Genomic DNA, 56,138 nt, shown 5'->3' with positions numbered 1-56,138 from the left:
ATGCAGGCCTGATAGCCGTGCAGGGCGTCCAGATCGTGGCGCAGGGTGCCCACTACGCGCGACACCAGGTGCATCACATGGCTGTAGCGGTCTACGCTGAGCAGGTCTTTCACATACCGGGTGCCGGGCTCGCTGATGCGGGCAATGTCGTTGCGGGCCAGGTCCACCAGCATCAGGTGCTCGGCGGTTTCCTTGGTATCCTGGCGCAGATCCAGCTCGATGCGGCCGTCCAGATCCAGGTTGACGCTGCCGTCCGGGTTCAGGCCGCGCTTGCGGGTACCGGCTATGGGGTACATTTCAACCATGCGGCTGGCGTGGTCGAATTTAACCGAGCTTTCGGGGCTGGCACCAAACAGGGTGAAGTCCTGGTCATTCACATAAAACAGATACGGGCTGGGGTTGGTTTGCTTGAGTTTGCGATAGGCGGCCAGCGGGCGCGGGCAGGGCAGGCTGAAGCTGCGCGACGGCACCACCTGAAAAATATTGCCGTCTTGAATATGCTGCTTGAGGTTGGTGACATCGGCCTTGAATTCGGCATCGCTCTTGCTGGCCTGAATGTGGCCGTGCAACTGGGCATCGGCGGCGGGCTCGGGATGAGCTCGACCACAGGCCTCGGTCAGCTGTTGCAGTCTTGCCAGCAGTCGGTTTTGTTCGGCGGCGTCAAATACGCAGGCCGACAGACGTCCGGTTTCCTGTTTATGATCCAGCGTAATCAGGGTTTCGGCCAGGTAAAAACAAAAGTCGGGGCAGGCATTGATGCCTTCAGGCACGGCGGCTAACTGCTCGAATGATGCAATCAGATCGTAGGCAAAGGTGCCGGCCATAAAGATGTGCTGCTGGCCTTTATCGGCCTGAAAGCGCGTTAAAATCAGGCGCAGGGTTTCCAGTACCGATGGCGCCTTGAGGCGGCTGTCTTCGTCCAGGGTATCGTCTGCCTGGGGCAGGGTCACCACCAGTTGCCGGGCTGTCCGCTCGCCGCCCAGTGCCTGTTGAACCAGGTCTAGCGCGGGCAGGCCGTTATTGTTGAGGGCGCTGAGGGTGACGGTGTGCTGCTGGCATACCAGGCGAACACAGGCATCCAGCATCAACAGGCTTTGGGTACCGGCCTTGGTGTCTATTTCTGCCGATTCCAGCAGCATGCTGTTGTCGCCGGCTTTTGTAAGGGCTGCGAATAACGCGAGCGGATCGTCGGTGTAGGGTGCATCTTGCAATAAAACGTGGAGCTGACCTTGCGCCATCTTGTTGTCTTCCTTATGTGTTAATCGCGGTCATCAGGTATCTGCCTGATCACCTGGCTGGCAATGTCGTCATCGGTAATGGTCACGAATGCCGTTTTAATCGGGGTAACCTGCGGCTGAGATTGCCATCGCCAAAAAATCTTGTCGGTCGGTTTCATCGCGTCACCTTTTGCTGGATAATAAAAAAGCCCGCACTAGGGCGGGCTTTCATGTTCGCTGAGACTTAAAGACGAATACAGCAAATCACACACCCGCGGTTAGGGAGTGTGCCACCACCAAATAATGCGTAGAGTGGAATTTTGCTGAAACATCGCGCTCTTCTCGTTAATCTGAAACTAGACATAGTTAAACGATATTCGGGGGGGCAAGTCAACCCCGAGCACAGGATTTTTTATGCGAATTGATTTACACAGCCATTCTACGGCGTCGGATGGCCAGCTGACTCCCACCGAGCTGATGGCCCGCGCGGCCGAAAAAGAAGTGGATGTGCTGGCGCTAACCGATCACGATACCCTGGGCGGACTGGCCGAAGCGGCCATTGCGGCGGCGGAGCATGGTGTGCGTTTGATTAACGGCGTGGAAATTTCCTGTCTTTGGCAGGCGCTGGAAGTACACGTGGTGGGGCTGAATATTCAGTGCGATCATCCGGGCCTGAATGCCTTGCTGGCCGAACAGCAACACAGACGCGAGCAAAGAGCGCGCCTGATGGCCGAACGGCTTGAGAAAGCCAAATTTCCGGGCGGTTATGAAGGCGCCCGGGCCCTGGCCGGAGATGCGCCCATTACCCGTACTCATATGGCCAAGTGGTTGTTGAGTCAGGGGGCGGCAGACTCCATACCCAAGGTGTTTAAAAAGTTTTTAAGCCGTGGCAATACCGGCTATGCTCCGCCAGACTGGTGCTCCCTTGACGAGGCCATTGATGCCATTCATCAGGCGGGCGGTGTGGCGGTGCTGGCGCACCCGACGCGCTACGACTTATCCAATAAATGGGTCAAGAAAATGCTGGCGGCCTTTGCCGAGGCAGGTGGCGATGCCATGGAAGTCTCCATGGCACAGCAGAGCCCACAGGAACGTGCTACGTTGGGTGAGTGGAGCAAGGAATTCAAGCTGGAAGCGTCGGTTGGATCTGACTTTCATTTTCCCAGCCAATGGCGAGAGCTGGGCCGGCAGTTGTGGCTACCCAAAGAAGCCACTGCCGTGTGGACGCGTTTTATTTAAATCATTCCGGGAGGAATCATGAGCCAATATTTTGAACTGCACCCCGAAAACCCGCAAGCTCGCCTGATCAATCAGGCAGTGGCGATTATTCGCCAGGGCGGTGTGCTGGTTTATCCCACCGACTCTGGCTATGCCATCGGTTGTCTGGTGGGCGACAAGAACGCCATGGAGCGTATCTGTCGCATTCGCAAGCTGGAAAAAGATCACAACTTTACCCTGGTGTGCCGCGATTTGTCCGAGCTGTCTTTTTACGCCCGGGTAGACAACGGTGCCTTCAGATTGATGAAGAACAACACCCCGGGTGCCTATACCTTTATTCTGCACGCCACCAAGGAAGTGCCCAAGCGGCTGCAGAACCCCAAGCGTAAAACCATTGGTTTGCGGGTGCCGGACAATGCCATTAGCCTGGCTTTGCTTGAGGCCCTGGGTGAACCCTTGATGTCGGGCAGTCTGATTTTACCCGGTGAAACCGACGCTGAGTACGATCCGCAATTGATCCGTGAAAAACTGGAAAAGCAGGTCGATCTGATTATTGACGGTGGTGTGCTGGATCCCCAGCCGACGACCGTGATTGAGTTGTACGATAATACCCCCGTGATTGCCCGTGCTGGTGCCGGCGACACTCGTCCCTTTGAATAAGTGAATAACATGACTGAAAAACTGCAAAAAGTGCTGGCTCGGGCAGGCAAAGGCTCGCGCCGTGAAATTGAAGCGCTGATCAGCGAAGGGCGAGTAAGCGTAGATGGCAACGTGGCGACCCTGGGCGACCGTGTAACCGGTAGAGAGCAAATTCGTCTGGATGGCCATCCGGTTGAAACCCAGCCCGAAGCCGAGGTTGTTTGCCGCGTGCTGGCCTATCACAAGCCGGAAGGCGAAGTGAGCACCCGTAAAGATCCGGAAGGTCGGCCCACGGTATTCGACCGCCTGCCCAAGCTGCAGGGCGCACGCTGGGTGTCTGTTGGGCGTCTGGATGTAAATACTTCCGGTCTGCTGATGTTTACCACAGACGGTGAACTGGCCAATCGCCTGATGCACCCACGCCACGAAATTGATCGTGAATATGCGGTGCGGGTATTTGGTGAAGTGACCGAAGCCATGTTGCAGCGGCTGCGCAAGGGCGTGATGCTGGAAGACGGCATGGGCAAGTTCGACACCATCAAGTATCAGGGTGGCGAAGGCATGAACCACTGGTTCCACGTTACGCTGAAAGAAGGCCGTAACCGTGAAGTGCGCCGCCTGTGGGAGTCGCAGGAAATGCAGGTCAGCCGACTGATCCGGGTACGGTATGGCAAAATCGAGCTGCCTCGCAACCTGCCACGGGGTGGCTGGTCCGAAATGGGCCTGGATCAGGTGAACTACCTGCGCTCCGAGGTTGGATTAACCGCCGAGAAAGAAAGCAAGGTAGACGTACATGCCACCGAGCGTTACAAGCAGGTGGCACAAATTCGCAAGGCGGTGCGCAAGCATAACTCCCGCGTGAAAAGCACAGGTGCGGGCACCGGAGCCAGTACTGGTACAGGCGCCAAGAAAAAGCCGGCCCCCACCCGCCCACGCAGTGCCAACCCACGGCAAAAGCGTAAAACCCGGCTGTAAGCACCACAGCTGGAAGCCGTGAGTTAAAGAGCAACATCAAAACCCCGAGCCAACAGGCTCGGGTTTTTTTTGCGGTCATTCCGACGAACACCGGACCTGGTTTTAGGTTTTGTAGTCTGCCGCTTCAGCTGGCAGTCCCGTCGCGGGTGTTGTGAAGAGTAAAGGGTGAAGTGTAAAGCGAACAAGCCAAGCAACCCCAGAGGACTGGCGTGTTCTGTAGCCTGCCGCTTTAGCTGGCAGTCCCGCCTCGGCGGGATTTAAAACCATCTGCTAACGCAGAACCGGCAGCTGAAGCGCCGGGCTACAAGGTGTGGCGTTAGGGTTCGGTGTGTTCTGTAGCCTGCCGCTTCAGCTGGCAGTCCCGCTTCGGCGGGATTTAAAACCTTCTGCTAACGCAGAACCGGCAGCTGAAGCGCCGGGCTACAGGGTGTGGCGTTAGGGTTCGGTGTGTTCTGTAGCCTGCCGCTTTAGCTGGCAGTCCCGCCTCGGCGGGATGTTAAACCCTTCTGCTAACGCAGAACCGGCAGCTGAAGCGCCGGGCTACAGGGTGTGGCGTTAGGGTTCGGTGTGTTCTGTAGCCTGCCGCCTTAGCTGGCAGTCCCGCCTCGGCGGGATTTAAAACCATCTGCTAACGCAGAACCGGCAGCTGAAGCGCCGGGCTATAAGGTACGGTATGTTTGATGGTTTTTTTGTTTACGTCGGGCTGACGCTCATCGCTTATTGATTGGGGTTGAGCTCCATATTCAGGCCCATGGCGAATTCGCGGCGCGAGTATTCGACCCTTTGTTCCGGGCTGAAGATGGTCTTTTTGCCGAGTTTTTCCACCTTGCGCAAACGGGGAACCAGGCCGGCGCCGTTGGCGGTTTGAATGGCCAGACCGGGGCGGGCGTTCAGCTCCAGCAGCATGGGGCCTTTATGCTTGTCCAGTACCATGTCGGTGCCTATATAGCCCAGCCCCGACATTTCGTAGCACGACGACGACAGGCTGAGCAGCTGCTCCCAGTAGGGCACTTTCAGCTCCAGTAAATCACGGCCGGTATCGGGGTGATAACGAATGGGCAGATTGAACTGCACGGCACGAATGGCCTTGCCGGTGTTGATGTCCAGGCCCACGCCAACCGCTCCCTGGTGCAGGTTGGCCTTGCCGTCCGACGCTTCGGTCGACAGCCGCATCATGGCCATCACCGGAAAGCCCTTGAACACGATAACGCGAGTGTCGGGCACACCTTCATAGGAAAAGCCTTCAAACACATCATCGAAGTTAATCAAGGCTTCAATCAGCGCTACATCCGGTTTGCCACCCAGCGAAAACAATCCCGCCAGAATGTTGGATACATGCCGCTCCAGGTCGCTGATGCTTTCGGCCTTGCCGCTGGGCTTAACAAAGTTCTGCCGGTCGTGATTCACGATCACCACTATGCCTTTGCCGCCGGAGCCCTTTGCCGGTTTGATACAAAAGCCGGGCCAGTCTTTTACCTTATCCAGCAGGCTGCTGACCTGATGCTGAAATTCGATGACGCCAATCAGATCGGGCACGGTGACACCGGCATCCAGGGCAATGCGCTTGGTTTCCAGCTTGTTGTCCACCAGCGGGTACAAGCGGCGCGGGTTATAGCGGCTGATATAGGAAATATTGCGCCGATTCATGCCCATAATGCCCATGTCGCCCAGGGCAAAGGGGGAGGCGTATTGTTCGAGCCAGCGTTTAATCATGCTTGTGATCATCAGTTTTGTATTCATCAACCAAAGGCTTGAAGCGCTTGAGCTCGGTCAGGCGATAGCCGGTATAGTTACCCAGCAGCAGTACCACTGCCATCACCATCAGCTGCAACCCCAGGAAGTTGAAGGTAATGTGACGTACCACTTCGCTGTTCATGGCCAAAAATGCCACCACGGCGACCATCAGTGAGCCACCGCCTTGTTTGACGACTTCTTTGGGGCCTTCTTCTTCCCACAGAATCGACATACGCTCTATGGTCCAGGCCAGAATGATCATCGGGAAGAAGGTGATCTTCATGCCCTCGGTCAGGCCCAGCTGATAGGCAATGATACTGAAGAAGCCGATAATACCGATCACCATTATGATGACCGCCGATATTCGCGCCACCAGCAGCAGGTTAAGATGCGAGAGGTAAGAGCGCAGTATCAGGCCGGTGCCTACGATAATCAAAAAGCCCACCAGACCGGTGATCAGGCTGGTTTGAATAAAGGCCATGGCAATCAGCACCGGCATAAAGGTGCCCGAGGTTTTCACCCCCACAATAATACGCAGGAACACCACCACCAGCACACCAATCGGCACCAGCAAAATGCCTTTGAACAGCGCCTGCTCTTCCAGCGGCAGATTGTATAACGACACGTTGATCCAGTGAGGCTGGTCGAACTTTTTCGCCAGTGCCACATTCACCGGCTGCTCTTGCTCCAGCATGGTAAAGGTGACGCGCGAGTTGCTGCCGCCCACCAGATCCAGTACCGGTGAGGAATGGTATTCCCACAGCAATAGCTGTTCCTGGCGTCCCTGTATCCCGGTTTCGGGGTTGAATATTTCGTATTGTTCGCCGTTGTACACCTGAACCAGATTGATCAGCGGTTGGCGACGACGGCCATCTTCCAGCTGCAAGCCCTGCAGCAGACGAGCCGGTACGTCTGCGCGGTGTAACAGTTCGACCAGCAGTGGCCCGGGTGGCAGATACTGACCCAGCAGTTCGGCATTCTGGCCACGATTGTTCAGTTCCTTTATCAGCTCTCGGGTCAGGGTGATGCCGTCTGCCGAACGTTCTTCTGCCAGTGACAACATTTGATCCATGGCAGTGGCATAAGGTTCGGCCACCTCTACCTGCATCATGGTCGGCAATTTGGTCGACAAGGGGGCCTGGGCGAATGGATCCAGCATCATGTCGACTTTGTAGTACAACTCCTGGGGGCCGGACGCATTGCGAATGGTCCACTCGGCACGACTGCCACCCTTGGCTTCAACAAAGGACAAGCCATAACCCGGTGAGGCGGCCGACTCGTTCATCAGGGTAAAGCCGGGCTGACTGCCCGGAATGGCCAGCGACGCCTTGACCGGTTTGCCTTTGGCTTCAAATTCCACCTTGGCTTCAATAGACCAGATTTGGCGCTTTTCGCCTGGCAGCCAGGGCACTTCATATACGAAGTGCCGCTGCAGCATTAGCGCAAAGCCGACCAGAAACAGGGCAGCAACAATGATATAAAAGGGTTTACGAGAGGACATGAAGGTTACTCGCTAGCTTGAGAAGGGCGCTTGGGTTTGCCTTGTACATTCTGGCGAGCAATGTCGACCACGGCGATGTCTTTTAAAAATTCACGGCCCAGCAGAACCGAATAGGTCATCTGGCTGCGGTCGGTAAGCGTAAACTCGGTTTTTTCCGACAGGCGGCCCAGACGCATGTTCAGTTTGACCACAGGGCGTCGTTCTACGCTGTCGGCTGAGGCCTGGCGGATGCGTACATAACGTACCAGACGGGTTTCTACCTGCAGTTTTTCATCCACGCCTTCGTGGGCCATGTTAAAGCTCACCCAGGGCTTGCCGTCACGTTCGAATACCGTGATGTCTTGTGCGCTTAACGACGAGGTGGTGGCGCCGGTATCGATACGCGCCGCAAAGCTGTCTTCAATAATATCGAGCCATACCTGTTCGGTTTCACCGACTACCAGCTTGCCATCTCTGGTCTCGTCTTTGGGAGACTCGGTGGCGTTGGTCGGGGTCACAGCAGGCTGTGGCGCAATGATGGGGCGGTTAATCTGCTTCTTCAAGTTTCTGATATCCTGTTGCAATGCAGTCATAAAGGCATGGTGATTACTGCTGACTTGCTGGTTTTGTTCAAATATGGTCTCTACCAGCCGGGCTTCCAGGCTGGAGAGGTTAGCATTGAGCTGTTGCTCGGTAACAGGCAGAGGCTCGGGCTGCGCGTCCATCGGTGACGTCTGGCTAACACAGGCGGTTAGCAACAGGGGTAGAATCAGTGATGTCGCGACATTATTCATATTGTGCCTCTTGTTGATGATTTTGTGGGTCAACCGGCTTGTTGGCGATAATAATCGTCCGTTTGGGTGCCGGGTAGCCCTCTATGGTTTTGCTCGCGTCTTCTGGATCCAGAAAGTCCGCAAGTGATTCGTTGCGCATCCAATCGGTGCGCCTTTGTTCCTGCAAAGTGGTGGTGCTTTCATCCACCACTCTTATATTTTCAAAACCGCACTTGTGCAACCAACCGACCAGAGCCGCAGAGCTGGGAATAAACCAGACGTTGCGCATCTTGCCGTAACGCTCGCCCGGTACCAGCACCTGATGGTCGTCGCCATCAATCACCAGGGTTTCCAGCACTAATTCTCCCCCATCGCACAGCTGCGCTTTCAATTGCAGCAAATGATCGATAGGCGAGCGCCTGTGATAGAGCACGCCCATGGAAAACACCGTATCAAAGGCTCTTAGTTCGGGCAGCTCTTCAATGCCCAGCGGTAATACCTGAATTCCTTTATAACCATTGGCGAAGTGCTTTATCGCCTCAAATTGACATAAAAACAATGGGGAAGGATCAATTCCTACTGCCATTTTTGCGCCGGCGCCGCGCATGCGCCACAAGTGGTAGCCGCTGCCACAACCTACGTCCAGCACATAGCGGTGTTTGAGCGGACTGATGTGAGGCGCCAGCCGCTCCCATTTCCAGTCGGACCGCCACTCGGTGTCAATATGAATGCCGTGTATTTCAAACGGCCCCTTGCGCCAGGGGTGAAACTGATCCAGCAGGCTGTTGATCTTCTTTTGTTCGCCAGAGCTTATCTCGTCTGGGCGTCCAATGCTGACGCTATCGGTTAATTCTAGATGATCGGTGTGGGTATTGGGCAGTTTACGCAGCGCCCGCACCCAGCGCGCCAGGTCGCCATGCAGATGTGTTTTTTGCCAGGCGTGCAGCTGCGCGGGCAGACAATGCAGCCAGTGCTGCAGGCGGCTTTTGGCAATCTGCTGGTAAAATTCGCTAAAATCAATCATTTAATGGCAACCTGTTTAATCGCAACCATAGAACCGAAGTTAAAACACTGAAACCACATGTCTACGTGATTAAAGCCCACGCGAGCCAGACGCTCTTTATGCTGCTCCGGGGTATCCGGGCGCAGTACATTTTCCAGCGCGGTGCGTTTTTGGCTGACTTCCAGCTCGCTGTACCCGTTGGCACGTTTAAAGTCGTGATGCAGGTCGATCAGCAGTTGATTGACGGTGTCGTCGGCGCTGATGAACTTTTCACTTAAAATCAGCACGCCACCGGGATTCAGGCCCTGATAAATCTTTTTCAGCAAGGCTTCGCGTTTGTCGGGAGCAATAAACTGCAGGGTAAAGTTCAGCACTACCACGGAGGCGTTTTCAATCTCGATATCGCAAATATCGGCCTCGGTGAGCGTGACGGGGACGTCCGATTTAAAGGCTGCCAGATGATTGGCCGCGCGCTCCAGCATGGCGCTGGAGTTATCAATGGCAATAATGGCGCAGCCATCCTGGGTCAGGTTGCGGCGCATTTCCTGGGTGGCGGCACCCAAAGAGCAGCCCAGGTCATATAACTGACTGTGCGGCTGGGCAAAGCGGGCCGTCATCATGCCGATGGCAGAAATAATATTGGAGTAGCCCGGCACAGAGCGCTTGATCATGTCGGGAAATACTTCGGCCACTTTTTGGTCGAAGCAGAAGTCACCCAACTGGGCAATGGGGGCGGCGAAGATGTGATCTTTTGATTGCATAGCGGAGTAATAATGACCTGTGGCGGACGGCAGCCGAGCTGCACACAATGTCGGCTATTGTAAAAGAAGCCGCATCAGGCGACAAACTAATTAAAGAGCGGTGAAGGTGGAAGAGTGAAGAGTGAAGAGTGAAGGGGGAAGAGAACGACATAAGGCCACGCGATCGTCCACATCTAGTGCGTTGTTGTAGCCCGCCCGTCTCTTTGGTAGCCAATATAGGGGTAGGAGTCATTAATTTAAAATGGCTCCTACCCCTTTTTCCTTTTTTCGCTCTTCTGTCGTCCTCTTCACCCTTTACTCATCCCTCTTTACTATTTATCAAAACAACTGCCCCTGTGGGCTGGGGGCCAGGCCGGGGAAGTCCGGCAGGGGCCGTTGCAGGGCCCGTGCTATGTCTGCCGCCAACTGCGGTGCCAGTTGATTATCGGCGGTGTGCACAAATACATACACCGACTTTCCCTCATCCAGCCAGCCCTGAATGCGCGGCAGCCAGGGTTGCCAGAAGCGCAGGTTATAGTCGGGCTCGGGATGACCAATAAAGCGGATCACCGGAGCCTGTCCGGTACTGATGATATGCACCGGCACTCTGGGCTTTTTTTGGTGGGCATCCGCCAGCGCCGGGGTATTGGGCGGCGCAGAAAATACCGGCCGCGAGTCCATGATAATACGATTGGCGCCATGTTCCAGCAGCAAGCGATTAAGCTGGCGCTCGGCATCGCCCTTGGCAAAAAAGGCCGGGTGGCGAACTTCTACCCCATATTGCAGATCAACGGGCAAGGCCCCCAGCAAGTATGCCAGGCCGTTCAGCTGCTCGGGGCCACAGGCAGCGGGCAACTGCAACATCAGCATGCCGAGTTTTTCGCGCACCGGTGCCAGTTGCTCAATAAAGCCCAGTGCCCCAGTGTGATTATCCAGCAACTGGCCTTGATGGCTCACGGTAGACGGAAACTTGAAGGTAAAGCGAAACTCATCCGGTGTCTGGTTGGCCCAGCGCTCCAGGCTGTTATTATCGGGCACGCCATAAAAACTGGTATTGCCTTCTACCGAGTTGAATACTTTGGCATAGTCCAGCAAATGCTCGGTGCTTTTCAGCCCACGGCTCAATAGCTGGCCGGGCCATGCCGGATGTGACCACTGGCTCAAGCCGATATATAACGACATATTTTTCCTTTCAACAACGGGACTCGGGACTGGATAATCGGGATCAGGAATCCACGCTTTGCCCTTGCCAGTCCCCAGTCCCTAATCCCTATTCCCGTCTTTATAAAGACATGATTTTACCGACCTTTGCTTTTTCCATTATACTAGCCCGCTATTTACTAACAAATTCATGCCGTGCAACCACTTTTGTTGCGGGGCTACACCATAGGAAGACTCCATGCGCACTCATTATTGCGGGCAGGTAGATGCTGCCCTGGTCGGCCAGAGCGTCACTCTTAGCGGTTGGGTACATCGTCGTCGTGATCTGGGCGGTTTGATTTTTATCGACATGCGAGATCGCGAAGGCATAGTGCAGGTGTTTTTCGATCCGGATAAAGCCGAAGCCTATGACAAGGCGTCTTCATTGCGTGCCGAGTTCTGTATTCAAATGAGCGGTGTGGTGCGTGCTCGTCCCGAGTCTCAGGTTAACAAGGACATGGCGACCGGTGCGGTAGAAATCTTTGCCCACGAACTGACCATCATCAACCGCGCAGAAGCCCTGCCACTGGATTTTAACCAGAACAACTCGGAAGAGCAGCGCCTTAAATTCCGTTATCTGGACTTGCGCCGCCCCGAGCAGGCCAAATACCTGAAAACCCGTGCCAAGGTGACCAGCCGGGTGCGTCGTTTTATGGACGAACAGGGTTTTCTGGACATTGAAACCCCGATGCTGACCAAGGCCACCCCGGAAGGTGCCCGGGATTACCTGGTGCCCAGCCGTGTGCACAAAGGCTACTTCTATGCCTTGCCCCAGTCACCTCAGCTATTCAAACAGTTGCTGATGATGAGCGGCTTCGATCGTTATTACCAAATCGTGAAGTGCTTCCGGGATGAAGACTTGCGCGCCGACCGCCAGCCAGAATTCACCCAGATCGATGTGGAAACCTCCTTCATGAGTGCCGATCAGGTACGGGAAATCATGGAGCAGTTGGTCACCGAACTGTGGAAAGACGTGATCGGTGTGGACTTGGGCACCTTCCCGGTAATGAGCTACGCCGAAGCCATGCGCCGTTTTGGTTCCGACAAGCCGGATTTGCGGATCGCCACCGAGCTGGTTGATATTGCCGACCTGGTGAAAGACGTCGACTTCCAGGTATTTTCCGGCCCCGCCAACGATGACAAAGGTCGCGTTGCCGCCCTTAAAGTACCGGGTGGTGCGGCCCTGTCGCGCAAGCAGATTGATGAATACGGCAAGTTTGTCGGCATTTACGGCGCCAAAGGTCTGGCCTGGATGAAGGTGAACGACGCCGCCAAGGGGCTGGAAGGCGTGCAATCGCCGATTGCCAAGTTCCTGAATGAAAGCATAGTGACCGAGTTGCTGGCGCGTACCGGTGCGGCTGACGGCGATGCCATCTTCTTCGGTGCCGACTCTGCCAAGGTGGTGAGCGATGCCATGGGCGCGCTGCGCTTGAAGCTGGGTAAAGATCTGGACTTGTTCGAAGACAGCTGGAAGCCGCTGTGGGTGGTTGACTTCCCGATGTTTGAAGAAGAAGACGATCGCCTGTACGCCATGCACCATCCGTTTACCGCCGCCAAGGATCTGAGTGCCAGCGAGCTGGAAGCACAGCCATTAACGGCGCTGGCCAATGCCTACGACATGGTCATCAACGGCTACGAAGTGGGCGGTGGTTCGGTGCGTATTCACAATAACGACATGCAGCAAACCGTGTTCCGCCTGCTGGGCATTAATGCCGAGGAGCAGCAAGAGAAGTTCGGCTTCCTGCTGGAAGCGTTGAAGTACGGCACGCCGCCCCATGCGGGTCTGGCCTTTGGCCTGGATCGTTTGGTGATGCTGCTGACCGGCACCGACAACATTCGTGACGTGATTGCGTTTCCGAAAACTACCACTGCCTCTTGCCTGCTGACCGATGCACCCAGCCTGGCGAATCCCGACTCGTTAGCAGAGTTGGCGGTACGGATCGAGTTGCCCACCAAGGCCGATAAGACAGAGCAAGCCAACAAGGCCGATAGCTAAGCATGGCGTTCAAGCACCCGGAGTCGGTATTGATTTTGATCCATACCGACGATCAGGTTTTGCTGCTGCAGCGCCTGGATAATGACGACTTCTGGCAGTCGGTGACCGGCAGCCTGGAGCCTGGCGAAACCCGTTTTCAGGCCGCGGAGCGCGAGTTGGCCGAAGAAACCGGCTTGCGTCCGGGGGATGGCGTGCAGCTGGTGGAAACCGGACGCCGGGTGCGGTTTGAAATTTATCCACGGTGGCGGCATCGTTACCGCCCCGGGGTCACCCATAATTGGGAATATGAATTTTATTTACGTCTGTCGAGCCCGCAACGGGTGCAGCTAACCGAGCATCAGGCTCAGTGCTGGCTGCCGCTGGCCGAGGCTCGCGAACGCGCGAGCTCCTGGACCAACAAGCTGGCCATCGACAGGCTGATCCAAATGAATAACAAGGGAGATGACACTGATGGCAGGTCATAGTAAATGGGCTAATATCAAGCACCGCAAGGCGGCACAAGACGCCAAACGCGGTAAAGTCTTCACTAAACTGATCCGCGAGCTGACTACGGCCTCGCGAGAGGGCGGCTCGGATCCGGCGACCAATCCGCGACTGCGGGCGGCCATCGACAAGGCCCTGTCCAACAACATGACCCGCGATACCATAGATCGTGCGGTCAAACGCGGTGCCGGCGAGCTGGACGGTCAGGTACTGGAAACCATTATCTATGAAGGCTATGGCCCGGGTGGCACCGCCGTTATGGTGGAATGCATGACCGACAACCGTAACCGTACGGTGGCGGAAGTGCGCCATGCCTTCTCGAAAAGTGGCGGCAACCTGGGGACAGACGGCTCGGTGGCATACCTGTTCGAGAAAAAGGGCGTGATCAGCTATCAGGATCTGGATGAAGAAACGCTGATGGAAGCCGCACTCGAGGCCGGTGCCGACGACGTGGAAGTCAACGACGACGGTTCAATCGACGTGTATACCCAGTGGGATGAATTTGGTCAGGTAAAAGATGCGCTGGATGCGGCCGGACTTGAAGCCGTGAATGCCGAAGTCACCATGATCCCCACGACCAGTGCCGAGCTGGATGAAGAAACGGCGCCCAAGTTCATGCGCCTGATCGACATGCTGGAAGATGCCGATGACGTGCAAGAGGTGTATCACAACGGTGACATCTCCGACGACGTGGCGGCCCAGCTTTAAGGCGGCCCCTTCGGGGAGCTGTAAGCTTAAAGCTGCTTTTTATGGCAATCATTCTGGGTATCGACCCCGGCTCTCGCATTACCGGTTATGGCGTGGTCAGCCAAACCGGTAATAAAATGACCTACCTTGGCTCGGGCTGCATCCGCATGACCGACGCCGATCTGGCACCGCGACTGAAAAAAATTTACGACGGCGTCAGCGAAATTATCCTGCAGTTTCAGCCCGACCTGTTCGCCATCGAGCAGGTGTTTATGGCAAAAAACCCCGACTCGGCGCTTAAACTGGGCCAGGCTCGGGGCGCGGCTATTGTTGCCGCAGCCAATGCCGGGCTGGAGGTGGCCGAGTACTCGGCACGGCAAATCAAGCAGGCGGTGGTGGGGCAGGGTGGCGCCGACAAGTCTCAGGTGCAGCACATGGTGGTTAAATTGCTGAACCTGCCCGGTACCCCCCAGGCCGATGCCGCCGATGCCCTGGCAGTAGCTCTTTGCCACGGCCATACCCGCCAAAGCCTGATCAGCATGGCCGGCCAGGTAAGAGGTACGGTAAGAGGCAGACTGCGTTAACCCAAGCTTGAAGATAAACCAAAGCCCGTTTTGTAGTCTGGCGCTTTAGCTGCCAGTCCCGTCTCGGCGGGATGTTAAAAACCCTTCTGCTAACGCAGAACCGGCAGCTAAAGCGCCGGGCTACAGGGTGCGGTGTGTTTTTTAGCTGATCGCTTCCAGCTTAAGGCTGAGTGCTGGTATTAACTGGATATCTATCCAGTTATTTATTATTCTTTGCGCATTACCCCTAGGTTAGGAGACATGCCGTGATTGGTCGGTTAAAAGGTATTATCAGCGAAAAGCAGGCCCCCGATATTCTGCTGGATATCAATGGTGTGGGCTACGAAGTCACCCTGCCCATGAGCTGCTTTTACGAATTGCCCAATGTGGGCGAAGCGGCGACCGTGCTCACGCATTTTGTGGTGCGTGAAGACGCTCAGCTGTTATTTGGCTTTAATACCAAAACCGAACGCGCATTGTTTCGTGAACTGATTAAAACCAACGGCGTAGGACCTAAACTGGCACTGGGTATTTTGTCGGGCATGACGGCGGATCAGTTTATTTATAATGTGGATCAAGGCGATATTACCGCTCTGGTGAAGCTGCCCGGGGTAGGCAAGAAAACCGCCGAGCGGCTGATTATTGAAATGCGTGATCGCCTGAAAAACTTTGGCGGTTATGACTTGTTCAATCCGGCACCGGAGTCGGTGACCCAGGCCGGGCACATTGAAGATGCCAAAGGCGAGGCGGCTGCCGCCTTGCAGGCTCTGGGTTACAAGGCCAGTCAGGCCGAACAAATGGTGAAAAAGGTTGCCAAGCCCGGGCTGGATGCCGAACAACTGATCCGCGAAGCCCTGCGAAGTATGGTGTAACCCATGATAGAAGCGGACCGTTTTATCAATCCCGCCCCGCAGCGGGAAGAAGAAGTCATCGATCGCGCCATTCGGCCCAAGGCGCTGGCGGATTATCGTGGCCAGGATCATGTGCGCAGCCAGATGGAAATTTTTATCGAAGCGGCACGGCGCCGGGAAGAAGCGCTCGATCATCTGTTGATCTTCGGCCCGCCGGGGCTGGGTAAAACGACCCTGGCCAATATAGTGGCCAATGAAATGGGCGTGAGTATTAAAACCACCTCGGGCCCGGTATTGGAGAAAGCCGGTGATCTGGCGGCCATGCTGACCAACCTGGAAGCCGGCGATGTGCTGTTTATCGATGAAATCCACCGCTTGAGCCCGGTGGTAGAAGAAATCCTGTATCCGGCGATGGAAGATTATCAGCTGGACATCATGATTGGCGAAGGACCGGCTGCTCGCTCCATTAAACTGGAATTACCGCCTTTTACCCTGGTCGGCGCCACTACCCGCGCCGGCTCGCTCACCTCGCCGTTGCGCGATCGCTTTGGCATAGTGCAGCGGCTCGAGTTTTATCAGGTGGCCGATTTGGCGCACATTATCAGCCGCAGTGCCGACAAGCTGGGCCTGAGCATAGATGATGACGGCTCTCTGGAAATGGCGCGCCGAGCCCGGGGCACGCCACGTATTGCCAATCGCTTGCTGCGTCGAGTACGGGACTTTGCCGAAGTAAAAGGCAGTGGCGACATCAATGCCGATATTGCCGCTCAGGCGCTGGATATGCTGGATGTCGACAAGCAGGGTTTCGACTACATGGACCGCAAGTTGTTGATGGCGCTGCTGGATAAATTTATGGGCGGGCCGGTCGGGCTGGATAACCTGGCGGCCGCCATTGGTGAAGAAAAAGAAACCATTGAAGATGTCATCGAGCCGTATCTGATCCAGCAGGGCTTTTTACAACGCACCCCCCGCGGTCGCATGGCCACCCCCCGCGCCTATGTACACTTCGGCTTCGAACTACCTGAAGGACGATTGGCCGCGCCCAGCATCCAGCGGCAAACTCCCAACTAAAAACCAGAATTCTGGTTTGTTTTTGTAGGGTCCAATTCATTGGACCGCTTCAAGGCCGAGTCACGGTTGCTGGTCGAATAAATTCGACCCTACAGGACACACTGCCTCTAACGCCACGCCCTGTAGCCCGGCGCTTTAGCTGCCGGTTCTGCGTTAGCAGAAGGGTTTTAAATCCAGCTACGCTGGCCTGCCAGCTAAAGCGGCAGACTACAGAACACACCAGTCCTCTGGGTTTGCTTGGCTTGTTCGCTTTACACTTCACCCTTCACCCACTCCGTTTCCTGGTCGAGAATTGTCGTCGCTGTTGGCCATTGTCTTCTTTCCTAAATTTGACTCAGGTATAGTATTCGCATCTATTTTTGGCCCTTTATGGCTAAGCGAATGACGTCAGAAACACTCTTTAGCTGGCCGGTGCGGATCTACTACGAAGATACCGACGCCGGTGGTATTGTTTACAACGCTAATTATTTGAAATTTATGGAAAGAGCTCGCACCGAGTGGTTACGTAGCCTGGGTGTTGAGCAAGATAATCTGCTTGAGCAGGGCGTGGCTTTCGTGGTGCGTCGTATCGAGCTGGATATGTTGAAACCCGCCCGCTTCAATGATGCACTAACAGTCACCGTGACGGTGAAAAAGCTGAAACGTGCATCTATTGTGTTTGAGCAAGAAATTCTGGATGATGCGGGCCTTTCTCTGGTGCGGGGAACCGTGCTGATTGCATGTGTTCAAATAGCTCATATGAAACCCTTTGCCATTCCTGAGCCGCTGATGGGAGTATTGTCAGGTGCATGCTGAAATATCATTTATAGGTCTTTTCTTACAGGCCAGCTTATTGGTCAAGCTGGTGATGCTGTTATTGATGGCCATGTCGATCTTATCCTGGGCCATGATTATCAATCGCCGCAAGATACTGACGTCGGCACAACGTGACTCGGTATCGTTTGAAGACAAGTTCTGGTCGGGTTCCGATTTGAGCCGTCTTTATCACGAGAGCAATGCGCGCCGGGATAATCTGGCGGGTATGGAACAGATTTTTTATGCCGGCTTTAAAGAGTTTATCCGTCTGCAAAAGCAGGGGCGCTCTCAGGAAAGCATGCTGGAAGGCACTTATCGCACCATGCGTGTGGCCTTGTCTCGTGAAGTAGACAGGTTGGAAACCAACCTGTCCATGCTGGCGACCATTGGCTCCATCAGTCCTTATATAGGCTTGTTTGGTACCGTTTGGGGCATCATGAACGCCTTTATCGCCCTGGCCGAAGTACAGCAAGCTACGCTGTCGATGGTAGCACCGGGTATTGCCGAAGCATTGATTGCGACTGCGTTGGGCTTGTTTGCCGCTATTCCGGCGGTGATTGCCTACAACCGTTTCAGTTATCAGGTTGAGCGTCAGGAAAATCATTTAGCCAACTTCATGGATGAGTTTTCGACCATTCTCAATCGCCAAGTGGCGGCAGGTCAGCAATGATGCACGGCTATCAGCGTAGACGGCGCAAGAGTGTGGCCGAAATCAACGTGGTGCCATACATCGACGTTATGTTGGTATTGCTGATTATATTTATGGCCACGGCGCCTGTGATAACCCAGGGCGTGAACGTTGACTTGCCCCAGGCCGAAGCCGAAATGATGCCGGAAGACAGTGACAAACCTTTGGTGGCTTCGATCGATGCCGAAGGGAATTATTTTCTTGATGTGGGTGATAGCCGTAACCAGGCGGTGGATTTGCTGGCCCTGGCCGATATGGTGCAAAGTCAGTTAAAGCTGACCCCAAAATCGCCGGTTGTGGTAAAGGGTGACGCCAGTGTGCGTTATGACGCCGTCATTCAGTTAATGGCCACGCTGAAAGCGGCCGGAGTGCCGAGCGTGGGCCTGATGACCCAGCCGGAGCAGTAGACCTGTGATAACGGAGCAAGGCGGTATTAAAAAAGCAGTGGTTATCTCGCTGGCTCTGCATTTGCTGGTGGGGGTTGTCTTGTTGGTGGGCATCGATTTTAGTGCACCCAAACGGCCTTCACAGCCGGCATCTATTATTGAAGCTACCATGATTGATGATGGCATGGTGGCGCAGCAGGCCAAGCGTCTCGACGAAATGCGGGCACAGCAGGCACAGGAAGCGGCAGCCGAGCAAGCGCAAGCCGAGGCAGAACAAAAAGCGGCGGCCGCGGCCGAGCAGCAGGCGGCCAAACAGGAGCAGGCTCAAGAAGCCGCCCGTGTCGCTGAACAACAAAAAGCACTGGCTGCAGAACAGGCGGCGGCTAGGGCCGAACAACAAAAAGTAACCGAACAGCGTCAGGCGCAAGCTGCAGCAGAAGCCAAAAAAGCCGCTGAAGCCAAGGCCGCGGAAGCGAAAAAAGCGGCGGAGGCCAAGGCTGCTGAGGCAAAGCGGGTAGCTGAAGCCAAGGCCGCAGCAGAGGCGAAAGCCAATGCCGAAGCAAAAGCATTAGCGGCCAAGCAAAAAGCCGAAGCCGATGCCAAGGCGGCAGAAGCCAAGAAACAAGCCGACGCCAAGGCTGCAGAAGCGAAAAAAGCGGCGGAGGCCAAGGCGGCTGTAGAAGCAAAACAGGCAGCAGAAGCCAAAGCGGCAGCGGATGCGAAAAAAGCGGCCGAGGCCAAAGCCGCTGCTGAAGCAAAAAAAGTAGCTGACGCCAAGGCCGCTGAAGCAAAAAAAGTAGCTGATGCCAAGGCGGCTGAAGCGAAGAAAGCCGCAGATGCCAAAGCCGCCGAAGCGAAGAAGGTCGCTGAGGCGAAAGCGGCGGAAGCCAAGGCTGCAGCAGCGAAAAAAGCAGCGGCCAGTGAGCAGGCCTTAAAAGATCTGGAAGCCATGATGGGGGATGATCTCGGCAACAGCAGCGCGCCGGCTGCCCCTTCACAAGGTGAGATTGATCAAGCCCGAGCCATGATACAGCAAGCGGTTGAACGCTATTTTCAAGTGAGTTCAACCATGCAGGGCAAGCAGTGTGTGGTTAATGTGCGAGTTGCCGCCGATGGTCTGGTGCTCAAAATAGGCGATGGCAGTGGCGATAATGCAGTGTGTCAGGCGGGCATAGTGGCAATCCGCAAGGCAAGCCCTTTACCCATGCCCAAAAATTCTGAGCTGGTTAAAGAACTACAAAACTTGAATTTGACGCTGAAACCGAGGCTATAGAGATGACAAAACGATGGATATGGTTATGGTTGCCGCTACTGCTGTTAACAGCACAAGCCAAAGCTGCCTTTAACATAGAGATTACCGGTGGCACCGACAGTGCGCGCCCCGTGGCCGTGGTGCCGTTCAAATGGACAGGTGGCGGCAGTATGCCTCAGGACCTGGCCGAAGTGATTGGCAGTGATTTTCGCAATAGCGGCATGTTTCGGCCGCTGGATCGTAATCGCCTGCCACAGCAGGTCGCCAGTGCCAGTGAGCTGGATGCCAGCCAGTGGCGTTCGCATCAGGTAGAAGCCGTACTGGTCGGCTCTATCGAACCTGCGGGTGGCGATCAATATCGCATCAGCTTTGAGCTGGCCGATGTGCTGGGCCAAAATGGTGCCGAGTTGCTGGAAAGCCGCAGTGCTACCGTGCCGGCGGCGCAACTGCGCCAATACGCACACCGCATTGCCGACATTGCTTTTGAGAAGCTGACCGGCATCAAGGGTGCGTTCTTGACCCGCATCGCCTATGTCAACGTACAACATGGTGCCCAGTTTCCGTATCAGTTGATGATTGCCGATTACGACGGTTTTAATGAGCAGTTGCTGTTGCGCTCACGCGAGCCATTGATGTCCCCGGCCTGGTCGCCGGACGGTCGCAAGCTGGCTTATGTGTCCTTTGAAAACAAGAAAGCCGAAATCGTGGTGCAGGATATTTACAGTCAGCAGCGTCAGGTTGTGAGCTCGCAACAGGGCATTAACGGTGCCCCCCAGTGGTCACCCGACGGCAGCAAGCTGGCTCTGGTGCTGTCGCGAGATGGCCAGCCCGAGATTTATGTGCTTAATTTATCGAGCAAGCAGTTTACTCGGGTGACCAATAATCGCAGCATTGATACCGAACCCACCTGGGCTGCGGATGGTCAATCTGTTTATTTTGTTTCTGAGCGAGGCGGGCGCCCACAAATTTATCAAGCCGAACTGGGCTCTGGAAATACGCGCCGGGTTACGTTTCAGGGCGACACTAATTTAGGTCCTCGTGTAACGAATGACGGCACCGGCATGGTGCTGGTCAGTCGTTCACAGGGACAATATCGAATTGCTCGTCAGGATCTGGATGGGGGTCAACTGCAAGTGTTAACAGAAACACAGCTGGATGAATCGCCAAGCCCAGCTCCTAATGGCACTATGATTATCTATAGCACGACTTATCAGGGCCGTCAGGTACTGTCTTTGGTGTCTATGGATGGTCGCTTTAAGGCCAGGCTACCCGCACGAAATGGTGATGTTCGTGCACCAGCATGGTCACCGTATCTCAATTGATCCAATGACAAGTAAAAAGGAATAAATAATGCAAATGAAGAAACTGCTGCAGAGTCTGGCCATTGCCCTGCCTATGTTAACCCTGGCGGCGTGTAGCTCTACTACTGACTCCGATGCCATGACCGGTGCCGACGATAGCTATCTGAATGGTGGCGTACAGTCTGGTGGTGCGCAAAATGGTGGTGCACTGTCTGCCGAAGAGCAGATGCGCCAGCAGTACGAAGCACTGCGTCGTGAAAACGTGATTTACTTTGAATTTGACCAGGACGAAGTGACAGGCCATTATGCTCAGGTACTGGAAGCACACGCCAACTTCCTGCGTTCAAACCCATCAGTCAGCATTCTGGTTGAAGGCCACGCAGATGAGCGCGGTACTCCCGAGTACAACATTGCGTTGGGCGAACGTCGTGCCAAGGCAGTAACCAGCTACCTGCAGAGCTTGGGTGTGAACGGTGCTCAATTGGCCATTGTCAGCTATGGTGAAGAGAAGCCGATGGATGCCTCGCATACCGAATCTGCTTTTTCCAAGAACCGTCGTGCGGTTCTGGTTTATTAAGGCTTAATTTGACTTTATGACCTATAAATTAGCGGCCATATTGATGGCCGCTGTTTTATCCACCGCTTGTCTGGCCCAGGCGCCGGTAAGCAGTGTGGGTGGCAGCGGCTCCGTCAATGACCGTCTGGCAGAGCTGGAAAGGGCCTTCAGCGCGAAAAGCCAGGCACAAATCGAGCAACACCGGCAGATGACCTCGTTACAACGAGAGGTGAGTGAACTGCGCGGTATGCTGGAAGAGCAAAACTATCGTCTTGAGCAAGTCATAGACAGGCAACGCGATATATTGCTGAAGCTGCAAGATGTAGCGGATAAACCACAAAGTACGGCCAAGCCCCGCGAGCAAGCTGCCGCTGCATCCAACACCGATAACCAGGTCAAGGACAGCGATAGCAGCAAACCTGTCAGTAAAAGCGAGTCCAATGGTTCCAATACCGCTTTTGGTAATGAACAGACCGCCTATGACAATGCCGTAAATCTGGTACTGCAAGATAAAGACTACGACGCCGCCATTCCGGCCTTTGCGCGTTTTATCACTCAATACCCCGAATCCAGTTATGTGCCTAATTCTCATTATTGGTTGGGGCAGCTGTTGTTCTCGCAAAAGCGTTTCGATCAGGCCAAAGCCCAGTTTGCCCGGGTAGTAGAAGCGTACCCACAATCCAATAAACGGGCAGACTCGTTACTGAAACTGGGCCTGATCGCACAAGAGCAAAAAGACAATGCACAGGCACGCCAGTATTTTGAGCAGGTGGTCAGTGAATATGCCAGCTCGGCAGCCGCCAAACTGGCACAGAAAAATCTCGAAGGTCTGTAAGCTGGTTAATTTTTACAAGAGTCGATTGATCTTTGAGCAAGCAGAATAAAATGATGATTTAGCGGTTGCGTCCGGAAATTAAATCCGTATTATAGGCCGCCGTTGGCAGGGGAGCTTTAGCGAGCCGCCAAAAGGGTTGTAATTAAAGATTACGGGTCGTTAGCTCAGTTGGTAGAGCAGTTGACTTTTAATCAATTGGTCGCAGGTTCGAATCCCGCACGACCCACCAGATTTAGCAGTACAGCAAGTCCCAGGGTGATTAGCTCAGCTGGGAGAGCACCTCCCTTACAAGGAGGGGGTCACTGGTTCGAGCCCAGTATCACCCACCAGTTTGAAGTAAGGTTATGGTTTATTGAGCCCGATATAATGATCGAGCATCAACAGACGGTAACAGCAAGTCCCAGGGTGATTAGCTCAGCTGGGAGAGCACCTCCCTTACAAGGAGGGGGTCACTGGTTCGAGCCCAGTATCACCCACCAGTTTGAAGTAAGGTTATGGTCTTTGAGCCGATATATTCATCGAGCATCAGCAGACGGTAACAGCAAGTCCCAGGGTGATTAGCTCAGCTGGGAGAGCACCTCCCTTACAAGGAGGGGGTCACTGGTTCGAGCCCAGTATCACCCACCAGTTTGAAGTAAAGAGTTGAAGTAAAGAGTTTAAAGCAGTAACCGAATTATCGGGTCGTTAGCTCAGTTGGTAGAGCAGTTGACTTTTAATCAATTGGTCGCAGGTTCGAATCCCGCACGACCCACCAGATTTAAGAAGTACAGCAAGTCCCAGGGTGATTAGCTCAGCTGGGAGAGCACCTCCCTTACAAGGAGGGGGTCACTGGTTCGAGCCCAGTATCACCCACCATATTGAAGTAAAGAGTTTAAGGCAGTAACCGATTTATCGGGTCGTTAGCTCAGTTGGTAGAGCAGTTGACTTTTAATCAATTGGTCGCAGGTTCGAATCCCGCACGACCCACCAGATTTAAGAAGTACAGCAAGTCCCAGGGTGATTAGCTCAGCTGGGAGAGCACCTCCCTTACAAGGAGGGGGTCACTGGTTCGAGCCCAGTATCACCCACCAAATTGAAGTAAAGAGTTGAAGTTAAGAGTTTAAAGTAGTAACCGAATTATCGGGTCGTTAGCTCAGTTGGTAGAGCAGTTGACTTTTAATCAATTGGTCGCAGGTTCGAATCCCGCACGACCCACCAGATTTAAGAAGTACAGCAAGTCCCAGGGTGATTAGCTCAGCTGGGAGAGCACCTCCCTTACAAGGAGGGGGTCACTGGTTCGAGCCCAGTATCACCCACCATATTGAAGTAAAGAGTTGAAGTGAAGAGTTTAAAGTAGTAACCGAATTATCGGGTCGTTAGCTCAGTTGGTAGAGCAGTTGACTTTTAATCAATTGGTCGCAGGTTCGAATCCCGCACGACCCACCATTTCTGTTTACATATCTCCAGATTTGATATTCCCTCATCCGCACTGCGGATTTTTTCGTTTCTGCATCTTCTTATGTTTGGCGTTATTCTGAAGACGATGAGTCTTTAGGTTTTTTGTAGGGTGCCGCTTTAGCTGGCACTCCCGTCTCAGCGGGATGTTATTCAAACCCTCCTGCTAACGCAGGGCCGGCAGCTAAAGCGCCGGACTACAGGGAACTGAGTTCTGTTCTCGTTATCATCCTGATGTTTGTGCTTAACTTCCCACTTATTGCTTAAAGCCGAGCGCTTGCTTCACGCTGCATCCCGGATCTTTATGTGCGCTCGATTTGGGTTACGGGGCCGGTGGCGCTATAATGTTCGCCCTTGACGATATCCGGACGGATCACTGGAACCAAGTTATGACTGAGGCTGTTGATATTTACGAATTTGACTATCCTTTTCCCGCCAAGCCGGCTGTGCTGACGGTTGATCAGCAGCTGGAGTTGAAAGGTGAAATTAAAGCACTGCTGCGCGAGCGTAATGCCGTGCTGGTAGCGCATTATTATACCGACCCGGAAATTCAGGCCCTGGCCGAAGAAACCGGCGGCTGTGTGTCCGACTCGCTGGAGATGGCGCGATTTGGCAAAGAGCATGAAGCCAAAACCCTGATTGTGGCCGGCGTGCGCTTTATGGGGGAGACCTCAAAAATACTGAGCCCCGAAAAAACCGTGCTGATGCCCACGCTGGAAGCCGAGTGCTCGCTCGATCTGGGCTGTCCGGCCGATGAATTTACCGCCTTTTGTGACGAGCATCCCGACCATACCGTGGTGGTGTACGCCAACACCTCGGCGGCGGTGAAAGCCCGTGCCGACTGGGTAGTGACCTCCAGCATAGCGCTGGAAATCGTCGAGCACCTGGACAGCCAAGGCCATAAAATCATCTGGGCACCGGATCGCCACCTGGGTGCCTATATTGAAAAAGAAACCGGCACCAAAATGTTACGCTGGCAGGCGGCCTGTATTGTGCACGACGAGTTTAGAGCCAAGGCTCTGAAAGATCTCAAGGCACAAAATCCCGATGCCGCCGTACTGGTGCACCCCGAGTCACCGGCGTCCGTGATTGAGTTGGCCGATGCCGTTGGATCCACCAGCCAGCTGATCAAGGCGGCGCAAACTCTGCCCCAGAAAAAACTGATAGTAGCGACCGATCAGGGCATTTTCTACAAGATGCAGCAGGCCTGCCCCGATAAAGAGATGGTCGCGGCCCCTACGGGTGGCAATGGCGCTACCTGCCGCAGTTGCGCCCATTGCCCCTGGATGGCCATGAACGGCCTGGTAGCCATTCGTGATGCGCTGCGTGATGGTGGCAAGACTCACGAGATTCAGGTGGACGAAGACACGCGCATCAAAGCGATGATCCCGCTGGAGCGGATGCTGAACTTTGCCGCCGAGCTGAAAATGAAAGTGCAAGGCAACGCTTAAGTGACAGTGAAGGGTGAATCGTGAATGGTGAGGAGTAAAAGATAAAACACTTCGCCTGAAAATTTGGCGCTTTTCTCCGCACACATTACGCTTTTCGCTTTACGTAAAAAAACGGCACCGAGATGACTCTCGGTGCCGTTTTTATTTTTAGCTAGGCGCTAAATCTCAGAAGTCGGTTTACGCCTCACTTCTCACGCTTAACTCCTCACGAACCCCCATCAGTTACCGGTTTTCTTCGCCGCCAAGGGCTTCTATCAAGTCCGGTACGAAGCGCGACAGTTCACCTGTGACCAGTGCAAAGTCGGCATCAAAACGGGCGGCGGCGTCTTCGTTGGTCACGTCGTCGTTTTGCTCGCGCAACTCTTCCGAAAATTTCAGCCGCTTGACGCTCATGTCGTCGCCGAGAATAAAGCTGATGGTCTCGGCCCAGTTGAGTGCCAGCTTGGTCACCAGTTTATCGGCTTCCAGGTGGACCTTGATCTCCTCGCTCAGCAAGTCTTGCTGTTTGGCGCGAATAATACCGCCGTGCTCCAGGGCTGAACGCAACTCTGCTTCGTCTTCCAGGGCAAATCCCGGGGCTGCCGCTCCCTCTTTTAACCAGTCGGTCAGCGTTAGCTCAGGCGGCGTGGTCATCGCCAGCGGCACCACAGGCAGCGAGCCAATGCTCTTGCGCAACAGGGCCAGCAAGTCTTCGGCACGTTTGGCGGAGCTGGCATCGACCGCAATAAAGCCGGCTTTGGGATTGATCCAGGCATAGGTTTGCTGAAAGCGGCTAAAGGCCCGGGGCAGCAGGTCGACGATGATTTCTTCTTTAATCGATTCTTTTTCTTTCTTCTTGAGTGCGCGGCCCTGCTCGATTTCCAGCGCTTCTACCTTTTCGGCCACCATGTCGTTCACCACTGAGCCAGGCAGCATTTTTTCTTCTTTTTTGGCACAGAGCAAAATTTGCTCATCGGCAATGTGGGTCAGGGCATGGCCCTGCTTGCCCAGTGGCGAAATCCAGCCAAACCTGGCCTGTTCCTGGCTGCCGCAGGGGGTAAAGGGCAGGGCGTCGAGCTGCTTTTCCAGATCTTCAATAGAGACATCAAAAGGGCGGGTAAAACGATAAATCTGCAGGTTCTTAAACCACATAGCATCCTCGATAACGAGCCACAAAAAACGCATTGTACTGCAAAGCGGCTTTGTGATCAGGCTGTCATTATCAATCATGACTAACCGATCTGGCTCACAGAGAGATATTAAAGCCCGGGTGAGGTGGCTCAAGCTCTGTACACTCAAATAAACTGCCGTCGGAGAGAATGAGATGATACGTCAAGCCACGCCCGACGACGCCGATACCATTCTGGATGTGTGGTTGCTGGCGTCGTTACAGGCACATGACTTTATTCCTGCCGCTTTTTGGTGGCAACAGCAAGAAGCCATGCGCGCCCGCTATTTGCCAGCGGCTCAAATTTGGGTATGTGAACGTCAGGGTGAAGTGCAGGGCTTTGTGGCACTGGTAAATGACTATGTGGCCGCCTTGTTTGTACGCCCCGACTGCCAGCAAAACGGTATTGGCAGAGCCTTGCTGGATACGGCCAAACAACAACGCCATACGCTGACGCTGCGGGTTTACTGCGAAAATGACATAGCAGTTAATTTTTATTGTAACCAAGGCTTTAGCATTATTGCCGAGGGCACAGATGCCGCCACCAGCCAGCCAGAGCTGTATATGGAATTTCGGGCCAAAGGCGATAAACAGCAAGATCACGCCCTATGCCAACATGCTAGTGCTATCAATTCATAAAACTGTCACACTTACTGCTAATAATGGTCATACACAAGTAAGACCCGCAAGGACAGTAAACAATGACACGGAAAATACTGGTAGTAGAAGACGAAGTCGCCATTCGCGATATGTTGTGCCTGGTATTGGAGCAGAAAGGGTTTACCACTGAGTCGGCAGAAGACTATCAGGCTGCGCTTGCCATGATCAAAGAGCCTTACCCCGAGCTTATCCTGATGGACTGGATGTTACCCGGAGGGAGTGGTATTCAGCTGATCAAACATTTAAAGCAAAATGAATTAACCCGCCAGATCCCGGTAATCATGCTGACCGCCCGCGCCGAAGAAGAAGATAAAATCAAAGGCCTGGACGTAGGTGCAGACGATTACATCACCAAGCCGTTCTCGCCCAAAGAGCTGGCATCGCGCCTTAACGCCGTGCTGCGTCGTGTGGCTCCCACTGCAGTCGATGACGTGATTGAAGTGCAGGGCCTCAAGCTGGACCCTGTCAGTCACAGAGTCAGCGCCAATCATTTGCAGTTGGAGCTGGGCCCGACCGAATTCAAGCTGTTGCACTTTTTTATGACCCATCCCGAGCGCGTTTACAGCCGCGAGCAGTTACTGAACAACGTGTGGGGCACCAATGTCTATGTCGAAGACAGAACCGTAGATGTGCATATTCGGCGGTTACGCAAGGCGGTGTCAGGAGAAGGGCATGATCAATTAATACAAACGGTGCGCGGCGCCGGCTATCGCTTTTCAACCCGCCTTTGAGGCTAATATGCAATTACAAGAAGCCAGTTCTGGCTTGTGGTGGCGTTTAACCCTTTATTACAGCTGTTTTGTTTTACTCGGTCTGGTTATCGGTAACATAACGCTGGGGTTACTCTGCGCCACTGTGCTGCATTTATTATGGCATTATCGTTTTCAGCATAAATTGAAAATCTGGCTGTGGCGGGATCGCAGCCTGATCCCGCCGCAAGGCAAGGGCAGCTGGGAGGCGATTTTCAACGGCCTTTATCGGCTCCAACAACGTCAGCGCTCGCGCCGGCGAGAACTTGCCAGGCTGATACGCCGCTTTCGCCAGGGGGCCGAATCCTTGCCGGACGCTGCCGTGGTGATCCGCCGCGACGGCAATATAATCTGGTGCAACAAGCTGGCTCAGCAACTGCTGGGTTTTCGCTGGCCCGATGATGCGGGGCAGCACATTGGGAACCTGATCCGCGCCCCGCTGTTTATTGCCTATATGGATCGCGGCGAGTATCAGGAACCACTCGAGCTGACTGCTCCCCAGCGTGAACAAACCTTGCTGGAATTTCGCGTCATGACCTATGTAGAAGATCAATTGCTGTTGGTCGTACGCGATGTCACCCGTTTGCGCGGTCTGGAGCAAATGCGCAAGAATTTTGTGGCCAACGTGTCTCATGAATTACGCACGCCACTAACGGTGCTCAAGGGCTATCTTGAAATATTGGAAACGCCGCCAGAGCCGGTCATGTGGCACAAAACCCAGGCGGTGATGCTGGAGCAAACCCTGCGCATGGAAGCCCTGGTGCAGCAACTGATGACCCTGACCCGTATCGAGGCATCCAGTGCGGTAGCCAATGATCAGCTGGTTGATATTCCTGCCATGCTGGCCATGCTGGAGCAGGAGGCGAAGGCGTTGAGTGGCGATATGAGCCATGAGCTGTGTTTTACGGTCGACACTCAACTCAGAGTACTGGGCGATCAGGAGCAGTTGCGCAGCACCATTTCCAATCTGGTGTATAACGCCATTCGTCATACCCCGGCAAACACCCGCATTGTGGTGGAGTGGAGCCAGGTGGAGCAAGGAGCCCGCTTTGCCGTCACCGACGCTGGCGAGGGTATTTCACCAGAGCACCTGGGCCGCCTTACCGAGCGTTTCTACCGTGTTGACAAGGCTCGCAGCCGTCAAACCGGAGGCTCGGGCCTGGGGCTGGCCATTGTTAAGCATGCCCTGGCGCATCATAATGCGAATTTGAGCATCAGCAGCAAAAAAGGCGAAGGCAGCTGTTTCAGCTTCATCCTGCCGACACATCGCCTGGTTGTTGAACATAGCACCGAACACTCGGTACTATCTTCGCAATAACAATCGAGATCCTGATGTTCATCAGGATGACGGCTTAATAGCAGCGGTCAGCCGTAAGATTTAAGCCGTCAGATAAAGACAAATGCCACACAAATACGGTCTTTTGCCTTATGACGGCCCCGGTATCCTCTTTCACCCTTCACCAACCCCAGACTGTTGTCACCGGTTTGTCATGTTCATTTCATATCATTGTCATCTAGCTCGGCAATACTGGCAGCGTCTAAAGGATGCGAACTCAGATGGAGAAAATAATGAAACTGAACAACCTGGTTACCGCTCTTGGTTTAACGGCCGCTTTGGCTTCGGGTACTGTGCTGGCCGCAGTGGATAGCAGCTTGCCAGACTATGAAAAAGTCAGTGGTGTTTCCGGCAACCTGTCATCGGTTGGCTCAGATACACTGGCCAATATGGCCACCCTGTGGGGTGAGGCTTTCACTCGTCATTATCCTAACGTTAATATTCAGATTCAGGCTGCCGGCTCTTCTACTGCACCGGCTGCTCTTACCGAAGGTACCGCTCAGTTTGGTCCCATGAGTCGTGCCATGAAAAGCAACGAAGTCGAAGCGTTTGAAAAACGTTATGGCTACAAGCCAACACCGGTGCGCGTTGCCATCGATGCCCTGGCGGTATTCGTGCACAAAGACAACCCTATTGAAGGCTTGAGCATCGATCAGGTAGACGCCATTTTCTCCAGTACTCTGGCTTGTGGCAACAGCGAGCAAATTACCAAGTGGGGCCAAACCGGCTTGACCGGCGACTGGAGTCAGCGTGATGTTCAGCTGTATGGGCGTAACTCGGTTTCTGGTACCTATGGCTACTTTAAAGATGAAGCCCTGTGTAAAGGCGACTTCAAAAACAATGTAAACGAGCAGCCGGGATCGGCCTCTGTCGTGCAATCTGTGTCTTCTTCACTGAATGCCATTGGCTACTCGGGCCTGGGTTACAGCACCTCCAGCGTACGTGCTGTGCCATTGGCTGAAGCCGGTTCTACCGATTACGTGGCTGCCAATGCCGATAATGCCACTAGCGGCAATTATCCGTTATCCCGCTTCCTGTACGTATACGTGAACAAGCACCCCAACAAGCCGCTGGGGCCAATGGAAGCCGAGTTTGTTAAGCTGATGCTGTCCAAGCAGGGTCAGGAAATCGTAGATAAAGACGGCTATGTACCCGTACCTGCTGCGGTTATTGATGCTGATTTGAAAAAGCTGGGCTTGAAATAAATCCTGACGTATCCACCGTCGAGTTGATGATTCCCCGAGTGAAAACTCGGGGTTTTTTGCTTTTTAGCAATATGATATACACGGTCCTTTTTTGCCTCGCGTAACAATCTGCTCCCCAAAGGCTTACTCAAGCCATTACCTGCCAATAAGCGGCTAAATCTAAGCAAAATCGCCTATATGGACAATAAATATGGCAAAGTGGCCGTAAAGCCGCTTTTTTATTACCGCCAAATGTGGCTATATATAGGATGGGTATTGGGGGTTCGGCAGGAGTCAGAATGGAAATCAGGAAAATCCGCAGTGGCGAGGCAGGCAGTATTTGGCGTTTGCTCCACGATACCGTACATCGCATCAATCAAGCGGATTACAGTCACGAAGAACTGGTGGTGTGGGCGCCAGACGAGTTCGATGCACCGCATTGGGTGAGTCGTTTTATTCGTACCCATCCTCTGGTGGCCACCGAAGGACGTGAGTTACTGGGATTTGCCGAGCTGGCAGACGATGGACGTATTGATTTGTTCTACGTGCATCATGCTCATCAGGGCCAGGGTATTGGTCGGGGCCTGATGCAGAGATTAAAAGCAGAAGCGGGTGCACGAGGTCTTGAACGGCTCTATTGTGAAGCCAGCATTACAGCCAAGCCTTTTTTCGAGAGCATGGGGTTCAGCTTTGTCGAACAAAGAGAGCTGGAGCGCAAAGGAGAGTGCGTGTCTGTGCTGTTGATGGAAAGCAAAATCTAGTTCTAGGTACACATGATAGAGGCGCAGTGACGAGTGTCATGCCATTGCGTCCTTTGGCAAGAAAGGCTCGCTCACGAAAATCGGGCAATAAAAAACCCACCGTACGGTGGGTTTTTTTGATTTGGTCGGCGTGAGAGGATTCGAACCTCCGACCCCTAACACCCCATGCTAGTGCGCTACCAAGCTGCGCTACACGCCGAATCGACGCCAACTATATAAGGGGTCCGAATGTGCTGCAAGCCTCTTTTTATTTTTTGCGTTCGTTTGCTGCTTTCTTGCTCAAAGCGGTGTTTTAACGGCAGTAAAGAGTGAAGAGTAGACAATCCCCAATCCCCAATCCCCAATCCCCAATCCCCAATCCCCAATCCCCAATCCCCAATCCCCAATCCCCAATCCCCAATCCCCAATCCCCAATCCCCAATCCCCTCTTCGTTGTGATGAAGCCTGTTTTCGCCAACGGCGTCTTTTGCCATAATACGCGGCCAACATAGGCGGACGACATGAACGAACAAGACGAATACTGGATGCGCCAGGCGATGCTGCTGGCGGCAAAGGCCGAGGCCGAAGATGAAGTGCCGGTCGGGGCGCTGGTGGTGCTCAACGGCCAATGCATTGGCCAGGGGTGGAACAAGTCCATTGGCAGCCATGATGCCACCGCCCATGCCGAGATCATGGCGCTGCGACAGGCCGGTCAGACTATTGGTAATTATCGGCTGCTGGACTGTACTCTCTACGTGACGCTGGAACCATGCATGATGTGCGCCGGCGCCATGGTGCACAGCCGCATTAAGCGGCTGGTGTATGGTGCCGCTGACGCCAAGACAGGGTCGGTAGACTCTGTGCTGCGGCTGTTGGCGACACCTGGCCTCAATCATCTGGTGAACTGGCAGTCTGGGGTGCTGGCAGAAGAATGCGCCACTCAGCTCAGCGCCTTTTTCAAGCGTCGCCGGGCAGAAAAAAAAGCCGCCCGTAAACAGGCGGCCACATAAAGTTCGTTTCTATGGTGGTAACAGTGAGTTGCTACAGCTAGTTGCTACAATTTTACCAGTTCCAGCTGCCAGCCAACCTTGGCCTGATACTCCTGTTCTCGTTGCAATGTGGTTAACAACATCCGGTTGTGTTCGCACCAGGGAGCGGGAAGTTGCAGGCGCAGGCTGTCCTGCTCGGCCAATTCCACCAGCAGTACGGGCAGAGCCTTGTCCTGGCGCCGACGATTGAGGGCCACTGCCAGCCGCAAGATGCGCACCAGCCGCCACAGCTGCGCCTCTGGTAGAGCAGCCAGCGGTTCCAGCTCGGATAATTTGAGTGCCTTGCGGTGAAAGCGTACCAGGGCGGCCAGTGTCTTTTGCTGCTCCAGATTGAAGCCGGGCAAGTCGCTGTGGCGCAATATGTAGGCAGAGTGGCGGTGAATACCGGTAAAGTTGACATGCAGGCCAATCTCATGGAACAGGGCGGCTCCGGCCAGTAACTCAGCAAAAGCGCCGTCCAGCTGCCAGCTCTGATGCAGCTGTGCAAATAGCTCGAGCGCGGTGCTACGGACCCGTTCTGCCTGTTGGGTATCGACGCCATACTGATGGCTGAGGGTTTGCAGGGTATGGCTCTGAACCGAGCTATGATTCTGTCGGCCAAAAGTGGTGTAGAGCAGCCCTTCGCGCAGAGCGCCGTCGGAAAAGGCCATGTTATCCAGATTCAGCCCCTGAAACAGCCCGAGCAAGATCGACAAACCGGCGGCAATCAGCGGCTTGCGATCTTCGCTCAGCCCGTTAATGGCGACCTGGTCAATATGACCGGCAGCAATCAGCTGAGCCCGGATATACAGCAGGCCGGGAAAGTCGATGCATTGCTCGCCGGTGATAGCGCTACACATTTCCAGCAGCGTCTTTATGGTGCCTGAACATCCCAGCACCTGATCCCAGCCCGCGCTGATATAAGAGCTCAGTACGGGAGCCAGCAGATAATGTGCCGCATCACTGGCCTGAATAAATTGCTGCTCATTCAGGTGGCCATCGGCAAAATACTGGCGGGTAAAGCTTACGCAGCCCATGCCGTGGCTGGACACTAGCTTGCAATCGAAGCCCTGACCAATGATAAGTTCGGTGCTGCCACCACCAATATCGATGACCAACACCTTGCCTTGAGTATGCTGGGTGTGGGCTACGCCTTGATAGATAAGCCGCGCTTCTTCATTACCACTGATGATGTCGATGGGGAAACCCAGCGCCTGGCTGGCCTGGTGCAGAAAATCTCCGGCGTTGCTCGCTTCACGCAGGGTAAAGGTACCCGCAACACGAACCTGCCCGGCAGTAAAGCCACGCAAACGCTCGCCAAACACGCGCAGGCAGGCCAGGCCGCGGGCCATGGCTTCTTTACTGAGTTGCAGGCGCTCATCCAGTCCTTCGGCCAGCCGTACCTGTTCTTTCAGGCGATCGACAATACGCAGGCTGTCACCCTGATAGCGTGCAATAGCCATATGAAAACTATTTGAGCCCAGATCTATGGTGGCTACATGAGGTTCGTTCATTAACGCATTATCCTTCCAGCGCTTTCAGATAGTCATAGATAGCGGCCTGGGAGCGGATTTTTCGCCGGTTACCTCTTTCTACATAACGGTTGCTTTGTTCCTGATCCAGCACTCTGGCCTTGGTAGTGTCGCTCAGCTGGATAGCAAGAATATCCATGATGCGTTGTTTCAGAGTGGGATCAAGGACAGGGGTGGCGACCTCGATACGAAAATCGAGATTGCGGGTCATCCAGTCTGCGGAAGAAATGTACACCCTGGGCTGATCATTGTTATGAAACACCAGTACCCGAGGATGTTCCAGATGACGGTCGACGATGCTGATGGCTCGGATATTGTCGCTCACGCCGGGTACGCCGGGCATCAGGGAGCACATGCCGCGCACTATGATGTCGATTTTTACGCCGGCTCGGCTGGCGCCATAAAGGCGGTTGATCAGCCCCTTGTCTACCAGATTGTTGATCTTGAGGATGATGGATGCCGGCAACCCTTGCTTGGCGTTGGCTATTTCGTTGTCAATCATGCTGTACAGGCCGCGTCGGGCATTGAGCGGCGATACCAGCAGATGATTGAACTTGACCCGACGATAAGGCTGGCGAATAAAATCGAACACAGTGGCCACCTCATTGGTGATGTCGGGGTTCGCGGTCAACAGCGAAAAATCCGTATAGATGGTGGCCGTTTTTTCATTGAAGTTGCCGGTGCCCACATGGGCATACTGCACCAGTTGGCTGCCTTCGCGGCGGGTGACCAGACACAGTTTGGAATGGACCTTGAGATTGGGCACCCCAAATTCGACGTTAATACCGGCGTCGGTCATGGTTTTGGCCCACTCTATGTTGGCCGCCTCGTCAAAGCGAGCCCGCAGCTCTATGATGACTGTCACTTTTTTACCGTTGCTGGCGGCGTCCATCAGGGAATAAATAATGCGTGACAGACTGGCGACCCGGTAAACATTCATCTTGATGCTGATCACGGCCGGATCGAATGATGCCTGCCGCACAAACTCGGTCACATGGCTAAAGCTGTGATAGGGAAAATACAGCAAGATATCGCGCCGGCGAATGGCATCGAAAGACGAGGGACTATCGCGAAATTCCCGGCATTTCAGTGCCGGCAGGGGCTTGTTGACCAGGTGCTTGCGACCCACGTTGGGGAAGCCGATAAAGTCTTTGAAGTTGTAATAGCGTCCGCCAGACATCACCGCATCGTGGCCCTGTATCTTGAGCTTGCGCACCAGGATTTGCACCATTTCCGGCGGCATTTCACGGTCGTGTACAAAACGTACCGGCAGGGCGGTGAGCCGCTGCTTGAGGCCATCGCTCATTTTCTCGATCAGACTTTGATCCAGCTGGTCCGACAGATCATATTCCGCATCCCGGGTCATCTTGAACGAATAGGCATGAATCGCATCATACTCGAAGAAGCCGGCAAACAGATCGTTGAGGCAAAGCCGGATCACATTGTCCATGATGATAATGCTTTTCTTGCGCCGACTCTTGCCATGAGGCAAGACCACGAAGCGGGGCAGTACGTCGGTAGGTACTTCGACCAGCGCGGTATGCCGCTCCTTGCCCTTGATCATGCCCACGCATAAATAGGTGTATTCATCTTTGATAAAGCGCACCGGATCTATGTCATCGCGCAGAATAATCGGCGACAGATAGGCGCGTACTTCATTGTCGAAATAGCGTTTGGCCCAGGCTTCCTGATCGGGGTCGAGCTGAGATTCGTTGAGCAGAAAAATATTCTGCCGGGCCAGGGTCATGATCAGCTCATTGTAGACGTCGTCAAACGTCTCACCCAGGGTGATGACCTTTTGCTGAATGTTATGCAGCAGAGTCGCGGCACCATTGGTTTTGCCTTGATCGGCATCGATCAAGATCTGGCGCTTGATATCGGATACCCGAACCCGAAAAAATTCGTCCTGATTATTGGAGAAAATACCGAGAAAGCGTACCCGTTCTATCAGGGGCACGCTTTTGTCTATTGCCTCTTGCAAGACGCGCTCATTAAACGACAGCCAGCTCAGTTCCTTTTGCAGATACCATTTGTCCGTACTCATCATTATTCCTGTCGGCGGGACATGTCATGTTTACGTCCCTTTATGACAGATTTTTATGACAATATAATGGCGACTCAAATGAGATCTATATCGACAACTAAATCATCGCTTAGCGCTTCCAGCTGAGCCTGCAAATCATTCAGGGTCTGGCCATGGGGCAGAGTGAGTATGCTATTGGCTTCAAACAACATGGTGCCGGTAGTCGGGGCCGGGTAGCTGTCGGTTTTAAGGGTTTTTACGCTGATGTTAAGCTGATTCAGTACCGCGGTGACTTCATCGATAATGCCGATTCTATCGTTTGCGGTAACGGTCAGTTTCAGCTTCTGGCCGGGGGGAGCTGCCTGTTTGCCCTCGAGCAGCTGGATCTGAAAATCGGGCAGTTGCTGTAATGCGTCGCCCAGCGCCTGGCTGTGCTCTTCTGGCACTCTGATTTCTACAATACCGGCAAAGTAGCCGGCCAGCTCGCTCATGGCGCTGGCCTGCCAGCTGCCGTGGTGTTGCTTGATAAGCGTGGCCAGTTGCTTGACCAGGCCCGCTTTGTCGGGGCCGATAATGGTGGCGACCAGGGTTCTCATGGATGCTCCTCGTAGAACAATAAGTAGAAAAATAAGTAGTAAAACATTAAGTGGTAAACCATAAGGTTGTCTGTTCAAGATAGACGCAAAGCTGGCTGGCTGTTAGTGGTTCTGGTCGTAAAAGTGACCGTTGCTTGATTTTCTTTGACAGTCAGGCTCGATTCCGACTTTTGTGATCCCGCTCCGGCAGGGCTTGTCTTGCCAATTGGCGATGCGCCGAGCACAATAAGCTATCGCGAACCACGAGAAACGAGTCTATGGAACTGGCCAATTACCGGCGGGAATATTTGCAAGGCGGCCTGCGCCGCAACAGCTTGCCGGATAACCCCCTCTCTTTGTTTGAAACCTGGATGCAGCAAGCCGTAGCCGCTAACCTTGAGGATCCTACTGCCATGGTGGTCGGCACGGTAGACGAACGCGGGCAGCCCTATCAGCGCATCGTACTGCTCAAGCATGTCGATGAACGGGGTTTCGTTTTTTACACCAACATGGGTAGCCGCAAGGCCAGCCAGCTGGCGCAAAATCCGCGCATCAGCCTGCTGTTCCCCTGGCACGGTTTAGAGCGACAAGTGCACGTCACCGGCCAGGTTGAACGATTGTCGACGCTGGACGTGATGAAATATTTCAGTAGCCGCCCCAAAGACAGCCAGATTGGCGCCTGGGTGTCGCATCAGTCGTCACGTATTTCGGCTCGTGGTGTACTGGAAGGCAAATTTCTGGAAATGAAACAGAAGTTTGCCAATGGCGAGGTACCGCTGCCGAGCTTCTGGGGTGGTTTCAGGGTGAAGTTTGATTCTGTCGAGTTCTGGCAGGGAGGCGCCAATCGCCTGCATGATCGTTTTTTATATCAGCGTGAGCAAGACGGCTGGTCGATCGACCGTCTGGCACCTTAAGGTTACTTATGTTGATATGCAGAACCGAACGCCCCGGCGATGGCGATGAGATAGACGAAGTGGTTTACACGGCCTTTGGCCGGGAAGACGAAGCCGATTTGGTGTGGGACTTGCGCGAGCAGGGCGCCATCAGCCTGAGCCAGGTGGCCGAATACGAAGGCGCCATTATTGGTCATCTGGCCATGAGCCCGGTACTCATCAACGGCGAAGACATCGGTTGGCTGGGGCTGGCTCCCGTGAGCGTGTGGCCCGATTGCCAGCGCCAGGGAGTGGCGACCGCCATGATCCATGCGGCGCTGGACAGCGCAAATGAGCTGGACTGGGCCGGGGTGGTGGTATTGGGCGATCCGGCGTTTTATCGCCGCTTTGGCTTCAAGCCCGCCCAGGAGCTGGACTTGAAATGCACCTACCCCAACGCCGGTGAGCATTTTATGGCGCTGGCGCTCAAGCAACCGGCCCCCACCGGCCTGGTTACCTACCATCCGGCCTTCGGGTAAGCAGCCGCTTCCCAGTAGAAGCCTGCTTTAGCTGGCTGGTTTTGCGCAGCAAAACTGAAACGATCAGATTACAGAGTGTCGCTGCGCGACATTGCGCAGCTAAAGCAGCGCCTACAAAAACCAAAAGCGAGATCCTGACGAAGGTCGGGATCTCGCTTTGTATTTAAGCTAGGCGCCGAGCGCTGTTCTTATTCGTCTTCTTCAAAATACCAGTAGCCCTGGTTTACCAGTGGCAAGAGTACTTCCAGCAGTGCCTGGGGTTGCTTCAGGCAGGCGACTTCGGGGCCACAAATACGGGCCTGATCGCATAACAGGGCAATGGCCTCGGCGTCGGGCTCGGCCAGTTGATAGCGCTCCCCGTCCATATAAAATACCTGATCACTGCCTTCCATATAGAAGCAGCGAACGCCAGCCAGTCGATACAGATGATCGCCATGATCCATGCGCAGCACCAGCTCTTCCAGGCTGTACAGGGGGGTTACCGGCTCAAGATCCAGGTCGTGCTTGGCGTCCGAGATCATCTCGCCAAACCAGTCGGCCAGGCGTTGGGGGTCATCCAGTAACTCTGCCATCAAGTCTTTAACCTGAGACATCACCTGTTGGTCGATACGACCATGAGTGGTACTGGCCGCCATGTCGGCGTCGTCAAAGCGGCGGCTGACAGACTCGTGGGCCAGCATATGGTCGGCAAAGCCGGAGATTAAATCCCGTGCATCCGGGGCGCGAAAACCAACGGAGTAATTGAGCGCCGGGGTGTCGGCGTAACCTTCGTGGGGGCAGCCCGGTGGAATATAGAGCACATCACCCGGCGTGAGTATTTCATCAATTTCGGCCACAAAGTTTTCGCAGTGGCGCAGGGCGCCATTGGCGGCAAATTGCTGCAGATTCTGGGGCAGGCCTACCCGCCAGTGGCGAGTGCCTTCGCCCTGAATGATAAACACTCCATATTGATCGATATGCGGGCCCACGCCGCCGCCGGGCGTCGAGAAGCTCACCATCACATCATCGAAGCGCCAGCCCGGAATAAAGCGGAATGCATCCGCAATCTCCTGCACCCCGGGGTGCCACTGGTTAACCGCCTGCACCAGCAGCGTCCAGTCGGCTTCGCCCAGATGATCGTAGCTCTCGAAGGGGCCACTTTCGGCGTGCCAGCGATCATCGGCTCGCCATACGCGACGCGCTTCTATCTGGGGTTCCAGCGCCAGCCCAGCCAGCTCATCCGGACTCAGCGGATCTTCAAAGTCAGAAAATCCTCCTTTGATCAGTATTGGTTTTTTTTGCCAGTACTGAGCCAGAAAGTCATCGATATCGAATTTAAGAGCGCTATGCATGGGCACCTGTAATGATGTAAATCATGTATTGAGAATAGCGGCTATTATGCCTAGCCACAGCAGAGAATGATAGATTCGGGAGACACAGTCATACTAACCACAGCTGTCAGAAAATTAAATTGCTCTCAAAGAGCGATGTTTTTGTAGTCTGGCAGCTTCAGCTGCCAGTCCCGTCTCGGCGGGATGTTTAAATCCTTCTGCTAACGCAGAACCGGCAGCTAAAGCGCCGGGCTACAGGGGGGGTGTTTACGGCTGACGGCTGCCCTTAAGCCGCATACAAAAACACCGAGCCAATTGGCTCGGTGTTTTGTCAGCTGGGCGCCGAGTCCTGGGCGCCTGGCGCTGCTTTTTTACAGCTCGTCGGTCAGCTTGATGGCCTGGCCGATATAGTTGGCGGGCGTCAGTTGCTTCAGCTCGTCCTTCACTGTCTCTGGCAAGTCCAGGCCGTCGATAAAGGTACGCATGCCTTCGGCGTTGACGCGCTTGCCACGGGTCAGCTCTTTCAGCTTCTCGTAGGGCTTTTCAATGCCGTAACGGCGCATCACGGTTTGTACCGGCTCGGCCAGCACTTCCCAGTTCTGGTCCAGATCGGCGGCCAGTGCGTCCGGGTTGGCTTCCAGCTTGCTGATGCCCTTCAGAGTTGCCTGATAGGCGATCAGTGAATAGCCCACGGCCACACCCAGGTTACGCAGCACTGTGCTGTCGGTCAGGTCACGCTGCCAGCGAGATACCGGCAGCTTGGCGGCCAGGTGATTGAAGATGGCGTTGGCCAGACCCAGGTTGCCTTCGGAGTTTTCGAAGTCGATAGGGTTGACCTTGTGCGGCATGGTGCTGGAGCCAATTTCGCCGGCAATAGTTCTCTGCTTGAAGTAGCCGATGGAGATATAACCCCAGATATCGCGGTCAAAATCCAGCACTATGGTGTTGAAGCGGGCAATGGCATCGAACAGCTCGGCGATGTAGTCGTGCGGCTCAATCTGGGTGGTGTAGGGGTTGAAGTCCAGGCCCAGGCCCGTCACAAAACGCTCGGCAAAGTCCTGCCAGTCTACTTCAGGGTACGCCGACAGGTGGGCGTTGTAGTTGCCCACGGCGCCGTTGATCTTGGCCAGCATTTCTACCGATTTAATCTGCTTGAGCTGGCGTTCGAGACGGTAGGCCACGTTGGCCATTTCCTTACCCAGGGTAGTGGGTGAAGCAGGCTGACCGTGGGTACGGCTCAGCATGGGCACGTCGCGATACAGGGCGGCCAGACGCGTTACTTCGTCGATCAGCTGCTGGCAGTAAGGCACGACGACCTGATCACGGCCGGCTTTCAGCATCAGCGCATGGGCGTTGTTGTTAATGTCTTCACTGGTGCAGGCAAAGTGAATGAATTCACTCACGGCGGCCAGCTCGGGCAATACTTCGACTTTTTCTTTCAGGAAGTATTCCACCGCTTTCACATCGTGATTGGTGGTGCGCTCTATGTCCTTGATGCGCTGGCCGTCGGCTTCGTTGAAGTTGGCCACTATGCCATCAAGCAGCGTGTTGGCTTCGCCAGACAAGGCCGGCACTTCACTAATGTCAGCATGGGCCGCTAACGCCTGCAGCCAGCGAACTTCAACTTCCACACGAAAGCGCAATAAACCGAACTCGGAAAAAATAGCGCGTAACTCCTGGGTTTTAGAGCCATAACGGCCATCAACCGGAGAAATAGCCGTTAATGCTGACAATTCCATGAACAACAACTCCTGAACGTTGGGGGGTAAATTTTATTTAAATAGGGTTACTTGCGCAGTGCCGACTGGGCCTGGGCCACCAGGCGCTTGCGTGCAAACAGAATGTGGCGGCGCTTGCCACCGAGCTGGCGCCAGAGTACGGCACTGCGAATTCCGGCCAGCAGCAGGGCACGGATCTGGTGTTGTACCAAGGGCTGCTGTAAATAAGTTGGGTTGCCTGCCACCTGAATGCGCGGCCCTATTGGGCTGACAATGTCGCTGTAAATGCTGGCCAGGTTGGCCAGCACCTGCTCGTCGAGCAGCTCAAAATGATGGCGCTGGCGTTTTACCTGGTTGATCCGCTCACCCAGCATGGCCATTAAATCGCGGCGCTTGGCCAGTTTGCGCTCCAGCGCCACTATGCCCACCAGATAGCGGGTGAGTTCGGCGTTTTTACGGGCGCTGTCGTTACTCAACTGATCGACAATGGCTTGATAGCCCAGCGCCAACTGCTCATGGCCGCCGTAAATGTCCGCCGACTGTTCGGCGTCGGTCACCAGAATGCTGTTCAAGGTGGCCGCCAGGGTTGCTTTGTCTTCTATGGTGCCCTGGCGAGAAACTTGCTGCACCAGGCTGGCCGCCTGACAGATGCCGGCAAAGGCCAGGGTCTGGTTTTCAAGGTTATGGCTCACAGTGACTCCTGACTAAAACGGGTTTCGATAATGCCGCCACCCAGACACACTTCGCCATCATAAAATACGGCAGACTGGCCCGGAGTGACCGCCGCCTGTGGCGTATCGAAGGTGACTTTAATGGTGTCGTCATCCAGCGGCTCTACCAGACAGGGTACATCGGTTTGGCGATAGCGGGTTTTCAGGGTGCAGCGAAACGCCTCGCCAATGGGCGTATGATTAACCCAGTGCAGCTGGCGGGCAATCAGGCCATGGGAATACAAGCGGGGATGGTCGCCCTGGGCGACAATCAGTACGTTGCGCTCCATGTCCTTGTCCACTACATACCAGGGCTCGTCACTGGTGTTTTTCAAGCCGCCAATGCCCAGGCCTTTACGCTGACCCAGGGTGTGATACATCAGGCCCTGATGCTCGCCAATCACCTGGCCGTCCACACTTTCAATGGCGCCGGGCTGTGCCGGCAGGTACTGGGCCAGAAAGTCGGTAAACTTGCGCTCGCCAATAAAGCAGATGCCGGTAGAATCTTTCTTCTTGGCGGTGACCAGCTCCAGTTGCTCGGCAATGCGGCGCACTTCTGGCTTTTCCAGCTCGCCCACCGGGAACAGGCTCTTGGCCACCTGTTGCGAGCTCAGGGTATAGAGAAAGTAGCTTTGATCCTTGTTGCCATCGAGGCCGCGCAACATCTTTGGCTGCTCCTCGAAGCTGCGGCGCACATAGTGGCCGGTGGCAATGTAGTCGGCGCCAAGGTCTTCGGCGGCAAACTCCAGAAAGGCTTTGAATTTGATTTCTTTATTGCACAGGATATCGGGGTTGGGCGTGCGGCCGGCCTTGTATTCGGCCAGAAAGTGCTCAAACACATTGTCCCAGTATTCGGCGGCAAAGTTGATGGTATGCAGCTCTATGCCCAGCTTGTCGCACACCGCCTGGGCATCACGCAGATCTTCGGCTGCGGAGCAATACTCGTCGGTGTCGTCTTCTTCCCAGTTTTTCATGAACAGGCCTTCCACCTGATAGCCCTGCTGTTGCAGCAAATAGGCCGAAACCGAAGAATCCACACCGCCGGACATGCCGACAATCACTTTTAACTGACAGTTATCGCTCATTACTCGCCGTCACCTGATTGCAAAACGGCTGGTATTTTACCAGACAAACGCCGCCAGCGGGAGGCCATCGCGGCAAATCATTGGTGCGTTTTTAATCCCGGGTGCGGCAGCGCTCGGCGGGCACGCTCAGGGCTTGCAGCAGGTAGCTTTTAAACTCGGGCGCATAGTCCTGTCCGTCCAGTGCTTGTGCCATGCAGGCCAACCAGGCGTCGCGTTCCGCAGGGCCTATGGCCAAATCCCCGTGGGCGCGGGGTATGCTGATGGGGCCGTATTTTTCACGGTATAAAGACGGGCCACCCAGCCAACCGGCTAAAAAGCGCGCCAGTTTGTCGGTGCTTTCATCCAGATTTTCCGGGTGCATGGCACGGATCACGGCGGCATCGGCGCGGGTGCTCATAGCGTGATAAAAATCCCGGGCCAGCCGGCGCAAGCCGTCCTCGCCGCCGGCGGCTTGATAAGAGCTATCGGCCAGGCCGTAAGCGGTCAAAATCTGCATCGTCAGTTTCTCTGTATTGTTCAGGTTATATCGTCTGGTGACGAAGTGGCCGCAGGGGGCGTGGGATCCAGGATGGGTTGCAGCATTTTACCGAATTCCAGTGGCAGCGGGAATATGATGATCTTGCTGTTGTCGTTGGTAATTTCGGTCAGGGTTTGCAGGTAACGCAGCTGTATGGCTTCCGGTTGCTGGCCGAGCATGCGCGCTGCTTCCAGTAACTGCTTGGAGGCCTCCAACTCACCGGTGGCGTGAATGATTTTGGCCCGGCGTGAACGTTCCGCTTCGGCCTGACGCGCAATGGCGCGAATCATGGATTCATCCAGATCGACGTGCTTGATTTCAACCGCGGTCACCTTGATGCCCCAGCCGTCGGTACTTTGGTCCAGAATGCGCTGCAAGTCTGCATTCAGGGTATCCCGGGCCGACAGGATTTCGTCCAGCTCATGCTGCCCGAGCACCGAACGCATGGTGGTTTGTGCCAGCTGGCTGGTGGCTTCCAGGTAGTTTTCGATATTGATAATGGCCTTTTGCGGATCCAGCACCCGAAAGTACAGCACCGCATTCACCTTCACCGTGACGTTGTCTTTGGAAATAATATCCTGTGACGGCACATCCATGGTGATGATTCGCAGATCAACCCGCACTATCTGCTGCACAAAGGGGATCACCAGAATCAGCCCGGGTCCCTTGATCTTGTAAAAGCGCCCCAGCAAAAAAATCACGCCGCGCTCATATTCCCGCAAGATACGAAACGCGCTGGTAAACAGCATCACCAGCAACACGATGATCAGTATCTGAAAATAGATAAAGTCGATAATCATGGATGTGTCTCCTTTGAGGGGGCAAGCAGGGGGGCAACGGTTAGCGTCAGGTCGTGTACCGCCAGTACCACTACCGCTTGTCGAGCGGCAATGGGCTGCTGGCTGGTGGCTTGCCAGCGCTCGCCTTGCAACATCACACTGCCGCTAGGGGCTATATCGGTCAGGGCAATGCCTTCGCTGCCAATCATGGCCTGGTAGCCGGATACGGGTTGAGTATGGCGTTGCTTTATCATCAGTCTGACCACCACTACGATGAGGCCGATCGTGACCAGAGCAAAAGCCCCGATAACCGGCCAGGCAATACGAAACGCCTGATCCGGCGTATCAAACAACAATACAGAGCCAAGTACAAAGGCCACCAGGCCGCCCCCGCCTAAAATACCAAAGCTGGGCGCTAGCGCCTCGGCAATCATTAACGCCAGGCCCAGCCCCAGCAGGGCTAATCCTATGGTGCTGAACGGCAGCATTTGCATGGCCATCAAGGCCAGCAATAAACAGATGGCCCCCGTGACGCCAGACACGCCAAAGCCCGGGCTGTAAAACTCCAGCAGCAGGCCATAAATACCCACCAGCATCAGCAGGTAGGCGATATTGGGGTTGCTGATAATCATGATGAAACGCTGGCGCCAGTCGGGTTGGCGCAGCTCGGGCGTTAACTGACTGCTGTCAAACACATAGCGGGTATCGCCAAGTGATATGTCCCGGCCATTCAGCGCCACCAGCAGGGCCGACTCATCTGCTGCTATCAGTTCAATCACGTTTTCTGTCAGGGCTTCGCTGGCGGTAAGTGTAGCGGCGTCCCGTACCGCCAGCTCGGCCCAGTCGGCATTGCGGCCTCGAAGCTGAGCCAGCGAGCGGATATAGGCAATGGCGTCATTCAGCGTCTTGCGCTCCATGGCGGTGCTTTCCTCTACTGCCTCGGGAGAGGGCTCGGCATCATCGGCGGGGGCATCACGGGGGTTGGGTGTGTTTTTTTTATCGGACTTGTCTGCCTCGGGCAGTATGGATCCCCCCAGTTGCACCGGCGTTGCCGCGCCAAGATGAGTCCCTGGTGCCATGGCGGCCACATGGCTGGCATACATGATGTAGGTACCGGCAGACGCGGCTCGGGCACCGCTTGGGGCAACATAGGTAACGATCGGAATACGGGAGGCCAGCATGGCACTGATGATATCGCGGGTCGCGCTGTACAGACCGCCGGGGGTGTCCAGCATCATAAGGACAAAGGCGGGTTGCTCGGTTTGCGCCTGCTGAATTTCGGTCACAATAAAGTCGGAAGTGCCCGGCCCTATGGGGCCTGTGATATCCAGCTGCCAATATCGCTCCTGTGCCAACGCCGGCAGGCCCAGCAAAAGTAACAGCAATATCGTTGCGCCCCATTTCATCAGTTCGCTCCCGCTTCATCCTTATTCAAGCCTAGCGTATTTGATATGGGTTGGTTGTTTTTTGTACTGAAAGGGCCACTGAACAGCCGTCAGCCTGAAGCTAAAGACAAACACCACACCTTGTAGTCCAGCGCTTCAGCTGCCGGTTCTGCGTTAGCAGAAGGGTTTTAAATATCCCGCCAAGACGGGACTGCCAGCTGAAGCGCCAGACTACATAAACACAGTTCGTGTCTTATGCTATTTTCCCCAATCCCCAATCCCCAATCCCCAATCGCCAATCCCCAATCCCCAATCCCCTTTCGCTTTTGTAGCACTGGACTTTGCCTTACCATTTATAGCTTCAATCAGTTATGGCGGAAAATAGTATGAAGATAAGAGCGGCTACCAAAGCCGATATGGCGCAGATATTCCAATTAGAGCAGGCCGCCTTTGGCGCGCACTGTTATCCGGATTTTCTGTTTCGACAGCTATTGGATCTGTGGCCGCATTACCTGCTGGTTGCCGAGCACGACAGGGCCTGTAATAGCTCACTGGCAGGATTCGTGGTTGGCGGTATTGGCGAGAGCCGGCATCAGGGCTGGATTATGTCGTTGGCGGTGGACGAGCAGGTGCGTGGGGCGGGCATAGGCAAAGCGCTGTTGCAGACGTTGCTCGACAAGCTGAGCGCAGACGGCTGCCAGCAAATACGCTTAACGGTACATCCCGACAACCGCGCCGCCGGTTTGTATCATGCCCTGGGCTTTATACATGAAAGCACAGAGGCGGATTATTTTGGACCGAACGAGCCGCGCCATGTGCTGCTGCGCTCGGCCTGAGGGGGAGGCTATTGCAGGCGCGCCGCCTGCTCCAGGCTTTTCCAGTCACTGAACAAATGTACCGGATCGCATAACTGGCTCATGGCATGCAAGGCGGTGGCATAGCCCAGCTGCAAACCAAATACCCGGACGCCTTGTTGATCTTTGGCCTGCTCGACCTGCTGGCGCAATTCGGGGCTGACCTGAAACTCGCCGTCACTGACCAGCAAAATATCGGCCTGTTGCCAGGCTTGCTGCTGCAAGTCTTTCAAGGCAGCCAGCAGCGGCGTATTAACATCGGTACCGCCACTGAACGAGCCGCGCAGCATATCCAGCAACTCCGGCAAGGTGAGCTCTTGATTATTCAGGGTTAACAGCTCATCGGTGCCGCCAAACAAATACACCAGGCAGCCGCGATTTTGCTGCTTTGCCAGGCGCAGCGCTTCCAGAACCAGGGCTTTGGACACCTGCTCGGCCATGCCGTGCATGGACGCCGAGGTATCCAGACACAGAATAATCGGCCCTTGCTGCAAGCCCTGACCGGCGCCTTCGCCCTTGCCGGAGCGGGGCGAGGTCCAGTCGCTGCCCGCATCTATGGGCATCACGCCGGCTACCGCATAACTGAGCAGCCCCTGTTCGGCGCGTCGGGCATGCCACAGCATGTGCAACACTTCATGGCCCATAAAGGCGGCTTCCAGCGGCAGCATGCGCGCCAGATTATCGGAGCGGGTAATGCCCTCGGTTTCCATGGGAATGCCGGGGATTTTACGTTGTTGCGGCCCTTGCTCTTTGGGGCTCATTTTTTGCAGCAGGTGACTCAGGCTGGCCTTTTGCTCCGGATCCGGCCTTTGCTGGCCCAGCAGTTGCAGTAATTTTTGCAGTGGCTGAATTTGTGCCACCCACTGGCTCAAGCGCAACAAGTCAAACCAGGCACGGTCGCGCAAATCACCGGTGTTTTGATCGTTACCAATGGCCGGGGCAATACCCAGCTCTTCCGCGACCTGATCCATCGACTGCCAAAGACTGACTCTGTGCTGCCATTGCTCGGCCAGCTTGTGCAAAGCGGCCCAGGTATGGCGGGCGCGGGCTTTTTGCTCGGCAAGGTCAGCCGGCATACCGTGCAAGGTCAGGCCGTTGGCCACGGCAGGCCAGGACAGCTCCACCTGCTCCAGGGTGAGCAAGATATCCTGCACCACCGCCTGTGCGACTTCCGGGGTGTCCTGGCTATAATCCAGCGCACCGGACTTGGCCAGCAAGACGCGAATGCGCCGCTCGGTGCTGGTCGATAACCACTGGCTATCGGCCACCTGAGTACGCGATTGTGCACCGGGTGTTAGCAGCTCGCCCTTGTCCAGTTGCTGCAACCAGTGCAGCACCGTATTGGCTCTGGGCACCAGGCTGCCCAGCGAGTGGGTCACCACCATGGCAAACAGGTTTTCCGGCAAAACCGCTAAGGGCGCAAGGCCGGCTGGCAGTGGATTCGCCATGGCTTAGGCCTCAACAGGCAAGGCGGCAAAGGCGTGATGCAAGTCGTGCAGCCGTGATTTTTGCTGCAGTAGTTGCTGCTGCTGGCGCTCCAGTTGGCGCTGTGCCTGAGTGGCCAGGTTCTGTTCCAGCCACAAGTGCTCGGCCAACCGCTCGGTCAGGCCCGTCAACTGTTGCTCCAGCCAGCTTAAATACTGGTTAAGCTCGGTGATGCGCTCATCCAGCTGGCGCAGGCGCGAGGCAATGTGCGCCGCCGGCCAGGCCTTGGGTTGCAAGGCACTGGGGCGTTGATACTGCTCCATGATGGGCTCGTACAAGTCAATATTACTGCCAAGATTGCGAATTTCCTGCTCGGTAAAGCTGGAATTGGGCACGCGCGGCTGGCTATACAAGAGGTCTCCGGTGGCACTGCGCTTATGGCGCTGGCCTTTGGCCTCGACCACGGTTTGACCTTGTTCGTCCAGATACAGCTGATAGCCTTGTTCGTCGAGAGCCGGCACGATTGGGTCTGCATCCTGCTCCAGCTTGTGCTGCCAGCTGTCGACCAGTTCCGTAAACAACTGCGGGTTAAAGCCGGGATCGGAGGCCATATTTTCCTGTAGCCAGCTATTCAACGACTCAAACTGACCCGGCTGTTGCCACAGGCAATGGGGCAACAACCAGGCATCAAACAAGCCTGCTTCCTGGTCGCCATTACAAAAGGCCGACACCTTGAGCAGCTTCACCACCTTGCGCCAGCGTCTATCGGAGACGGTAATTTCCTGTTCGGCCAGGAAGTGGCGCAAGCTGTGCAGCAAGCGAATGAGCGCCGCCGACAGGGGCAGGGCGCTGGCGCCCTCGCGAATGGCCGTCAAGTCATCCTGAGTAAGGCGCTCACTTTGAGCGGGCGCCTGATAGTCATGATTAAGGGTAAGCAGCTGGGTAAAGCTGTCATCCTGTATCGGATCGACCTGAAAACGCAGCAGAAAACGGTCATAAAGGGCATTCAGTTCGGCGCCTTCCGGCAACTCGTTACTGGCGGCAATCACCGCAATCAAGGGTACAGAGACCCGCTGGCTGCCGTTATCGAACTGGCGCTCGTTAAGAATGGTCAACAGGCTGTTCAGAATGGCGCTGTTGGCCTTGAATATTTCGTCGATAAAGGCAATCGCCGCTTCCGGCAGATAACCTTCGGTTTGGCGCAAATAGCGGTCTTGCTCCAGCGCCTTGATTGACAGCGGGCCAAACAATTCTTCCGGCACCGAAAAACGGGTCAGCAAGCGCTCGAAGTAACGGCCATCATCCACCAGGGTATGAAGGCGGCGCGCCATTTCGCTTTTAGCGGTGCCCGGCGGGCCGAGCAGCAACAAGTGCTCACCAGACAAGGCCGCCAACAGGGCGAGTCTGGCTGGAGTATCCCGTTCTAGCAGCCCTTGCTGCAAATGGGTGATCAATGCTGCAATACGGGATTTAACGACCATGTGTCAGACCTGTAAGTTAATTGTATTAAAAGTATATTGTTATTGTACTCAAAAAGTGTGATGTAACCAAACCAGTCGAAAACCTTGTTCAGACAAACACCGACCGTGCCCTGTAGCCCGGCGCTTTAGCTGCCGGTTCTGCGTTAGCAGAAGGGTGTTAAATATCCCGCCGAGGCGGGACTGCCAGCTGAAGCGCCAGACTACAAAACCAAGATCCTGATGTTCGTCAGGGTGACGGCTTAAAACTCCCGGCTTTTTAGTACTGTTGCTTGAGTGCGCTGACAGGGAAGCGCTGGCCGGCGAGATAATCGCGAAACGAGGCGACTATCATAGGGCTGCGCAGCTGGGGGCCCAGGGCTTCAATTTCTTCGAGTGTTAACCAGTGACAGCGAATAATATCGTTATCGGGGTCTTGGGGCCGGGTGGCCAGCGGCTCTGGCACTTCGGCACAAAAGGTAAAACGCACAAAATGGGTGCCATTGTCCGGGGCTTCAAACTGATAGATGGCCACTGCCTGTTCGAGCGGTATGCTGAGCCCGGTTTCTTCCAGCAGCTCGCGTTGGGCACCGGCCAGCAAGCTTTCCCCCGGTTCAAGATGACCGGCGGGCTGATTGAAACGGATTTGCCCCTGCTGCCATTCTTCCACCATTAAAAATCGCTCGCCGGCGCGCACAATAACGGCCAGCGTAACGGCAAACGGATGATGACTCATTGCACTTTTCTCCATTGCCCCGAGGGCAGATTGTCCAGCGTCCAGTCGCCCACCGCGTAGCGGATCAACCGCAGGGTCGGAAAACCGATATGAGCGGTCATACGCCTTACCTGTCGGTTGCGTCCTTCAATTACCTTGATTTCCAGCCAGCTGGTAGGGATCTGCTGGCGTTCTCGAATGGGCGGCGTACGGGGCCAGACTTCGGGCGTCGGCATGATGCGCACCTGGGCGGGCAGGGTAGGGCCGTCTTTCAAGGTCACGCCCTGGCGCAGTTGCGTTAAATCGGCCTCGCTAGGAATACCTTCTACCTGCGCCCAGTAGGTTTTGGCGGTTTTACGCCCCGGCTGGGTCAGGCGGGCATTAAGGGCACCGTCGTTGGTCAGTACCAGCAAGCCTTCACTGTCACGATCCAGGCGGCCGGCGGCATACACGCCTGGCTGGGTCACAAAGTCCGCCAGAGTTTGGCGGCCGTCGCCATCGGTAAACTGGCACAACACCATATAGGGTTTGTTGAACAGCAGCGTCACCGCAGGGCCTGCGTTGGCCGGTTTGGGAATGGTCTTGGACTTTGGTCTTGAGTTGGTGCGTGGTTTTTTGGCTTTCATGGCAAAAAGGCTTAATAAACAGAGGCTTCACAATAGCAAAAATAGCCACTAACGGCTAATGCCACTCAGGCTGAACTGTGATCGGCGCAATATCTATTGCCGATTTTATGGCCTATGCTGCTGTTACTTCATACAAAAAATAATTCACGAAGCCCCCCTGAATACATAAGGAACCGTCGATGATGTCAAAGGTCACTGTGCCCACCCAAGGACAAAAAATCACGCAAGATGCGAGCGGAAAGCTCAAGGTGCCTCACGATCCTGTTATTCCTTTTATTGAAGGCGATGGCATTGGCGTGGATGTGACGCCAGCCATGCAAACCGTGGTGAATGCGGCGGTAGCCAAGGCTTACAATAACGAGCGCAGTATTCACTGGATGGAAATTTATACCGGCGAAAAAGCCACCCATATTTATGGTGAAGATACCTGGCTGCCGGAAGAAACCCTGGAATTGATCCGCGAGTATCATGTGGCCATCAAGGGGCCGCTGACCACGCCGGTGGGCGGGGGTATTCGCTCGCTTAACGTGGCGCTGCGCCAGCAACTGGACTTGTATGTTTGCCTGCGCCCGGTGCGCTATTATCAGGGCACCCCCAGCCCGGTTAAACAGCCCGAGCTGACCGACATGGTGATCTTCAGAGAGAACAGCGAAGACATTTACGCCGGTATTGAATGGCAAGCCGACAGCCCGGAAGCCAACAAGGTGATCGACTTTTTGCAGAACGAGATGGGCGTGCAAAATATCCGCTTTGCCGAACATTGCGGTATTGGCATCAAGCCGACCTCCAAAGCCGGCACCGAGCGGCTGGTGCGCGCCGCGCTGCAATACACCATTGATAACGACAGAGACTCGCTGACCCTGGTGCACAAGGGTAATATCATGAAGTTCACCGAAGGTGCCTTTAAAGACTGGGGCTACGCCCTGGCTCAGGCCGAGTTTGGTGCCAGTCTGATAGACGGCGGGCCCTGGTGTTCTTTCACCAACCCCAACACCGGCAAAGAGATCGTTGTAAAAGACGTTATCGCCGATGCCTTCTTGCAGCAAATTTTGCTGCGCCCGGCAGAATACGACGTGATTGCCTGCATGAACCTGAATGGGGATTATATTTCCGATGCGCTGGCCGCACAGGTGGGCGGCATTGGCATTGCGCCCGGGGCCAACATTGGCGACGGCGTGGCCTTGTTTGAAGCCACGCACGGCACGGCCCCCAAATACGCAGGCCAGGACAAGGTTAACCCGGGGTCACTGATCCTGTCTGCCGAAATGATGTTGCGCCACATGGGGTGGAGCGAAGCGGCCGACCTTATCGTTAAAGGCATGGAAGGCGCGATTGCCAACAAGACAGTCACCTATGATTTTGAGCGACAAATGAGCGGAGCTACCCTGCGCAAGTGCTCGGAGTTTGCCAACGACATAGTCGCGCAGATGTAACAACCCGAGCTCGCAGGATCTCGGTTTTGTAGTCTGCCGCTTTAGCTGGCAGTCCCGTCTTGGCGGGATTTAAAACTATCCTGCTAACGCAGGACCGGCAGCTGAAGCGCCGGGCTACAGGGGCGGTGTGTATTTGAATTTTTGCCGTCATCCTGACGGACGTCAGGATCTCGGTTTTGTAGTCTGCCGCTTTAGCTGGCAGTCCCGTCTTGGCGGGATTTAAAATCATGCTGCTAACGCAGCATCGGCAGCTGAAGCGCCGGGCTACAGGGGGGCGTTAGGGGGCGGTGTGTATTTTTGTCGTTCGATAGCTTACCTAATAACGAAAAACCCCGCGGCCGCGGGGTTTTTGTTTAGCCTTCCAGGTCGCCGCAGAAGCGGTAGCCTTCACCGTGAATGGTGGCGATTATTTCAGGGGTATCGGGAATCGATTCAAAGTGCTTGCGAATACGACGAATGGTGACGTCCACGGTACGATCGTGGGGTTTAAGCTCGCGGCCGGTCATTTTCTTCAGCAAATCGGCACGGCTTTGGATCTGGCCCGGGTTTTCACAAAAGTGCACCATGGCCCGAAACTCGCTGCGTGGTAATTTGAACATTTCGCCATTGGGGCTAACCAGGGCGCGGCTGTTAATATCCAGCGTCCAGCCATTAAAGCGATAGGCTTCTACCAGCTTTTCTTCTTCCTGCGCATCCGGCGTTTGCATGGTGCGGCTAAGCAGGTTGCGAGCACGAATGGTCAGCTCACGCGGGTTGAAGGGCTTGGTAATGTAGTCGTCCGCGCCAATTTCCAGGCCCAGAATCTTGTCAACTTCATTATCGCGACCGGTAAGAAACATCAGTGCCAGATTGTGTTGTTCACGCAGCTCGCGAGCCAGCAACAAACCATTTTTGCCCGGCAGGTTGATGTCCATGATCACCAGGTTGATTTTGTTGTTAGACAGCGCCTTGTACATTTCTTCGCCATCTGTGGCTTCCAGCACCGAGTAGCCTTCTGCCTCAAAAATACCTTTCAAGGTGTTACGAGTCACTAACTCGTCTTCAACAATAAGAATGTGTGGAGTCTGCATGTGCCTACCTGTTTGTTAGATGTAAATAGAATTTAATATCAACAGTTGCCGGAGTGGGAGAAATGTATCATTTGTTACTCTACCGCTTGATTCGCCGTGTTACTCCCCTTGAACAGGGGTAAGTATCGGCCCGGTTATACTGCCTTTTTTGAGCCGTTTTTTATTTGCATCCCATGCAGTTACTGCTTTGCGCCCAAAAAATAGACAGACGGGACAAACAGAGGTCCATTACCTAAAGTTGCGGTATTTTAACAGTTAACAGGAGCATAACAACAGTCTTCACCTGATAATGTTAAATAGTTTTAGGGACTCACTTGACCGAGATCAAGCGTTTTTTGAATGAGGCATATTTTTAAGCCGCTATGCTTGAGCGAGAATTAGAGTTTACGATGCTTTAAGAGTAGTGTGGGTAGCCATCGATATTGTTCGACACTCAAGTGCGGGCAATGATGTAACTCTACAATCAATGTGACTGTGTCAGGAGGTTAAGGTGTTGGATTTATTACCAGATTTATGTGATGAACACGGCGATATCGTCGAGATATTAGAGCCAATATTCAACGATTATGGTGCTGCGCATACCTTTTGGGGCCAGGTGGTCACCGTAAAATGCAAGGAAGACAACTCTCGGGTGCGCGAGCTGGTAGCGACGCCGGGCACCGGCAAGGTACTGGTGGTTGATGGCGGCGGCTCACTGCGCCGGGCTCTGATGGGCGATCAGCTGGCGGCATTAGCGATAGAAAATGGCTGGGCCGGTGTGGTGATTAACGGCGCGCTTCGCGACGCGGCAGCCATTAGTGAAATGGCGTTGGGCGTAAAGGCGTTGGCAATCTGTCCGATGAAAACCGAAAAGCACGGGCTGGGCGAAGTGGATGTGCCCGTTACCTTTGCCGGTGTTACCATTGAGCCCGGCGATTATCTCTATGCCGATATCAACGGTATTCTGATTGCCCGCGAGCCACTGAGCCATCATTCTTTTTAAGGACGGTGTTGGCTTTATGCCGTTATCCTGATGGGTTTTTGTGAAGAGTAAAGGGTGAAGTGTAAAGCGAACAAGCCAACCAACCCCAGAGAGCGGGTGTGTTTTGTAGCCTGGCGCTTCAGCTGCCAGTCCCGTCCCGGCAGGATTTCTGCTAACGCAGAACCGGCAGCTAAAGCGCCGGGCTACAACTACTCCCCAATCCCAATCCCCAATCCCAATCCCAATCCCAATCCCAATCCCAATCCCAATCCCAATCCCAATCCCAATCCCAATCCCAATCCCAATCCCAATCCCCAATCCCAATCCCAATCCCCAATCCCCAATCCCTAGTCCCCATTCCCAATCCCCAATCCCTTACAGCTCTGCGTCTTTACCCGCAGTGGTATAAAGATACTGAAAGCGGCGTTTACGCCGATACGGAAAAACATCACCCACCTGCCCATCGGTAATATTTTGCTGCAACGCTCGCCAATATTGGGCGGTAAACAGGTTGTTGTGTTGCGCAGGGAACGCACTGCGAATACGCGGGCTGCTTAGCAAAAAAGTGGCAAACTCCTCCGGAAAAATATCGTTGGGGGCCACCGAGTACCAGGGCTCGGCACTTAGCTCGTCTTCCGGGTACCGGGCTTTGGGAATATCCCGAAAATGACACTCGGTCATGTAGCTGATTTCATCATAATCATAAAACACCACCCGGTTGTGTCGTGTTACCCCGAAGTTTTTAAACAGCATATCACCAGGAAAAATATTGGCAGTGGCTAACTGTTTGATGGCATTGGCATACTCGTCCAGCACTTCTCCCAGTTGCTGTTCATCGGCCTGGTCCAGATAGATATTCAGCGGTGTCATGCGCCGTTCGGTGTAAAGATGATGGATCACCAGAGTGTTGTGGGTGAGGGTGATCTGGGAAGCCGCCACCTGCTGTAATTCCGCCAGCAGCTCGGGGCTGATGCGGCCCAGTGGCAGCTCAAAGTTGGTAAACTCCATGGTGTCGGCCATGCGGCCGACCCGATCGTGCTGTTTGACCAGGCGGTACTTGGCCCGCACCATTTTGTGGCTGATGGCTTTGGGCGGCGTAAATTTATCCTTGATGATTTTAAACACCACATCAAAAGAAGGCAGGGTGAACACCGTCATCACCATCCCTTTGATGCCCGGTGCGGGTACAAATTGATCGCGCGACTGGTGCAGCTGTTGTAAAAAATTGCGATAAAACTCGGTTTTTCCGTGCTTCTGGCAGCCTATGGCGCTGTAAATTTCATGATCCGCCTTGTTGGGCAGCAAGGGGCGTAAAAACTGCACCAGAAGGGCGGGCTCCGGGCACCACACCATGAAGTAGGCGCGCGCAAAACTGAACAAAATCGAGGCGTCGTCATAAGACAGGATCAGGGTATCAAGATACAGTCCGCCACTATCATCATGCAAAATAGGCAAAATAAAGGGCAGCGTCAGGTTGTCGCACTCGATTCTGGCAATGAGGTAAGCGCCTTTGTTGCGAAAAAACAGCGCGCTGATCACGCTGAGGCTCATGTTTTTCTGGGCAAGCTCGGCGGGGCCAAAGTCTTGTATATAGCGGCGCACATAGGTCAGGTCTCGTGCCAGATCAGTAAAGGGGACGGTAAGCTGCAACCCGTGCAGCACCTGCTGTAGAGTGTGCTCCAGTTGCTCCAGGCTGGTGTGGTACTGCTGCCAGTAAGGCGATTTATCTACAGCAGGGGCGCGCTGTATAAAACCGTGCACATACAGGTTGGTGGCGTTAGTATTTTGATGATGAAACGAGCGTCGATAAATGGAGTTGTAAAATGACTCGGCAATCTCGGGGTTGGGGTGCTCAATCAGCAAGTCGTTAAAGGCCTGTTTGATGGCCTTCAGCTCCAGCGCGCTAAAAGGGGCGCCGCCTCTTTGATCGCGAATGGCATACAAGGTGTGTTGCACATGTTGATCATACAGGCGAATACGCTCGCCAGCCGCCTGTTGCACTGCCAGCCAGTCTTGCTGCTCAAAGCGCGCCTGTGCGCCCTGGGTAATATCAATAAAGTGACGATAGAAATCATCAAACCGGCTCATGATAATACGAGCCACCTCCATGCCGCTGCAGTCCATTCAGCCTCTCCTTAATGCATAAAAAACATCCACGTTGAAACGTAACGCAAATAGCAGGACGCGTCCTTGTTGGTGGTCGCATTATTGGGGGATGGGGAAAAGTGAAGGGTAAAGGGTAAAGGGTGAAGAGTGAAGGGTGAAGTGTAAAGCGTGGAATGGCCCGACTAAAGTAGACACTAGTTTAAGCAGCATTAAGTTGCTGCGCATATGCGTTGGGGGTTAACCCTCCCAGCGCAGTGTGTTGTCTTACTTTGTG

The 56,138-nt window shown here is 54.6% G+C and carries 52 protein-coding genes, 12 tRNA genes and 1 pseudogene (1 of these 65 running past the window's edge); 39 read left to right on the top strand and 26 right to left on the bottom strand.

The features are described 5' to 3' along the window. Positions 1–1,238 carry the 5' portion of an anthranilate synthase component 1 gene (locus IEW52_RS00325; protein WP_188628090.1) on the bottom strand. It extends 313 nt beyond the left edge of the window, so 1,238 of the gene's 1,551 nt are visible here — the first part of the coding sequence; it begins with the start codon at positions 1,236–1,238; its stop codon lies beyond the left edge, outside the window. Between the two features lie 20 nt (positions 1,239–1,258). Beyond that, positions 1,259–1,396, bottom strand: a complete 138-nt coding sequence (locus tag IEW52_RS00320) for a hypothetical protein (protein ID WP_188628089.1) — start codon at positions 1,394–1,396, stop codon at positions 1,259–1,261. Positions 1,397–1,631: 235 nt separating this feature from the next. On the opposite strand from IEW52_RS00320, the gene rnm reads away from it, so the two are divergent. The 3 genes from rnm to rluB are packed head-to-tail and all read left to right on the top strand — an operon-like array spanning position 1,632 to position 4,049. Continuing rightward, complete coding sequence (gene rnm, locus IEW52_RS00315) at positions 1,632–2,456, top strand: RNase RNM (protein ID WP_188628088.1); 825 nt, start codon at positions 1,632–1,634, stop codon at positions 2,454–2,456. A gap of 18 nt (positions 2,457–2,474) precedes the next feature. After that, positions 2,475–3,095, top strand: a complete 621-nt coding sequence (locus tag IEW52_RS00310) for an L-threonylcarbamoyladenylate synthase (protein ID WP_188628087.1) — start codon at positions 2,475–2,477, stop codon at positions 3,093–3,095. A 9-nt stretch (positions 3,096–3,104) separates the two neighbouring features. Beyond that, positions 3,105–4,049, top strand: coding sequence for a 23S rRNA pseudouridine(2605) synthase RluB (rluB, locus tag IEW52_RS00305; protein ID WP_188628086.1), 945 nt, complete (start codon positions 3,105–3,107; stop codon positions 4,047–4,049). 717 nt (positions 4,050–4,766) lie between these two features. On the opposite strand, the gene IEW52_RS00300 is transcribed toward rluB, so the two are convergent. The 6 genes from IEW52_RS00300 to IEW52_RS00275 all read right to left on the bottom strand — a co-directional run bounded on the left by IEW52_RS00300 (position 4,767) and on the right by IEW52_RS00275 (position 10,961). Next, positions 4,767–5,762: an alpha-L-glutamate ligase-like protein gene (locus tag IEW52_RS00300; RefSeq protein ID WP_188628085.1), complete on the bottom strand. Its 996-nt coding sequence runs from the start codon at positions 5,760–5,762 to the stop codon at positions 4,767–4,769. Next, complete coding sequence (locus IEW52_RS00295; protein WP_188628084.1) at positions 5,755–7,284, bottom strand: inactive transglutaminase family protein; 1,530 nt, start codon at positions 7,282–7,284, stop codon at positions 5,755–5,757. Before IEW52_RS00295 ends, IEW52_RS00300 begins: the two co-directional genes overlap by 8 nt. Positions 7,285–7,289: 5 nt before the next feature. Continuing rightward, positions 7,290–8,057 (bottom strand): ATP-dependent zinc protease family protein, encoded by a 768-nt coding sequence (locus IEW52_RS00290; RefSeq protein ID WP_188628083.1) that lies wholly within the window; start codon positions 8,055–8,057, stop codon positions 7,290–7,292. Next, positions 8,050–9,060 (bottom strand): tRNA 5-methoxyuridine(34)/uridine 5-oxyacetic acid(34) synthase CmoB, encoded by a 1,011-nt coding sequence (cmoB, locus tag IEW52_RS00285; RefSeq protein WP_188628082.1) that lies wholly within the window; start codon positions 9,058–9,060, stop codon positions 8,050–8,052. Before cmoB ends, IEW52_RS00290 begins: the two co-directional genes overlap by 8 nt. After that, positions 9,057–9,800: a carboxy-S-adenosyl-L-methionine synthase CmoA gene (gene cmoA, locus IEW52_RS00280; RefSeq protein ID WP_188628081.1), complete on the bottom strand. Its 744-nt coding sequence runs from the start codon at positions 9,798–9,800 to the stop codon at positions 9,057–9,059. The genes cmoB and cmoA overlap by 4 nt, the downstream gene beginning before the upstream one ends. Positions 9,801–10,118: 318 nt before the next feature. Further along, a complete protein-coding gene (locus tag IEW52_RS00275) occupies positions 10,119–10,961 on the bottom strand; it encodes a DUF72 domain-containing protein (RefSeq protein WP_188628080.1) in 843 nt (280 codons plus the stop codon). A 217-nt stretch (positions 10,962–11,178) separates the two neighbouring features. Between IEW52_RS00275 and aspS the strand changes: the two genes are divergently transcribed. The 25 genes from aspS (at position 11,179) to nadA (ending at position 25,328) form a co-directional block, all read left to right on the top strand. After that, positions 11,179–12,975: an aspartate--tRNA ligase gene (gene aspS, locus IEW52_RS00270; protein WP_188628079.1), complete on the top strand. Its 1,797-nt coding sequence runs from the start codon at positions 11,179–11,181 to the stop codon at positions 12,973–12,975. A 2-nt stretch (positions 12,976–12,977) separates the two neighbouring features. Beyond that, complete coding sequence (nudB, locus tag IEW52_RS00265; RefSeq protein ID WP_188628078.1) at positions 12,978–13,439, top strand: dihydroneopterin triphosphate diphosphatase; 462 nt, start codon at positions 12,978–12,980, stop codon at positions 13,437–13,439. Further along, positions 13,426–14,166, top strand: coding sequence for a YebC/PmpR family DNA-binding transcriptional regulator (locus tag IEW52_RS00260; RefSeq protein WP_188628077.1), 741 nt, complete (start codon positions 13,426–13,428; stop codon positions 14,164–14,166). Before nudB ends, IEW52_RS00260 begins: the two co-directional genes overlap by 14 nt. Before the next feature lie 41 nt (positions 14,167–14,207). Then, on the top strand, positions 14,208–14,729 hold the full coding sequence (gene ruvC, locus IEW52_RS00255) for a crossover junction endodeoxyribonuclease RuvC (protein WP_188628076.1): 522 nt from the start codon (positions 14,208–14,210) through the stop codon (positions 14,727–14,729). A 245-nt stretch (positions 14,730–14,974) separates the two neighbouring features. Next, positions 14,975–15,580, top strand: a complete 606-nt coding sequence (gene ruvA, locus IEW52_RS00250) for a Holliday junction branch migration protein RuvA (protein WP_188628075.1) — start codon at positions 14,975–14,977, stop codon at positions 15,578–15,580. Between the two features lie 3 nt (positions 15,581–15,583). After that, positions 15,584–16,630, top strand: a complete 1,047-nt coding sequence (gene ruvB, locus IEW52_RS00245; RefSeq protein WP_188628074.1) for a Holliday junction branch migration DNA helicase RuvB — start codon at positions 15,584–15,586, stop codon at positions 16,628–16,630. Positions 16,631–17,011: 381 nt separating this feature from the next. Next, complete coding sequence (gene ybgC / locus IEW52_RS00240) at positions 17,012–17,425, top strand: tol-pal system-associated acyl-CoA thioesterase (protein WP_188628073.1); 414 nt, start codon at positions 17,012–17,014, stop codon at positions 17,423–17,425. After that, positions 17,415–18,095, top strand: coding sequence for a protein TolQ (gene tolQ / locus IEW52_RS00235; RefSeq protein ID WP_188628072.1), 681 nt, complete (start codon positions 17,415–17,417; stop codon positions 18,093–18,095). Before ybgC ends, tolQ begins: the two co-directional genes overlap by 11 nt. Beyond that, the gene (gene tolR, locus IEW52_RS00230) at positions 18,095–18,520 is read left to right on the top strand and encodes a protein TolR (protein ID WP_229667736.1); all 426 of its coding nucleotides are present in this window, start codon (positions 18,095–18,097) and stop codon (positions 18,518–18,520) included. Before tolQ ends, tolR begins: the two co-directional genes overlap by 1 nt. A 4-nt stretch (positions 18,521–18,524) precedes the next feature. Then, on the top strand, positions 18,525–19,772 hold the full coding sequence (tolA, locus tag IEW52_RS00225; protein WP_188628070.1) for a cell envelope integrity protein TolA: 1,248 nt from the start codon (positions 18,525–18,527) through the stop codon (positions 19,770–19,772). A gap of 2 nt (positions 19,773–19,774) precedes the next feature. Continuing rightward, on the top strand, positions 19,775–21,073 hold the full coding sequence (tolB, locus tag IEW52_RS00220) for a Tol-Pal system beta propeller repeat protein TolB (protein ID WP_188628069.1): 1,299 nt from the start codon (positions 19,775–19,777) through the stop codon (positions 21,071–21,073). Between the two features lie 28 nt (positions 21,074–21,101). Continuing rightward, positions 21,102–21,629 (top strand): peptidoglycan-associated lipoprotein Pal, encoded by a 528-nt coding sequence (pal, locus tag IEW52_RS00215; RefSeq protein WP_188628068.1) that lies wholly within the window; start codon positions 21,102–21,104, stop codon positions 21,627–21,629. Between the two features lie 16 nt (positions 21,630–21,645). Further along, positions 21,646–22,443, top strand: a complete 798-nt coding sequence (gene ybgF, locus IEW52_RS00210) for a tol-pal system protein YbgF (RefSeq protein WP_188628067.1) — start codon at positions 21,646–21,648, stop codon at positions 22,441–22,443. Between the two features lie 153 nt (positions 22,444–22,596). After that, positions 22,597–22,672: transfer RNA gene (locus IEW52_RS00205), tRNA-Lys, on the top strand. Positions 22,673–22,696: 24 nt separating this feature from the next. Further along, positions 22,697–22,772: transfer RNA gene (locus tag IEW52_RS00200), tRNA-Val, on the top strand. Between the two features lie 74 nt (positions 22,773–22,846). Next, a tRNA-Val gene (locus IEW52_RS00195) sits at positions 22,847–22,922 on the top strand. Positions 22,923–22,994: 72 nt separating this feature from the next. After that, positions 22,995–23,070: transfer RNA gene (locus IEW52_RS00190), tRNA-Val, on the top strand. Positions 23,071–23,121: 51 nt separating this feature from the next. After that, a tRNA-Lys gene (locus tag IEW52_RS00185) sits at positions 23,122–23,197 on the top strand. Between the two features lie 25 nt (positions 23,198–23,222). Beyond that, positions 23,223–23,298 (top strand) — tRNA-Val (locus IEW52_RS00180). A 38-nt stretch (positions 23,299–23,336) separates the two neighbouring features. Further along, a tRNA-Lys gene (locus IEW52_RS00175) sits at positions 23,337–23,412 on the top strand. 25 nt (positions 23,413–23,437) lie between these two features. Further along, a tRNA-Val gene (locus tag IEW52_RS00170) sits at positions 23,438–23,513 on the top strand. Positions 23,514–23,564: 51 nt separating this feature from the next. Then, positions 23,565–23,640 (top strand) — tRNA-Lys (locus IEW52_RS00165). Positions 23,641–23,665: 25 nt separating this feature from the next. Next, positions 23,666–23,741: transfer RNA gene (locus IEW52_RS00160), tRNA-Val, on the top strand. 51 nt (positions 23,742–23,792) lie between these two features. Further along, positions 23,793–23,868: transfer RNA gene (locus IEW52_RS00155), tRNA-Lys, on the top strand. A 398-nt stretch (positions 23,869–24,266) separates the two neighbouring features. Continuing rightward, entirely contained in the window at positions 24,267–25,328 is a 1,062-nt protein-coding gene (gene nadA / locus IEW52_RS00150; protein WP_188628066.1) for a quinolinate synthase NadA, read from the top strand. A gap of 222 nt (positions 25,329–25,550) precedes the next feature. Here the strand turns inward: nadA and rdgC are convergent, their stop codons facing one another. Next, positions 25,551–26,459, bottom strand: a complete 909-nt coding sequence (gene rdgC / locus IEW52_RS00145; RefSeq protein WP_188628065.1) for a recombination-associated protein RdgC — start codon at positions 26,457–26,459, stop codon at positions 25,551–25,553. Between the two features lie 172 nt (positions 26,460–26,631). On the opposite strand from rdgC, the gene IEW52_RS00140 reads away from it, so the two are divergent. The 5 genes from IEW52_RS00140 (at position 26,632) to IEW52_RS00120 (ending at position 31,165) form a co-directional block, all read left to right on the top strand. After that, positions 26,632–27,114 (top strand): N-acetyltransferase, encoded by a 483-nt coding sequence (locus tag IEW52_RS00140; protein WP_188628064.1) that lies wholly within the window; start codon positions 26,632–26,634, stop codon positions 27,112–27,114. 62 nt (positions 27,115–27,176) lie between these two features. Beyond that, complete coding sequence (gene phoB, locus IEW52_RS00135) at positions 27,177–27,866, top strand: phosphate regulon transcriptional regulator PhoB (protein WP_188628063.1); 690 nt, start codon at positions 27,177–27,179, stop codon at positions 27,864–27,866. Between the two features lie 7 nt (positions 27,867–27,873). Further along, positions 27,874–29,202: a phosphate regulon sensor histidine kinase PhoR gene (gene phoR, locus IEW52_RS00130; RefSeq protein WP_188628062.1), complete on the top strand. Its 1,329-nt coding sequence runs from the start codon at positions 27,874–27,876 to the stop codon at positions 29,200–29,202. Positions 29,203–29,453: 251 nt separating this feature from the next. Further along, positions 29,454–30,425: a PstS family phosphate ABC transporter substrate-binding protein gene (locus IEW52_RS00125; protein ID WP_188628061.1), complete on the top strand. Its 972-nt coding sequence runs from the start codon at positions 29,454–29,456 to the stop codon at positions 30,423–30,425. A 278-nt stretch (positions 30,426–30,703) separates the two neighbouring features. Beyond that, positions 30,704–31,165 carry a GNAT family N-acetyltransferase gene (locus IEW52_RS00120; RefSeq protein ID WP_188628060.1) on the top strand — a complete coding sequence of 154 codons (462 nt, stop codon included), beginning with the start codon at positions 30,704–30,706 and terminating at the stop codon, positions 31,163–31,165. 122 nt (positions 31,166–31,287) lie between these two features. Here the strand turns inward: IEW52_RS00120 and IEW52_RS00115 are convergent. Then, a tRNA-Pro gene (locus IEW52_RS00115) sits at positions 31,288–31,364 on the bottom strand. Positions 31,365–31,665: 301 nt separating this feature from the next. Here IEW52_RS00115 and tadA point away from each other — a divergent pair. Further along, on the top strand, positions 31,666–32,154 hold the full coding sequence (gene tadA / locus IEW52_RS00110; RefSeq protein WP_188628059.1) for a tRNA adenosine(34) deaminase TadA: 489 nt from the start codon (positions 31,666–31,668) through the stop codon (positions 32,152–32,154). Positions 32,155–32,198: 44 nt separating this feature from the next. Here tadA and IEW52_RS00105 read toward each other — a convergent pair whose 3' ends face one another. The 3 genes from IEW52_RS00105 to IEW52_RS00095 form a co-directional block, all read right to left on the bottom strand. Then, positions 32,199–33,686 (bottom strand): Ppx/GppA phosphatase family protein, encoded by a 1,488-nt coding sequence (locus IEW52_RS00105; RefSeq protein WP_188628058.1) that lies wholly within the window; start codon positions 33,684–33,686, stop codon positions 32,199–32,201. Positions 33,687–33,693: 7 nt separating this feature from the next. Continuing rightward, the gene (gene ppk1 / locus IEW52_RS00100; protein ID WP_188628057.1) at positions 33,694–35,748 is read right to left on the bottom strand and encodes a polyphosphate kinase 1; all 2,055 of its coding nucleotides are present in this window, start codon (positions 35,746–35,748) and stop codon (positions 33,694–33,696) included. Between the two features lie 74 nt (positions 35,749–35,822). Then, positions 35,823–36,323 carry a glycine cleavage system transcriptional repressor gene (locus IEW52_RS00095; RefSeq protein WP_188628056.1) on the bottom strand — a complete coding sequence of 167 codons (501 nt, stop codon included), beginning with the start codon at positions 36,321–36,323 and terminating at the stop codon, positions 35,823–35,825. A 257-nt stretch (positions 36,324–36,580) separates the two neighbouring features. On the opposite strand from IEW52_RS00095, the gene pdxH reads away from it, so the two are divergent. Together pdxH and IEW52_RS00085 are read left to right on the top strand one after the other, a co-directional pair. After that, complete coding sequence (gene pdxH / locus IEW52_RS00090) at positions 36,581–37,216, top strand: pyridoxamine 5'-phosphate oxidase (RefSeq protein WP_188628055.1); 636 nt, start codon at positions 36,581–36,583, stop codon at positions 37,214–37,216. Positions 37,217–37,224: 8 nt separating this feature from the next. Next, entirely contained in the window at positions 37,225–37,713 is a 489-nt protein-coding gene (locus IEW52_RS00085; RefSeq protein WP_188628054.1) for a GNAT family N-acetyltransferase, read from the top strand. Positions 37,714–37,901: 188 nt separating this feature from the next. On the opposite strand, the gene IEW52_RS00080 is transcribed toward IEW52_RS00085, so the two are convergent. From IEW52_RS00080 to IEW52_RS00050, 7 genes are all read right to left on the bottom strand, one after another. Further along, positions 37,902–39,044: a ribosomal protein uL16 3-hydroxylase gene (locus IEW52_RS00080; protein WP_188628053.1), complete on the bottom strand. Its 1,143-nt coding sequence runs from the start codon at positions 39,042–39,044 to the stop codon at positions 37,902–37,904. 350 nt (positions 39,045–39,394) lie between these two features. Then, positions 39,395–40,762, bottom strand: a complete 1,368-nt coding sequence (gene purB / locus IEW52_RS00075; RefSeq protein WP_188628052.1) for an adenylosuccinate lyase — start codon at positions 40,760–40,762, stop codon at positions 39,395–39,397. A gap of 47 nt (positions 40,763–40,809) precedes the next feature. Beyond that, positions 40,810–41,433 carry a high frequency lysogenization protein HflD gene (gene hflD, locus IEW52_RS00070; RefSeq protein ID WP_188628051.1) on the bottom strand — a complete coding sequence of 208 codons (624 nt, stop codon included), beginning with the start codon at positions 41,431–41,433 and terminating at the stop codon, positions 40,810–40,812. Continuing rightward, a complete protein-coding gene (mnmA, locus tag IEW52_RS00065; RefSeq protein ID WP_188628050.1) occupies positions 41,430–42,536 on the bottom strand; it encodes a tRNA 2-thiouridine(34) synthase MnmA in 1,107 nt (368 codons plus the stop codon). Before mnmA ends, hflD begins: the two co-directional genes overlap by 4 nt. Positions 42,537–42,627: 91 nt before the next feature. Then, complete coding sequence (locus tag IEW52_RS00060; protein WP_188628049.1) at positions 42,628–43,032, bottom strand: group II truncated hemoglobin; 405 nt, start codon at positions 43,030–43,032, stop codon at positions 42,628–42,630. Positions 43,033–43,052: 20 nt separating this feature from the next. Further along, positions 43,053–43,853, bottom strand: a complete 801-nt coding sequence (locus IEW52_RS00055; protein ID WP_188628048.1) for a slipin family protein — start codon at positions 43,851–43,853, stop codon at positions 43,053–43,055. Beyond that, the gene (locus IEW52_RS00050; protein WP_188628047.1) at positions 43,850–45,238 is read right to left on the bottom strand and encodes an NfeD family protein; all 1,389 of its coding nucleotides are present in this window, start codon (positions 45,236–45,238) and stop codon (positions 43,850–43,852) included. Before IEW52_RS00050 ends, IEW52_RS00055 begins: the two co-directional genes overlap by 4 nt. Positions 45,239–45,603: 365 nt before the next feature. Here IEW52_RS00050 and IEW52_RS00045 point away from each other — a divergent pair, with 365 nt between their 5' ends. Next, positions 45,604–46,053 carry a GNAT family N-acetyltransferase gene (locus tag IEW52_RS00045; protein ID WP_188628046.1) on the top strand — a complete coding sequence of 150 codons (450 nt, stop codon included), beginning with the start codon at positions 45,604–45,606 and terminating at the stop codon, positions 46,051–46,053. An 8-nt stretch (positions 46,054–46,061) separates the two neighbouring features. On the opposite strand, the gene IEW52_RS00040 is transcribed toward IEW52_RS00045, so the two are convergent. The 4 genes and pseudogenes from IEW52_RS00040 to IEW52_RS00025 all read right to left on the bottom strand — a co-directional run. Then, positions 46,062–47,519, bottom strand: a complete 1,458-nt coding sequence (locus IEW52_RS00040; RefSeq protein WP_188628045.1) for a vWA domain-containing protein — start codon at positions 47,517–47,519, stop codon at positions 46,062–46,064. A 3-nt stretch (positions 47,520–47,522) separates the two neighbouring features. Beyond that, a complete protein-coding gene (locus tag IEW52_RS00035) occupies positions 47,523–48,977 on the bottom strand; it encodes an AAA family ATPase (protein WP_188628044.1) in 1,455 nt (484 codons plus the stop codon). A gap of 256 nt (positions 48,978–49,233) precedes the next feature. Next, positions 49,234–49,689 (bottom strand): NUDIX hydrolase, encoded by a 456-nt coding sequence (locus tag IEW52_RS00030; RefSeq protein ID WP_188628043.1) that lies wholly within the window; start codon positions 49,687–49,689, stop codon positions 49,234–49,236. An 8-nt stretch (positions 49,690–49,697) separates the two neighbouring features. After that, a pseudogene (locus IEW52_RS00025) lies at positions 49,698–50,294 on the bottom strand (pseudouridine synthase); the annotation flags it as partial. Between the two features lie 179 nt (positions 50,295–50,473). On the opposite strand from IEW52_RS00025, the gene icd reads away from it, so the two are divergent. Continuing rightward, positions 50,474–51,727: an NADP-dependent isocitrate dehydrogenase gene (gene icd / locus IEW52_RS00020; RefSeq protein ID WP_188628041.1), complete on the top strand. Its 1,254-nt coding sequence runs from the start codon at positions 50,474–50,476 to the stop codon at positions 51,725–51,727. A gap of 353 nt (positions 51,728–52,080) precedes the next feature. On the opposite strand, the gene arcA is transcribed toward icd, so the two are convergent. Continuing rightward, complete coding sequence (arcA, locus tag IEW52_RS00015) at positions 52,081–52,797, bottom strand: two-component system response regulator ArcA (protein WP_188628040.1); 717 nt, start codon at positions 52,795–52,797, stop codon at positions 52,081–52,083. Between the two features lie 490 nt (positions 52,798–53,287). Here arcA and IEW52_RS00010 point away from each other — a divergent pair, with 490 nt between their 5' ends. Next, the gene (locus IEW52_RS00010) at positions 53,288–53,779 is read left to right on the top strand and encodes a putative 4-hydroxy-4-methyl-2-oxoglutarate aldolase (protein WP_188628039.1); all 492 of its coding nucleotides are present in this window, start codon (positions 53,288–53,290) and stop codon (positions 53,777–53,779) included. Positions 53,780–54,133: 354 nt separating this feature from the next. Here IEW52_RS00010 and aceK read toward each other — a convergent pair whose 3' ends face one another. Then, positions 54,134–55,882, bottom strand: a complete 1,749-nt coding sequence (gene aceK / locus IEW52_RS00005) for a bifunctional isocitrate dehydrogenase kinase/phosphatase (RefSeq protein ID WP_188628038.1) — start codon at positions 55,880–55,882, stop codon at positions 54,134–54,136. Positions 55,883–56,138 lie beyond the last annotated feature (256 nt).

It is taken from the genome of Oceanisphaera marina, from assembly GCF_014643915.1.
GTDB lineage: Bacteria > Pseudomonadota > Gammaproteobacteria > Enterobacterales > Aeromonadaceae > Oceanimonas > Oceanimonas marina.
The sequence above is the reverse complement of the archived record's forward strand: the minus strand, read 5'-3'. Positions and strand labels throughout refer to the sequence as shown.

What these genes read in the sequence shown, in the direction of transcription:
- mnmA (WP_188628050.1), bottom strand. Translation starts at nt 42,536, where the DNA reads ATGAGCGATAACTGTCAGTTAAAAGTGATTGTCGGCATGTCCGGCGGT.
- IEW52_RS00310 (WP_188628087.1), top strand. Translation starts at nt 2,475, where the DNA reads ATGAGCCAATATTTTGAACTGCACCCCGAAAACCCGCAAGCTCGCCTG.
- cmoA (WP_188628081.1), bottom strand. Translation starts at nt 9,800, where the DNA reads ATGCAATCAAAAGATCACATCTTCGCCGCCCCCATTGCCCAGTTGGGT.
- icd (WP_188628041.1), top strand. Translation starts at nt 50,474, where the DNA reads ATGATGTCAAAGGTCACTGTGCCCACCCAAGGACAAAAAATCACGCAA.
- rdgC (WP_188628065.1), bottom strand. Translation starts at nt 26,459, where the DNA reads ATGTGGTTTAAGAACCTGCAGATTTATCGTTTTACCCGCCCTTTTGAT.
- IEW52_RS00060 (WP_188628049.1), bottom strand. Translation starts at nt 43,032, where the DNA reads ATGCAGATTTTGACCGCTTACGGCCTGGCCGATAGCTCTTATCAAGCC.
- purB (WP_188628052.1), bottom strand. Translation starts at nt 40,762, where the DNA reads ATGGAATTGTCAGCATTAACGGCTATTTCTCCGGTTGATGGCCGTTAT.
- IEW52_RS00260 (WP_188628077.1), top strand. Translation starts at nt 13,426, where the DNA reads ATGGCAGGTCATAGTAAATGGGCTAATATCAAGCACCGCAAGGCGGCA.
- IEW52_RS00085 (WP_188628054.1), top strand. Translation starts at nt 37,225, where the DNA reads ATGTTGATATGCAGAACCGAACGCCCCGGCGATGGCGATGAGATAGAC.
- IEW52_RS00030 (WP_188628043.1), bottom strand. Translation starts at nt 49,689, where the DNA reads ATGAGTCATCATCCGTTTGCCGTTACGCTGGCCGTTATTGTGCGCGCC.
- tolR (WP_229667736.1), top strand. Translation starts at nt 18,095, where the DNA reads ATGCACGGCTATCAGCGTAGACGGCGCAAGAGTGTGGCCGAAATCAAC.
- ppk1 (WP_188628057.1), bottom strand. Translation starts at nt 35,748, where the DNA reads ATGAGTACGGACAAATGGTATCTGCAAAAGGAACTGAGCTGGCTGTCG.
- IEW52_RS00045 (WP_188628046.1), top strand. Translation starts at nt 45,604, where the DNA reads ATGAAGATAAGAGCGGCTACCAAAGCCGATATGGCGCAGATATTCCAA.
- IEW52_RS00105 (WP_188628058.1), bottom strand. Translation starts at nt 33,686, where the DNA reads ATGAACGAACCTCATGTAGCCACCATAGATCTGGGCTCAAATAGTTTT.
- rnm (WP_188628088.1), top strand. Translation starts at nt 1,632, where the DNA reads ATGCGAATTGATTTACACAGCCATTCTACGGCGTCGGATGGCCAGCTG.
- nadA (WP_188628066.1), top strand. Translation starts at nt 24,267, where the DNA reads ATGACTGAGGCTGTTGATATTTACGAATTTGACTATCCTTTTCCCGCC.
- IEW52_RS00050 (WP_188628047.1), bottom strand. Translation starts at nt 45,238, where the DNA reads ATGAAATGGGGCGCAACGATATTGCTGTTACTTTTGCTGGGCCTGCCG.
- IEW52_RS00120 (WP_188628060.1), top strand. Translation starts at nt 30,704, where the DNA reads ATGGAAATCAGGAAAATCCGCAGTGGCGAGGCAGGCAGTATTTGGCGT.
- IEW52_RS00055 (WP_188628048.1), bottom strand. Translation starts at nt 43,853, where the DNA reads ATGATTATCGACTTTATCTATTTTCAGATACTGATCATCGTGTTGCTG.
- rluB (WP_188628086.1), top strand. Translation starts at nt 3,105, where the DNA reads ATGACTGAAAAACTGCAAAAAGTGCTGGCTCGGGCAGGCAAAGGCTCG.
- phoR (WP_188628062.1), top strand. Translation starts at nt 27,874, where the DNA reads ATGCAATTACAAGAAGCCAGTTCTGGCTTGTGGTGGCGTTTAACCCTT.
- aceK (WP_188628038.1), bottom strand. Translation starts at nt 55,882, where the DNA reads ATGGACTGCAGCGGCATGGAGGTGGCTCGTATTATCATGAGCCGGTTT.
- IEW52_RS00080 (WP_188628053.1), bottom strand. Translation starts at nt 39,044, where the DNA reads ATGCATAGCGCTCTTAAATTCGATATCGATGACTTTCTGGCTCAGTAC.
- IEW52_RS00275 (WP_188628080.1), bottom strand. Translation starts at nt 10,961, where the DNA reads ATGTCGTTATATATCGGCTTGAGCCAGTGGTCACATCCGGCATGGCCC.
- pal (WP_188628068.1), top strand. Translation starts at nt 21,102, where the DNA reads ATGCAAATGAAGAAACTGCTGCAGAGTCTGGCCATTGCCCTGCCTATG.
- tadA (WP_188628059.1), top strand. Translation starts at nt 31,666, where the DNA reads ATGAACGAACAAGACGAATACTGGATGCGCCAGGCGATGCTGCTGGCG.
- cmoB (WP_188628082.1), bottom strand. Translation starts at nt 9,060, where the DNA reads ATGATTGATTTTAGCGAATTTTACCAGCAGATTGCCAAAAGCCGCCTG.
- IEW52_RS00295 (WP_188628084.1), bottom strand. Translation starts at nt 7,284, where the DNA reads ATGTCCTCTCGTAAACCCTTTTATATCATTGTTGCTGCCCTGTTTCTG.
- IEW52_RS00095 (WP_188628056.1), bottom strand. Translation starts at nt 36,323, where the DNA reads ATGAGAACCCTGGTCGCCACCATTATCGGCCCCGACAAAGCGGGCCTG.
- ybgC (WP_188628073.1), top strand. Translation starts at nt 17,012, where the DNA reads ATGACGTCAGAAACACTCTTTAGCTGGCCGGTGCGGATCTACTACGAA.
- ruvB (WP_188628074.1), top strand. Translation starts at nt 15,584, where the DNA reads ATGATAGAAGCGGACCGTTTTATCAATCCCGCCCCGCAGCGGGAAGAA.
- nudB (WP_188628078.1), top strand. Translation starts at nt 12,978, where the DNA reads ATGGCGTTCAAGCACCCGGAGTCGGTATTGATTTTGATCCATACCGAC.
- pdxH (WP_188628055.1), top strand. Translation starts at nt 36,581, where the DNA reads ATGGAACTGGCCAATTACCGGCGGGAATATTTGCAAGGCGGCCTGCGC.
- IEW52_RS00040 (WP_188628045.1), bottom strand. Translation starts at nt 47,519, where the DNA reads ATGGCGAATCCACTGCCAGCCGGCCTTGCGCCCTTAGCGGTTTTGCCG.
- IEW52_RS00300 (WP_188628085.1), bottom strand. Translation starts at nt 5,762, where the DNA reads ATGATTAAACGCTGGCTCGAACAATACGCCTCCCCCTTTGCCCTGGGC.
- phoB (WP_188628063.1), top strand. Translation starts at nt 27,177, where the DNA reads ATGACACGGAAAATACTGGTAGTAGAAGACGAAGTCGCCATTCGCGAT.
- IEW52_RS00140 (WP_188628064.1), top strand. Translation starts at nt 26,632, where the DNA reads ATGATACGTCAAGCCACGCCCGACGACGCCGATACCATTCTGGATGTG.
- arcA (WP_188628040.1), bottom strand. Translation starts at nt 52,797, where the DNA reads ATGCAGACTCCACACATTCTTATTGTTGAAGACGAGTTAGTGACTCGT.
- aspS (WP_188628079.1), top strand. Translation starts at nt 11,179, where the DNA reads ATGCGCACTCATTATTGCGGGCAGGTAGATGCTGCCCTGGTCGGCCAG.
- IEW52_RS00035 (WP_188628044.1), bottom strand. Translation starts at nt 48,977, where the DNA reads ATGGTCGTTAAATCCCGTATTGCAGCATTGATCACCCATTTGCAGCAA.
- tolB (WP_188628069.1), top strand. Translation starts at nt 19,775, where the DNA reads ATGACAAAACGATGGATATGGTTATGGTTGCCGCTACTGCTGTTAACA.
- IEW52_RS00125 (WP_188628061.1), top strand. Translation starts at nt 29,454, where the DNA reads ATGAAACTGAACAACCTGGTTACCGCTCTTGGTTTAACGGCCGCTTTG.
- ybgF (WP_188628067.1), top strand. Translation starts at nt 21,646, where the DNA reads ATGACCTATAAATTAGCGGCCATATTGATGGCCGCTGTTTTATCCACC.
- IEW52_RS00320 (WP_188628089.1), bottom strand. Translation starts at nt 1,396, where the DNA reads ATGAAACCGACCGACAAGATTTTTTGGCGATGGCAATCTCAGCCGCAG.
- IEW52_RS00290 (WP_188628083.1), bottom strand. Translation starts at nt 8,057, where the DNA reads ATGAATAATGTCGCGACATCACTGATTCTACCCCTGTTGCTAACCGCC.
- ruvC (WP_188628076.1), top strand. Translation starts at nt 14,208, where the DNA reads ATGGCAATCATTCTGGGTATCGACCCCGGCTCTCGCATTACCGGTTAT.